The 50,434-nt window shown below is 47.1% G+C and carries 48 protein-coding genes, 2 tRNA genes and 1 other RNA gene (1 of these 51 running past the window's edge); 40 read left to right on the top strand and 11 right to left on the bottom strand.

All coding sequences use genetic code 11. From position 1 onward, the window contains the following. From serA to zapA, 5 genes are all read right to left on the bottom strand, one after another. Positions 1-216, bottom strand: the beginning of a protein-coding gene (gene serA / locus FC652_RS10110; RefSeq protein WP_176298467.1) for a phosphoglycerate dehydrogenase. Its footprint begins 1,014 nt before the window's first position; only the first 216 of its 1,230 coding nucleotides appear in the window; the start codon lies at positions 214-216; its stop codon lies off the left edge, out of view. A 259-nt stretch (positions 217-475) separates the two neighbouring features. Then, positions 476-1,132 carry a ribose-5-phosphate isomerase RpiA gene (rpiA, locus tag FC652_RS10115; protein ID WP_043877321.1) on the bottom strand — a complete coding sequence of 219 codons (657 nt, stop codon included), beginning with the start codon at positions 1,130-1,132 and terminating at the stop codon, positions 476-478. Positions 1,133-1,184: 52 nt separating this feature from the next. Next, complete coding sequence (locus FC652_RS10120; protein ID WP_176298468.1) at positions 1,185-1,784, bottom strand: 5-formyltetrahydrofolate cyclo-ligase; 600 nt, start codon at positions 1,782-1,784, stop codon at positions 1,185-1,187. A 3-nt stretch (positions 1,785-1,787) separates the two neighbouring features. Beyond that, positions 1,788-1,972: non-coding RNA, 6S RNA (ssrS, locus tag FC652_RS10125), on the bottom strand. A 5-nt stretch (positions 1,973-1,977) separates the two neighbouring features. Then, positions 1,978-2,289, bottom strand: coding sequence for a cell division protein ZapA (gene zapA / locus FC652_RS10130; protein ID WP_176298469.1), 312 nt, complete (start codon positions 2,287-2,289; stop codon positions 1,978-1,980). Positions 2,290-2,535: 246 nt separating this feature from the next. On the opposite strand from zapA, the gene FC652_RS10135 reads away from it, so the two are divergent. The 3 genes from FC652_RS10135 to FC652_RS10145 are packed head-to-tail and all read left to right on the top strand — an operon-like array spanning position 2,536 to position 5,547. Then, positions 2,536-3,111: a YecA family protein gene (locus FC652_RS10135; protein ID WP_176298470.1), complete on the top strand. Its 576-nt coding sequence runs from the start codon at positions 2,536-2,538 to the stop codon at positions 3,109-3,111. A gap of 14 nt (positions 3,112-3,125) precedes the next feature. Further along, entirely contained in the window at positions 3,126-4,301 is a 1,176-nt protein-coding gene (gene ubiH / locus FC652_RS10140) for a 2-octaprenyl-6-methoxyphenyl hydroxylase (protein WP_176298471.1), read from the top strand. Between the two features lie 13 nt (positions 4,302-4,314). Continuing rightward, complete coding sequence (locus FC652_RS10145; protein ID WP_176298472.1) at positions 4,315-5,547, top strand: FAD-dependent 2-octaprenylphenol hydroxylase; 1,233 nt, start codon at positions 4,315-4,317, stop codon at positions 5,545-5,547. An 80-nt stretch (positions 5,548-5,627) separates the two neighbouring features. Here FC652_RS10145 and FC652_RS10150 read toward each other — a convergent pair whose 3' ends face one another. The 3 genes from FC652_RS10150 to ygfZ form a co-directional block, all read right to left on the bottom strand. Further along, on the bottom strand, positions 5,628-5,834 hold the full coding sequence (locus tag FC652_RS10150; RefSeq protein WP_011079489.1) for a DUF1107 domain-containing protein: 207 nt from the start codon (positions 5,832-5,834) through the stop codon (positions 5,628-5,630). A 588-nt stretch (positions 5,835-6,422) separates the two neighbouring features. After that, on the bottom strand, positions 6,423-6,935 hold the full coding sequence (locus tag FC652_RS10155; RefSeq protein WP_053542048.1) for an aminoacyl-tRNA deacylase: 513 nt from the start codon (positions 6,933-6,935) through the stop codon (positions 6,423-6,425). Next, the gene (gene ygfZ / locus FC652_RS10160; RefSeq protein WP_176298473.1) at positions 6,925-7,899 is read right to left on the bottom strand and encodes a tRNA-modifying protein YgfZ; all 975 of its coding nucleotides are present in this window, start codon (positions 7,897-7,899) and stop codon (positions 6,925-6,927) included. Before ygfZ ends, FC652_RS10155 begins: the two co-directional genes overlap by 11 nt. 196 nt (positions 7,900-8,095) lie before the next feature. On the opposite strand from ygfZ, the gene FC652_RS10165 reads away from it, so the two are divergent. After that, on the top strand, positions 8,096-8,356 hold the full coding sequence (locus FC652_RS10165; protein WP_011151170.1) for a succinate dehydrogenase assembly factor 2: 261 nt from the start codon (positions 8,096-8,098) through the stop codon (positions 8,354-8,356). A gap of 43 nt (positions 8,357-8,399) precedes the next feature. Further along, positions 8,400-8,750, top strand: coding sequence for a hypothetical protein (locus FC652_RS20840; protein WP_336886310.1), 351 nt, complete (start codon positions 8,400-8,402; stop codon positions 8,748-8,750). Positions 8,751-8,762: 12 nt separating this feature from the next. On the opposite strand, the gene nadB is transcribed toward FC652_RS20840, so the two are convergent. Further along, the gene (gene nadB, locus FC652_RS10170; protein ID WP_176298474.1) at positions 8,763-10,370 is read right to left on the bottom strand and encodes an L-aspartate oxidase; all 1,608 of its coding nucleotides are present in this window, start codon (positions 10,368-10,370) and stop codon (positions 8,763-8,765) included. A gap of 351 nt (positions 10,371-10,721) precedes the next feature. Here nadB and rpoE point away from each other — a divergent pair, with 351 nt between their 5' ends. The 14 genes from rpoE to FC652_RS10240 all read left to right on the top strand — a co-directional run bounded on the left by rpoE (position 10,722) and on the right by FC652_RS10240 (position 23,126). After that, complete coding sequence (rpoE, locus tag FC652_RS10175) at positions 10,722-11,300, top strand: RNA polymerase sigma factor RpoE (RefSeq protein WP_038941456.1); 579 nt, start codon at positions 10,722-10,724, stop codon at positions 11,298-11,300. A gap of 27 nt (positions 11,301-11,327) precedes the next feature. Further along, on the top strand, positions 11,328-11,948 hold the full coding sequence (locus tag FC652_RS10180; RefSeq protein WP_176298475.1) for a sigma-E factor negative regulatory protein: 621 nt from the start codon (positions 11,328-11,330) through the stop codon (positions 11,946-11,948). Further along, positions 11,945-12,922, top strand: a complete 978-nt coding sequence (gene rseB, locus FC652_RS10185) for a sigma-E factor regulatory protein RseB (protein ID WP_176298476.1) — start codon at positions 11,945-11,947, stop codon at positions 12,920-12,922. The genes FC652_RS10180 and rseB overlap by 4 nt, the downstream gene beginning before the upstream one ends. Beyond that, positions 12,919-13,389 (top strand): SoxR reducing system RseC family protein, encoded by a 471-nt coding sequence (locus tag FC652_RS10190; protein WP_176298477.1) that lies wholly within the window; start codon positions 12,919-12,921, stop codon positions 13,387-13,389. The genes rseB and FC652_RS10190 overlap by 4 nt, the downstream gene beginning before the upstream one ends. Before the next feature lie 113 nt (positions 13,390-13,502). After that, on the top strand, positions 13,503-15,296 hold the full coding sequence (lepA, locus tag FC652_RS10195) for a translation elongation factor 4 (protein ID WP_176298478.1): 1,794 nt from the start codon (positions 13,503-13,505) through the stop codon (positions 15,294-15,296). A gap of 105 nt (positions 15,297-15,401) precedes the next feature. Further along, complete coding sequence (gene lepB / locus FC652_RS10200; RefSeq protein ID WP_038969401.1) at positions 15,402-16,301, top strand: signal peptidase I; 900 nt, start codon at positions 15,402-15,404, stop codon at positions 16,299-16,301. 22 nt (positions 16,302-16,323) lie between these two features. Continuing rightward, positions 16,324-17,001, top strand: coding sequence for a ribonuclease III (gene rnc, locus FC652_RS10205; RefSeq protein WP_176298479.1), 678 nt, complete (start codon positions 16,324-16,326; stop codon positions 16,999-17,001). After that, complete coding sequence (gene era, locus FC652_RS10210; RefSeq protein ID WP_176298480.1) at positions 16,994-17,956, top strand: GTPase Era; 963 nt, start codon at positions 16,994-16,996, stop codon at positions 17,954-17,956. Before rnc ends, era begins: the two co-directional genes overlap by 8 nt. A gap of 85 nt (positions 17,957-18,041) precedes the next feature. Beyond that, complete coding sequence (gene recO, locus FC652_RS10215; protein WP_176298481.1) at positions 18,042-18,773, top strand: DNA repair protein RecO; 732 nt, start codon at positions 18,042-18,044, stop codon at positions 18,771-18,773. Then, positions 18,770-19,501, top strand: coding sequence for a pyridoxine 5'-phosphate synthase (gene pdxJ / locus FC652_RS10220; protein ID WP_176298482.1), 732 nt, complete (start codon positions 18,770-18,772; stop codon positions 19,499-19,501). The genes recO and pdxJ overlap by 4 nt, the downstream gene beginning before the upstream one ends. Before the next feature lies 1 nt (position 19,502). Further along, a complete protein-coding gene (gene acpS / locus FC652_RS10225; RefSeq protein ID WP_176298483.1) occupies positions 19,503-19,883 on the top strand; it encodes a holo-ACP synthase in 381 nt (126 codons plus the stop codon). Positions 19,884-20,176: 293 nt separating this feature from the next. Continuing rightward, the gene (locus FC652_RS10230; protein WP_176298484.1) at positions 20,177-21,457 is read left to right on the top strand and encodes a hypothetical protein; all 1,281 of its coding nucleotides are present in this window, start codon (positions 20,177-20,179) and stop codon (positions 21,455-21,457) included. Positions 21,458-21,466: 9 nt separating this feature from the next. After that, entirely contained in the window at positions 21,467-21,874 is a 408-nt protein-coding gene (locus FC652_RS10235) for a hypothetical protein (protein WP_176298485.1), read from the top strand. After that, the gene (locus tag FC652_RS10240; protein WP_176298486.1) at positions 21,867-23,126 is read left to right on the top strand and encodes a GGDEF domain-containing protein; all 1,260 of its coding nucleotides are present in this window, start codon (positions 21,867-21,869) and stop codon (positions 23,124-23,126) included. Before FC652_RS10235 ends, FC652_RS10240 begins: the two co-directional genes overlap by 8 nt. A gap of 55 nt (positions 23,127-23,181) precedes the next feature. Here the strand turns inward: FC652_RS10240 and barA are convergent, their stop codons facing one another. Beyond that, on the bottom strand, positions 23,182-25,968 hold the full coding sequence (gene barA / locus FC652_RS10245) for a two-component sensor histidine kinase BarA (protein WP_176298487.1): 2,787 nt from the start codon (positions 25,966-25,968) through the stop codon (positions 23,182-23,184). Positions 25,969-26,139: 171 nt separating this feature from the next. Between barA and rlmD the strand changes: the two genes are divergently transcribed. The 13 genes from rlmD to rpoS all read left to right on the top strand — a co-directional run bounded on the left by rlmD (position 26,140) and on the right by rpoS (position 40,455). Continuing rightward, positions 26,140-27,456, top strand: coding sequence for a 23S rRNA (uracil(1939)-C(5))-methyltransferase RlmD (rlmD, locus tag FC652_RS10250; protein ID WP_176298488.1), 1,317 nt, complete (start codon positions 26,140-26,142; stop codon positions 27,454-27,456). Between the two features lie 95 nt (positions 27,457-27,551). Beyond that, positions 27,552-29,777 carry a GTP diphosphokinase gene (relA, locus tag FC652_RS10255; protein ID WP_176298489.1) on the top strand — a complete coding sequence of 742 codons (2,226 nt, stop codon included), beginning with the start codon at positions 27,552-27,554 and terminating at the stop codon, positions 29,775-29,777. 247 nt (positions 29,778-30,024) lie between these two features. Further along, positions 30,025-30,834 carry a nucleoside triphosphate pyrophosphohydrolase gene (mazG, locus tag FC652_RS10260; protein WP_176298490.1) on the top strand — a complete coding sequence of 270 codons (810 nt, stop codon included), beginning with the start codon at positions 30,025-30,027 and terminating at the stop codon, positions 30,832-30,834. A 191-nt stretch (positions 30,835-31,025) separates the two neighbouring features. After that, positions 31,026-32,663: a CTP synthase gene (locus tag FC652_RS10265; protein ID WP_011079512.1), complete on the top strand. Its 1,638-nt coding sequence runs from the start codon at positions 31,026-31,028 to the stop codon at positions 32,661-32,663. Between the two features lie 77 nt (positions 32,664-32,740). Next, positions 32,741-34,042, top strand: a complete 1,302-nt coding sequence (eno, locus tag FC652_RS10270; RefSeq protein WP_026130622.1) for a phosphopyruvate hydratase — start codon at positions 32,741-32,743, stop codon at positions 34,040-34,042. A gap of 452 nt (positions 34,043-34,494) precedes the next feature. Further along, positions 34,495-34,776, top strand: a complete 282-nt coding sequence (gene ftsB, locus FC652_RS10275) for a cell division protein FtsB (protein ID WP_011079514.1) — start codon at positions 34,495-34,497, stop codon at positions 34,774-34,776. Continuing rightward, positions 34,776-35,489: a 2-C-methyl-D-erythritol 4-phosphate cytidylyltransferase gene (gene ispD / locus FC652_RS10280; RefSeq protein ID WP_060530752.1), complete on the top strand. Its 714-nt coding sequence runs from the start codon at positions 34,776-34,778 to the stop codon at positions 35,487-35,489. The genes ftsB and ispD overlap by 1 nt, the downstream gene beginning before the upstream one ends. Continuing rightward, positions 35,486-35,962, top strand: a complete 477-nt coding sequence (gene ispF, locus FC652_RS10285) for a 2-C-methyl-D-erythritol 2,4-cyclodiphosphate synthase (RefSeq protein WP_011151152.1) — start codon at positions 35,486-35,488, stop codon at positions 35,960-35,962. The genes ispD and ispF overlap by 4 nt, the downstream gene beginning before the upstream one ends. A gap of 35 nt (positions 35,963-35,997) precedes the next feature. Further along, the gene (gene truD, locus FC652_RS10290) at positions 35,998-37,041 is read left to right on the top strand and encodes a tRNA pseudouridine(13) synthase TruD (RefSeq protein WP_080536661.1); all 1,044 of its coding nucleotides are present in this window, start codon (positions 35,998-36,000) and stop codon (positions 37,039-37,041) included. Positions 37,042-37,046: 5 nt separating this feature from the next. After that, complete coding sequence (gene surE, locus FC652_RS10295) at positions 37,047-37,814, top strand: 5'/3'-nucleotidase SurE (protein ID WP_039554647.1); 768 nt, start codon at positions 37,047-37,049, stop codon at positions 37,812-37,814. 2 nt (positions 37,815-37,816) lie between these two features. Continuing rightward, positions 37,817-38,443 (top strand): protein-L-isoaspartate(D-aspartate) O-methyltransferase, encoded by a 627-nt coding sequence (locus FC652_RS10300; protein WP_011079519.1) that lies wholly within the window; start codon positions 37,817-37,819, stop codon positions 38,441-38,443. A gap of 43 nt (positions 38,444-38,486) precedes the next feature. Continuing rightward, on the top strand, positions 38,487-39,383 hold the full coding sequence (locus tag FC652_RS10305) for a peptidoglycan DD-metalloendopeptidase family protein (RefSeq protein ID WP_176298498.1): 897 nt from the start codon (positions 38,487-38,489) through the stop codon (positions 39,381-39,383). A gap of 79 nt (positions 39,384-39,462) precedes the next feature. Next, on the top strand, positions 39,463-40,455 hold the full coding sequence (gene rpoS, locus FC652_RS10310; RefSeq protein ID WP_176298491.1) for an RNA polymerase sigma factor RpoS: 993 nt from the start codon (positions 39,463-39,465) through the stop codon (positions 40,453-40,455). Positions 40,456-40,530: 75 nt separating this feature from the next. Here rpoS and mutS read toward each other — a convergent pair whose 3' ends face one another. Next, a complete protein-coding gene (gene mutS / locus FC652_RS10315; RefSeq protein WP_176298492.1) occupies positions 40,531-43,092 on the bottom strand; it encodes a DNA mismatch repair protein MutS in 2,562 nt (853 codons plus the stop codon). 83 nt (positions 43,093-43,175) lie between these two features. On the opposite strand from mutS, the gene pncC reads away from it, so the two are divergent. The 8 genes from pncC (at position 43,176) to FC652_RS10355 (ending at position 50,433) form a co-directional block, all read left to right on the top strand. Beyond that, positions 43,176-43,679: a nicotinamide-nucleotide amidase gene (gene pncC, locus FC652_RS10320; RefSeq protein ID WP_013571128.1), complete on the top strand. Its 504-nt coding sequence runs from the start codon at positions 43,176-43,178 to the stop codon at positions 43,677-43,679. A 133-nt stretch (positions 43,680-43,812) separates the two neighbouring features. Beyond that, on the top strand, positions 43,813-44,862 hold the full coding sequence (gene recA / locus FC652_RS10325) for a recombinase RecA (RefSeq protein ID WP_026130625.1): 1,050 nt from the start codon (positions 43,813-43,815) through the stop codon (positions 44,860-44,862). A 103-nt stretch (positions 44,863-44,965) separates the two neighbouring features. Then, entirely contained in the window at positions 44,966-45,427 is a 462-nt protein-coding gene (gene recX / locus FC652_RS10330; protein ID WP_123773057.1) for a recombination regulator RecX, read from the top strand. A 179-nt stretch (positions 45,428-45,606) separates the two neighbouring features. Continuing rightward, positions 45,607-48,189, top strand: coding sequence for an alanine--tRNA ligase (gene alaS, locus FC652_RS10335; protein WP_176298493.1), 2,583 nt, complete (start codon positions 45,607-45,609; stop codon positions 48,187-48,189). Between the two features lie 195 nt (positions 48,190-48,384). Then, positions 48,385-49,572 carry an aspartate kinase gene (locus FC652_RS10340; RefSeq protein WP_176298494.1) on the top strand — a complete coding sequence of 396 codons (1,188 nt, stop codon included), beginning with the start codon at positions 48,385-48,387 and terminating at the stop codon, positions 49,570-49,572. 91 nt (positions 49,573-49,663) lie between these two features. Further along, positions 49,664-49,855 (top strand): carbon storage regulator CsrA, encoded by a 192-nt coding sequence (csrA, locus tag FC652_RS10345; RefSeq protein ID WP_011079528.1) that lies wholly within the window; start codon positions 49,664-49,666, stop codon positions 49,853-49,855. 380 nt (positions 49,856-50,235) lie between these two features. Next, positions 50,236-50,327, top strand: a tRNA-Ser gene (locus tag FC652_RS10350). 29 nt (positions 50,328-50,356) lie between these two features. Next, positions 50,357-50,433 (top strand) — tRNA-Arg (locus FC652_RS10355). Position 50,434: the final 1 nt, after the last annotated feature.

Below are 50,434 nucleotides of genomic sequence, written 5' to 3' on the forward strand. Positions count from 1 at the left end.
TGCGTTAATGACTTCTTCGGTTAAGTTGGTGCGAGAGCGAATGCCGATGAAGTGCGCATCTTTAACCGCTTCTAGAAGATCCGCATCCGACAAGGAACCCTTGTGGTACTCGATATTGGTGTAACCTGCCGCTTGTAGCACTTCTACCGAAGAAGGGTGGAGGCCTTCAAGAAGTAAGATTTTTATTTTCTCTTTTTCCAGTGAAACTTTGGCCATTGTTTTCGTCCTTAAAATGGAAAGGTGGGCTAATTTGGCGCACGTTAAACAAAATCGTTAAGAGCAGTGAAATTAACAGTTTTGGCGGAGGACAAACGTTTCCTTGTGCGTCTTCTGCTCAATAAAGTAACAAAAAATTTTTGTTTTGGGTAAGAAAATTACGGAATAAGAGATAATTTTCTTCAAGAAAGTCATAAAAAACGGCGCCCTTGGGCGCCGTCTGTAATCAAATAACGGAAAATAGCGCAAAACCAGCTATTTATTCCTCAATTTTGGCACCTTCTGGAGTGCCGGTGATGACCACGTCAGCACCGCGATGAGCAAAAAGACCGACAGTCACTACGCCTGGAATAGCGTTGATCTGATCTTCCAGCTGTTTTGGATTGGTGATCTTCATACCGTAAACATCAAGGATGACGTTACCGTTGTCAGTAATCACCCCTTCGCGGTAACAAGGATCACCACCAAGTTTAACCAATTGACGCGCAACGTATGAGCGAGCCATTGGGATGACTTCAACAGGAAGAGGGAAAGTCCCAAGAACATCGACAGCCTTTGTGCCATCGACGATACAGATAAACTTGTCCGCAATCGCCGCAACGATTTTCTCGCGAGTGAGCGCCGCGCCACCGCCTTTGATCATTTCACGATCTGCGTTGATTTCGTCCGCGCCATCAACGTAAATGTCTAAAGATGCGACTTCATTGCAGTCGAAAATTTTAATGCCTAGTGCTTCAAGTTTTTCTGTTGATGCAACAGAACTGGATACCGCACCTTTGATCTCTTCACTCATGGTTCCAAGAGCATCGATGAAGTGATTAACCGTTGAGCCCGTTCCTACGCCAACAATGCTGCCTTTTTCCACATACTTGAGCGCTGCCCAACCAGCGGCTTTTTTCATTTCATCTTGAGTCATGCTCATCTCCTGAATTGATGAAGGATAGTTTGTGCCGCGCGATTATAACGAGTTAGTTTGTGTTTTCCCATTGCCAGATTTGGCTTGGGGTCACGATCTTAGGCAAAGGAATATCCCAAACTTCGCAAGGTAGCTGCTCAACATGCTGGCAATCATGGGCGATACCGATAGGCTTGGCTCCTAAGCCAGTGCGAAACCAACGCTCTAAGGTGCGGTCATAGTAGCCGCCGCCCATACCGAGCCTTTGCCCTGTGCTGTCAAAGGCGACCAGTGGCGTACAAATTAAATCAAGCTCTGCGAGTGGGATGATATGACGTTTATCAAGCTTGGGCTCAAGGATACCGTAGCGGTTGTAGATCAAATCGGTGTGGCGATGGTAGTGCAGAAAAAGAAGCTGCCCTTTGGAAAAAGGATGGATGACTGGGAGATACACTTGCTTACCCAGCTCCCAAAGCCATTCAATCAACGGTTTGGTATCGAGCTCTCCGTCAGCAGAAAGATAGAGGGCGATGTGTTGCGCGTCAGTGAGTTCATCGAGCTGGGCAAAGTGAGCTGTCAAATCCAGTGCAGCTTGATATTGAGTATCACTGCATAATTGATTGCGTCTTTGGCGGATAAGTGTGCGGATGTCTTGCCGGGAAAGGTTTTGCATAGAGGATACCCCAGAGTGCCGTTGCGGATTTTGGCCCTTGAACCAGCTGGTTCAAGGCGGATCGGCAATGATTACCGTAGGCTTCTCGGTACGGGCCAAGCTTGCTCAATAGCGATCAAGTACCAACCCTTTGGTGTTGCTTATCGGCTCAGGGACGTCAATCCCGCGGACAAACACTCCAGGGTAAAATTCTTTACTGCGGCGATCCATGCGCGACTTTTGTTAACGCTTGGTCTAGCGACGTGGTTAGCTGCTCCATGCGCTCAACCATCAGTTGTTGTTGCTCATTACTTTGGCTACTTTTGCTATTTAGCTCGTAGCAAATGTTCAAGGCAGCAAAGGTGAGTAACTGAATTTCATTAGTAATTTTAGTTCGCTCACTCATCTCTTTCAAACGGGAGTCAAGATCTTTTGCTGCGGCAACCAATGCATCTTCCTGTCCTGAAGGACAGTTAACACGGGTGATTTTGCCAAGAATTTCAACGTCTACCGCTTGGTTGCTCATGATGGATTAACTCTATAACGCGCGAACTGAGATGCTGTACTCAACAACGACTGAGGAACAAACTATAGGTAAAGCGCTATCAAGATTCAAGCATTTCACAACGTCTTGAGATAAATGTGACAACAAGAAGTCAGTTATTGGACAATTTGCTCATTTGCTATGCAGAAAACGCGTTTATCATCGTTTTCGCTCAAGGCGCTAAATGGTAGGATTACTCCCCACAGATGATCACTATGAAGAAAGACAATGAGTAAAAATCAACTTCCAAGCTACCAAGTCGTTGCTGATGAAATGAAAATGGCCACTCTGGCGGTAACTCCAGCGGAGCTGCATGGATTACTTGCAGGCATGATCAGTGGTGGTTTGTCACAGCAAGATCAAAGTTGGCAGCCAATGTTGTTTGATTATACCAATGATGGCATGGGTTGGCCGAGTGCGGCGTTGGAACAGGCGCAAGCGTTGTTTAACGTGACTTCAGCTCAGTTAACTAGTGATGAAATGGTGTTAAACCTGTTGTTGCCAAACGCAGAAGGTGAAGATGCCATTTTTGCGCTGGCAGATGCCCTTTCTGATTGGGTTAATCATTATATTTCTGGTTTGGGCTTAGCGGGAGCTGCACTCAACAAGGCGTCAGAAGAGGCGAAAGAAGCACTGGCGGATCTCGAAGAGATGGCTCGTCTCGGTGTTGATGAAGACGACGATTTGCAAGAGCAAGCAGAGCTGCTGGAACACGTTATTGAGCATGTTAAAGCATGTGCGTTGCTGATCCATGCGGAGTTTGGCGCCAAAACGTCTTCCTCTGAAACCCCGACCATTCATTAATCTGAGGGGCGGAAATGACGCAATATGATGTTGTAATTGCTGGCGGAGCAATGGCTGGGGCGACGCTTGCTTTGGCACTTTCGCACCTGACGGATAATAAATTGAACGTCGCGGTTGTCGAACCTTATCAGGTTGATACCAGTCACCCGGGGTTCGATTCTCGCTCAATAGCACTCTCATATGGCACCGTTGATATTTTGCGTCGTTTCCAACTCTGGTCATCGATAGCGCCTTGTGCCACGCCGATTACGGATATTCACGTTTCCGATCGCTCTCATCTGGCAATGACCGATATTTCCGCACAACAAGTTGGCGTTGACGCACTGGGTTATGTGGTGGAGCTGGCAGATGTTGGGAGTATCTATCAGTCGTTATTGCAGCGTTGTGACTCCATTTCCCTCTACACCCCTGTCGCAGTGGAACGCGTGGAGCGATTCACGGATAGCGTTGCGGTGCATTTGAATAATGGAGAAACGCTGCAGGCAAAACTGCTGGTGGCCGCTGATGGGGCAGTCTCCAACTGTTGCCAGCAACTGGGCATGCCCCTTGCGCAGCATGATTTTGCACAAACCGCTGTCATTGCTAATGTCGTGACAGAACAGGCGCATCGTGGGCGTGCGTTTGAACGCTTTACTGAGCATGGTCCAGTCGCGTTGCTGCCGATGTCTGACAATCGCATGTCTTTGGTGTGGTGTCTGCCTCCGGATTTAGCTGAGCAGGTGATGTTGTTATCTGAAGAGCAATTTTTGGCACGTTTGCAGCAAGAGTTTGGTTGGCGGTTAGGTCAAATGCAAAAAGTGGGCATGAGGGCGAGTTATCCGCTGATATTACGTCATCGAGAACAGAACATCTCTCATCGCTTTGCTGTGGTAGGTAACGCGGCGCAAACCTTACATCCGATTGCAGGACAAGGGTTTAATCTTGGCATTCGCGATGTGGCCTCACTGGCAGAAGAGATCACCAAGCAGCTTGATGATGTTGGGGCGTATTCTTCTCTGATGCGCTTTAAGCAGCGCCGTTGTGGTGACCGACAAAACACTATTTGGATGACGACCAGTTTGGTACACCTTTTCTCTAATGATTACCTTGCACTCAGAGTGGCTCGCAACCTCGGGCTAGTGATGATGGATAATCTTTCTGGGCTGAAACAGCCACTATTACGCCAGACATTAGGTCTGGTGAGCCGATAGCGAGTAAAACAAAATGATACAAAGTGTGGATGTGGCGATCGTTGGCGGTGGCATGGTGGGACTGGCGCTGGCCGCGGCATTTAAAGACAGCGATTTGCGTGTAGCAGTGATTGAAGGGCAGGCTCCAAATCTGCAAATGAATGAACTGCCGGATGTGAGAGTTTCCGCGCTCAGTCGTTCCAGCGAACATATCTTAAAAAATCTGGGTGCTTGGCAATCCATTGTGGAAAAACGAGCCTCTCCTTATGTGGCGATGGAAGTGTGGGATCAAGACAGTTTTGGCCACATTGACTTTAGTGCGGATGCGATGGCACAGCCGGATCTTGGCCATATTGTTGAAAATCGTGTCATTCAACTGGCACTTTTGGAGCAGGTTAACAAGCTGGATAATGTGATGGTGCTGATGCCTTGTCAGTGTCAATCGATGAGTGTAGGAGAGAGCGAAGTGTGGTTGTCGCTCGACAATGGTCAGGCGCTCACGGCCAAATTGGTGGTTGGTGCAGATGGCGCCAATTCTTGGGTTCGACGTCAGCAGGATATCCCGCTAACTCATTGGGATTATGGCCATTCTGCGATCGTAGCCAATGTTCGCACCGTCGAGCCACATTGCTCAGTTGCACGTCAAATTTTTACTCCTCAAGGACCTTTGGCCTTTCTGCCAATGTCTGAAGAGAACATGACCTCGATTGTGTGGTCGACTGAATCACTGCGCGCAACGAGTTTGATGGCGATGTCAGACAGTGAGTTCAATAAGGCGCTGAGTGCCGAATTTGATATGCGTTTGGGACTGTGCGAAGTGGTTGGGGAGCGTTTTAGCGTACCACTGAAAATGCGTTTTGCTCGAGATTTTGTCAAAGAGCGTGTCGCCCTGATTGGTGACGCTGCACACACAATCCATCCTTTGGCGGGGCAAGGCGTGAATTTGGGCTTGCTCGACGCTGCCAGTCTGGCGCAAGAGATCCTCGCGCTTTGGCAACGAGGTGAAGACATTGGCGCCAAGCGCAACCTGCGTCGTTTTGAGCGTTGGCGTAAAGCGGAAGCGGCGCAAATGATTGCCGCGATGCAGGGTTTTCGAGAGTTGTTTTCCGGCTCTAATCCATTGAAAAAGTTCTTACGTGGCGTTGGTTTGACAATGGCAGGGCACCTTCCGGGCGCTAAAGATCAAATCATGAGACGTGCGTTGGGATTGGATGGCGAGCTTCCTGAGTTGGCGAAACGTCGTCAACCAGAGCTGAGTCGCTCATAGTGAGAATAAAAAGAAAGGGCTGAAAATTAGCCCTTTCTTTTTTGAATTCAGTTGGTTATCTTGTTTTATCGACAAGACAATTAAGCGTAGGCACAGCGCAGCTTCATGATCTCCTGATTGACTTCTTTCACGGTTTGAAAATGCTTTTGCTCAGCTTTTGCTGGCAGGATCAATTTACCATTATCAAACTCAAATTTTCCTACGCCGTAAATGTAAATTCTTCCCTTAAATAGTCGACTCACGTGTTTAGCAATCATACCTGGTGTATAGCGCTTAAACAGTCTCATACTTACTTTCCTTTTTTCTCAATCAGCTCCGCTAGTCTAACAGTTACTGTGACTTAAATGTGTGACATCTCTGGATTAAAATAGAGCTAAGTCTTTCGTGTTTAGATAATTGTGCTGAGCTAGACAAATTTCCCCATAATTGTCCTCAATTTAGTGAGGTTAAGCTCAAAATGGTCATGCAAACGGAACCTTAACGTTATCTGTCTCTTTTCGAATCATGGTCACTCATGTTTTACGTGACGCATTAAGCAATAGTTTTGTTACAAGAATAAGAATAGTTGGTAATTATTTGTTACGCACTATGAGGTGGCTATTTATGGGGAAAAGATTCACTCGAATAGGTTGGAGCCTAAAAAAAAGCCCGCAACAGCGGGCGAATAGTCACAGATGCATTACACAAAAGTGGATTTCCTGACTAAGGTCAGTGGATTCACTTGGGTCAACTGAACGCTCATTGAGCGGTCAATCAACAAATTCAGGTTATCCTAAAATAATCGCTGTGACTATTTATGTTTTTAATGTGACTAAAAATCCCATTGGGATTTTTCTGTTGATTTGAAGTTGATCACAAATTGTGAGCGCAATCGATTACTTTTGGTGTGTTGGGAATGTGCCTAGCTCACTAGAACGACAAATGTCAGCCCAGATGGGGGTGCTGAGTTGAGCTAGGCTTGTTAACGATAAAGCCACTCCTGCCATATTGTTTCCGCTGCTGATGGTGACCATCGACTCCGCTTGGAGTGCATGGTCAAAGACAATCGGCATAGGGGTTTTCAGTAACAGGGGAGTCACGGTGCCCAGTTGATATCCTGTAATTGCATAAATTTGCGAACTGTCAACACAGGTCATGCGCCGATAATCCATTAATGCTCTGACTTTTTTCGGATCAACAGCGCGATCGCCTGGTGCACACGCCAGTACATAGCGATCACTCATATCACGCAGCAAAATGCATTTGACCATTTGCGCAGGACGAATCCCCCGCTGTTTGGCTGCGTCTTCGATGGTGGTGGCTGGTGTTTGATGAGGCAACAGACGATAGGGCACCTGTTGCTCATCAAGGTAGCGGGTCAATGCTGTGGACAAATCACTATTCGTCATCGAGGGAATACGGTAGGGGCTCTCGTTGCCACAATTGCTCACTTTGACCTGCTAGGCGAAATTGCGTCTCGGGCTCTAGGTCATTTGGTAGCACAAAAAGTCCGGTCGCTCGTCCATCATCAAAGTGATAACTCACCAAGGCTTCACCAGCCGCGCGCCAGTTATCACCCACACTGCGTTCCAAGCTGATCGTTGCCTCTGTGGCTGATGGTGCTATGGCGCCGGAGAGGCGATACAGAGCTCGCTTGTTGATGCCACGATATTTGGCTCGTGCAACGGTCTCTTGGCCTGTGTAGCAGCCCTTTTTAAAGCTGATGCCATTCACCGCCTGCAAATTTACCGCTTGAGGAATGTGCTCATTTTGGGCAAAAGCAGGGATGCGTGGAGCGACTTCTAGGATATCGTAAAGATCCCAAAGAGCGTGGTCACACAACAGTGCTGTCGCCAACATGGCAAGCACTTCATCTTGTTGGTTTGCATCTACGACCAATAACCAGCGCTGTGGTGAGATCTTTACCGCTGTCCCTTGGGCAAAGGTTACCACTGCCGCCTCTGCATTGTTGGTCAGTTTCGCGATGGCTTGTTCCGCTTGTACACCGCAAACGCCCAGCAAGATGGCATCGCTAACATTGATTTCAACCTTGGCAAAGACGGCGTATTTTTTGAGTTCACGCAACTCCACGTCAATGGCTGACTTATCTTGCAACATTGCGTAGCCATCGGCGTAATGAAACAGACGAAAGGCACTCCACAGCTTGCCTTTTGCATCGCAGTGGCCGCCCCAAGTCACTTGATCCGCTTCTAAGGAAACGACGTCGCAAGTCACCTGACCTTGAAGGTACGATTTTTTATCGTTACCTGTCATGGTTATCAGACCAAGATTATCTAATAAGCTGACGGCGAGCTCTGGTAACGCTTGTTGGCTGCCAAGCGCGCATCGTTGGATTGGTTGAGTCGATTGCATGTTATTCGCTATCCATAAAGTCGATTTGTTGAGGTATGTTAATCTGCAAGTGACCATTTGTCAGCAGAGGAAATGTAGGGGCTTCCCTTTGTTGAGATGCGATTGCTACTCAGTTTGTGACATATCTACTAGTGGCAAATCGGTAGCCTTGTTACACTCCGCGCTAAATTATAAATACTTTGGTGGGGAATAGCCGATGTACACTACAGAAGAAAAAGCACGTATCCGCTGGGCATGTCGCCGTGGCATGTTGGAGTTGGACGTGGTTGTTATGCCTTTCTTTGAAGAGTGTTTTGATAAGCTCAGCGAACAAGAACAACGTGATTTTGTCTCTTTATTGGAGTGCGATGATCCCGATTTGTTTACTTGGGTGATGGGGCATGGACGAAGTGAGAATCTTGGTCATGCGTCAATGGTAGATAAAATTGTCGCACACAACCTCAGTAAGGTTCGTTAACCTTAGCCTCAAGATCTCACGGAACGCCCAAATAGTGAACCGCATGCTTTGCGCTTGTTTGGTTTGGGCGTTGCTCTTTTCGCCCCTTCCTTTGGTGCTCTTTTTCCCTCTCACTTGTCTTTTGATGCGGTCCGGTTGGTCTACAGAACTTCTCAATCCGTCACTGACTGGAGTGGTGAGAGTGTATCGCTCTGGTTCGGTGAAACAACACCAAACAACACGTTACCTTACTTCGGTGAATCGACACTTTTTGTGGTGGTTTGTTTCTGTTCGACTGAATGATGGAGAGCGTTTGTTATTGTGGAAAGACAGTTGCGATGATGTCAGTTACCGGCAATTGCAATTAATTTTGACGCAATGGCAACAAAAAAGGGAGCCAAACGACTCCCTGTAATGCTTGGTGCGATTATGACTCCGGCGTCAAAATCGTCGGGCCACTGTTTTCAAGTTGCTCAGGGTAATCCAGAGTATAGTGTAAACCGCGGCTCTCTTTCCTTTGCATCGCACAACGTACCATCAGCTCCGCGACTTGCAGCAAGTTACGCAGTTCGAGCAAATTGTTAGAAACGCGGAAGTTACTGTAGTACTCATGCGTCTCTTGTTGCAACATTTGAATGCGACGCAGTGCGCGCTCAAGACGCTTATCAGTACGAACGATGCCCATGTAGTCCCACATGAACAAACGAAGTTCATGCCAGTTATGTTGAATGATTACTTCTTCATCACTGCAGGTCACTTGGCTCTCATCCCAACTCGGCAAGCTTGGTGGAAGCGTTACTTCTTTGTGCTTTTTCACGATGTCTTTTGCCGCAGACCAAGCATAAACCACGCACTCCAACAAGGAGTTGGACGCCATTCGGTTGGCACCGTGGAGGCCAGTATAGCTCACTTCACCAATGGCATAGAGATTGTCGAGATCCGTTTGTCCTTGAGTATTGACCATGACGCCACCACAGGTGTAGTGCGCAGCGGGCACGATAGGGATTGGCTCTTTGGTCATGTCGATACCTAAATCCATTAGGCGAGAGTGGATCATCGGGAAATGTTTGGTAATGAATTCAGCGGGTTTGTGGCTGATATCGAGGTACATGCAGTCAGCGCCAAGACGTTTCATTTCGAAATCAATTGCGCGAGCCACGACATCTCGGGGAGCCAGTTCTTCGCGCGCATCAAAATCTGGCATAAAGCGAGAACCATCCGGACGGCGTAGGTAGGCACCCTCACCACGCAGTGCTTCGGTGAGGAGGAAGTTACGAGCTTCTGGGTGGTATAAACAGGTTGGGTGGAATTGGTTAAACTCCATGTTTGCCACGCGACATCCGGCACGCCAAGCAATGGCAATGCCATCTCCAGAAGAGACGTCTGGGTTAGAGGTGTATTGATACACTTTCGATGAACCGCCTGTCGCGAGCACGACAAATTTGGCTCGGACCGTTTCTACGTGTTCTTCGTTTCGGTTCCAGACATACGCACCGATCACTTTTTTCTTGTCACCGCCGATTTTGTCTTCGGTGATCAAATCAAGAGCATTGTGGCGCTCTAAAACATGAATATTAGGGTGGTTGTGAGCGTTATCTTGCAGCGAGGTCTGCATCGCCATGCCCGTTGCGTCGGCTGCGTGCAAGATGCGTCGATGACTATGACCGCCTTCGCGGGTTAAGTGGTAGCGAGGTTGGTCATCGGAATCGTCTTCCTCACGGTCAAAGGGCACACCGCCATCAATGAGCCACTGCACACACTCTTTGGCGTTTTCAGCGATAAACTTTACCGTCGCTTCTTCACAGATACCGTCTCCGGCAATCAGAGTGTCTTGAACGTGTGATTCAATACTGTCTGACTCATCGAAAACAGCAGCGATGCCACCTTGGGCGTAGTAAGTCGCCCCTTCACTACGTGGTCCTTTACTAAGCACAATCACTTTGCAGTGATTAGCTACGCGCAAGGCCAACGACAAGCCAGCAGCTCCGCTGCCCACCACTAACACATCACATTCATGTTCACGGTTTGCGTTCATAAAATTTTCAAAATCCCGGTCTAAAGTGGCACTGGCCACCTTGTATAAATCCGCACATCATGTGCTTCCAGTACACGCAAAAACACCAGTTTGCACCGGTAAGAAAAGGCTATCTGAAATTAATGCCATTGCTTTTCTTACTCTGTCCCTCCAAAATCAGCGACAGAGAGTGTTTATTACATCACATTGCGCCTAAATTTTTGACAAAAAAATGCACTTAATTGGGAACTTTCTTGACGAGCGCAAGTCACAATAGTGCTCAAGTAAGCAGTGGTGTCAATACTACATTTTGCATAATTATTGCTCATATCTGAAATGTATGGAGCATAACGAATAGGAGTATCCGCTCGAATGAACGAGCAGTTGACCGATCAAGTATTGATTGAGCGAGTTCAGAGTGGCGATAAGCAAGCATTCAATCTTTTGGTGGTGAAGTACCAAAACAAAGTCTGCAATCTTATTTCCCGATACGTTAGTAATCCTGGTGATGTCCCTGATGTAGCGCAGGAGGCTTTTATTAAAGCTTACCGAGCTATTCCAAGTTTTCGTGGTGAAAGTGCCTTTTATACTTGGTTGTATCGCATCGCAGTGAATACGGCGAAAAACCACATTGTTGCCCAGAGCCGTAGGCCACCCGCCAGTGATGTGGATGCTGATGAAGCTGAATTATATGAGACAGGTAACGCTTTGAAAGAAATTTCGAACCCTGAGAACCTCACGTTGTCCAATGAGTTGAAGCAAGTGGTTTTTAGTGCGATCGATGCGTTACCAGAAGACTTAAAAACAGCAATGACTCTACGAGAGCTTGATGGCTTGAGCTATGAGGAAATTGCAGAAGTAATGGATTGCCCTGTAGGAACGGTACGTTCGCGTATCTTCCGTGCTCGTGAGGCGGTGGAAAAGAAAATTCAACCTCTTTTACAACGCTAGTACCAGTAACAACAATGGTGAATTAGAATGGCTGACAAAGAAAAGCTTTCGGCGCTCATGGATGGCGAAATTGTCGATAAGGCTTTGATCAAAGAGATCGCTCAAGACGATGACGTTTTGGCCTCTTGGCGCAATTACCACTTAATCGGTGATGTTATGCGTGGTGAAGCACCGCAACAGCCCGAGTGGAATATTGCTGAAAGTGTCGCATTAGCGTTGGAAAACGAACCCGCGCACAGTTTACATCAGCAAAAAGTCATTGAGCTTACTCAGATGCCTCCAGAGTCACAACCTTTGCCACAACAGGCAAGAAGGCAGTTACCAGCGTGGTTGTCTCAGTTTGGCCAAGTGGCCGTTGCGGCGTGTGTGTCCCTTGCGGTCATCCTTGGCGTGCAACAATACGGTGGCAGTGATCCCGCGGTGCCTCAAGCGGATCAATTACCTGTGTTGCAGACCATTCCGTTTGCCGGCAGTGCTGAGCCAGTGAGTTTGACACGTGAATCAGTCGAAAAGTCGATGAGCGAATCGTCAATTCAAGAGCAGCGTAAACGCGTTCATGCTATGTTACGTGATTATGAGCTCCAGCTAAGATTAAATAGTGACTCATCTCATATCGCAGGTGAGCAATCTACATCGGAAATTGAATGAAGAAATTCCTGTTCAGTGTCTGTGCTCTGTTCAGTGTGATGACTCCCCAAGCCTTTGCCAGCGATAAGCCGGCGGAGGCTTTATTGCATCAAATGAGCGAAGCCAGCCAAAATTTGAGCTACGAGTTAGCTTATATTCTTATCAAAAAAAACAGCATAGAGCCGTTACTGTATCGACATGCCAGTAAAGAAGCGCAGCAGTATGCGCATCTGATTTATCTTAGTGGGCCTGTACGCGAAGTGATTAAACGTGGCCATGAAGTCAGCTATATAGAACCTGGTGTGGAGCCGTTTACCATTCAAGCCGGAGAAATGGTTGCCCCGGTCATGCCTATGTTAGGCAGTGACATTGAACAACTGCATAAGTTTTATGATTACGTGCAAGTCGGCCGAGCACGTGAAGCTGGCTCTCCTACGCAAGTGATCCGTATTGTGCCGAAAGATGGGTTACGTTATTCCTACGTGGTTTGGATTGATGAGCAGAGCAAGCTGCCTTTACGCGCCGACCTAGTGGATCGTGACGGTGAGGTGATTGAGCAGTATCGTGCCATTACATACACCGTGAATCAGAAAATTGCCGACCTAATGAGTGGTCTTGAAGATGTGCAGTTACCTGCTGTTTTGACTTTACCGAAAGGGGAAGTGGAGAAGAGCAACTGGCGTGTGTCATGGACACCGGAAGGATTTGTTGCCAACGACCTAAGTCGTTATCGCTTGGCATTGACGGATCAAATGGTGGAAAGCCAACTTTTCACGGATGGTTTGTTTAGTTTCTCTGTTTATGTTGCAGAGAAAGACGATCATTCGCTGAAAGGCCAGCTAGTGCGTCAAGGCCGCCGCACGTTACATAGTGTAGTGGTGGGTAAACATGAAATTTCTGTGGTGGGTGATATTCCACCCGCCACCGCTCAGCGTATTGCTCAATCGGTCACCTTTACGGCTGAAGTTAACCAGAGTAAGGCAAAACCGCAATGATGACCGCACTGGCCACTGTTACCCAAGTCACTCAACATGAGAGTGGTTACCAAGTAGCGTTAAGTTGTGAGCAGCAAACCAGTTGCAGCAGCTGTTCATCGCAAAAAAGCTGTGGTACTGGGGTTGTCAGTAAAGCGTTTGGTAACAAAAACTTACATTGGCAACTTAAGACCTCTCGAATCTTAAAAGTGGGCCAGGTGGTTGAAATCGGCATTCCGGAGCAAAGCCTTCTACAATCGGCGATGTTGGTTTATCTATTGCCTATACTTGCTATGTTGGTCGGTGCCTTGTGTGCTCACTTTGTTCTTGCTCCTTGGCTTGGTATGGGCGAAGGGCTGGTGGTTTTAACTTCAATGCTCTTTGTGGCTGTTGGGGTTATGTTGGCCAAAAAACTGGCTGTGCCACTTGAACAAAAAAGTGCGTCACAAGTGTCTTTGATTCGAGTCTTTGGTGAGCCTATCGCCTAAATTATGATGCGCCCACAGTTGAAATTGGGTAGAATCTGCCAACTTAACAGAAATGCCGCCAATGAGCGGCGTTTCTATGTCCCAGAATTACAGAGTTTAGTCACCCCAAATCTATGAAGCACATTCGTAATTTTTCGATTATCGCCCACATTGACCACGGCAAATCGACCCTATCAGACCGTTTAATCCAAGTGTGTGGTGGATTAAGCGACCGTGAAATGGCAGAACAAGTCCTAGACTCAATGGAGCTAGAGCGTGAGCGTGGAATTACCATTAAAGCGCAGAGTGTGACTCTCGACTATACAGCCAAAGATGGTGAAACCTACCAACTTAACTTTATCGATACTCCGGGACACGTAGACTTTTCTTACGAAGTATCTCGCTCGCTGGCCGCGTGTGAAGGTGCTTTGTTGGTAGTGGATGCCGGTCAGGGTGTTGAAGCTCAAACGCTTGCGAACTGTTACACCGCGATTGAAATGGATTTGGAAGTCGTTCCAATCCTAAACAAAATTGACTTACCAGCAGCAGAGCCAGAGCGTGTTGCGGAAGAGATTGAAGACATCGTAGGTATCGATGCGATTGATGCGGTTCGCTGTTCAGCCAAAACAGGTCTTGGCGTTGATGATGTGCTAGAGAAGATCGTTTCCGCGATCCCGGCGCCAGAAGGCGATCCGGATGCACCATTGCAAGCGCTGATCATTGACTCGTGGTTTGACAACTACCTTGGCGTTGTCTCTCTTGTGCGTATTAAACACGGCAAGCTGAAGAAAAACGACAAGATCAAAGTGATGAGTACGGGGCAAGTTTGGGGTGTAGACCGTTTAGGTATCTTCACACCAAAACAGATCGATACGACGGAACTCAACACCGGCGAAGTAGGCTGGGTGGTTTGTGGTATTAAAGACATTCTAGGTGCACCCGTTGGTGATACGTTAACTCTGGCGAAAAATGGCGCAGAGAAAGCGTTACCAGGTTTTAAGAAAGTGAAACCTCAGGTATATGCTGGTCTATTCCCTGTTTCTTCGGATGACTATGAAGCATTCCGTGATGCGCTAGGTAAATTGAGCCTTAATGACGCCTCGTTATTCTACGAGCCAGAAACTTCTGCGGCGCTCGGTTTTGGTTTCCGCTGTGGCTTCCTTGGAATGCTGCACATGGAGATCATTCAAGAACGTTTAGAGCGTGAGTACGACCTTGATCTCATCACCACGGCGCCAACGGTAGTTTACGAAGTCCTGACCACTGGCAAACAAGTTATCTATGTTGATAGCCCGGCGAAGTTACCAGCCGTGAATGACGTTGCAGAGATTCGCGAACCTATCGCACGTTGTAATATTCTTGTACCAGCGGATTACCTAGGTAACGTGATTACCTTATGTATTGAAAAGCGCGGCACTCAGGTTGACATGGTTTACCACGGTAACCAAGTTGCACTGACGTACGATATTCCTATGGCGGAAGTGGTTCTTGATTTCTTTGACCGTTTGAAATCTACCTCGCGTGGTTATGCGTCGCTTGATTACGGTTTCCAACGTTTTGAAGAATCGAACATGGTGCGTGTGGACGTGTTGCTAAACGGCGACAAAGTGGATGCTTTGGCGATCATTACTCATAAAGATCAGTCACAAACACGTGGCCGTCAGTTGGTAGAGAAGATGAAAGAATTTATTCCTCGCCAAATGTTCGACATCGCTATTCAAGCCGCAATCGGTAACCACATCATTGCTCGCTCTACGGTAAAACAGCTACGTAAAAACGTATTAGCGAAGTGTTACGGTGGTGATGTGAGCCGTAAGAAGAAACTACTGAAGAAGCAGAAAGAAGGTAAGAAACGCATGAAGCAGATCGGTAACGTTGAGCTACCGCAAGAAGCTTTCCTAGCGATTCTCCATGTAGGTAAAGACTAATAGTTTGAACTTACATCTTGCTTACCAGTCATAAGACGGTAGATATCCATTAAGTGAAAGGGTTACGGCTCTTTCACTTTCGTATTTTTTAGATAAGGGAAGTCCATGGCGAATACATTCTCACTGATTTTGGTCATCGTCACGCTGATCACAGGTGTGGTTTGGTTGCTCGAAAAACTGGTTTGGGCCAAGAAACGCCAACAAAAAGTGGCGGAGATTGAAAGCCAAACGGTTAATGGGTTAGATGCACAAACTCTCGCAAAGGCGAAAATGCAGCCTTGGTGGGTGGAAAACAGTGTCTCTATCTTCCCGGTTATCGCCTTTGTTTTGGTGTTACGCTCTTTTATCTATGAACCGTTTCAGATCCCTTCAGGCTCAATGATGCCAACTCTGCTCGTGGGCGATTTTATTCTGGTGGAGAAATACGCTTATGGCCTGAAAGATCCGGTTTGGCGTACTCAATTGGTGGAAACAGGTAAGCCTGAGCGTGGCGATATCGTGGTATTTAAATACCCACCGTCACCGAGTATTGACTACATCAAACGAGTGGTCGGATTGCCGGGCGATACGGTGCGCTACAATCGCCAAAAAGAGATTTGCATTCAACCTAAAGGGCAAAGTGCATGTGAAGTCGTCAAACGCAACAATGTTGTGGAGAGCGAATTTAGCCAAGACGGCATTCCTCTTATTCAAACGGACGAACAGCTTGGCGATGTAAAACATCAAATTTTGGTTAATCCACTGCGTCAAGACCGAGTCGAAGCCTATGCGCCTCGCGCTGGTGTTAACGAGTGGGTTGTACCACAAGGTCAGTACTTTGTGATGGGGGATAACCGTGACAACAGTGCTGATAGCCGTTACTGGGGCTTTGTACCAGAAGCTAACCTAGTCGGTAAGGCGGTAGGTATCTGGATCAGCTTCGAGTTTGACCGAAGCGTAGACAGTGTGCTGCCGTCTTGGATTCCGACTGGGGTGCGTTTTAACCGCATCGGCGGTATTCACTAACTTTGATGATTATCGGAAAAGTATGAATTCTCCAATTGAGAAACTAACCAGACAGCTCGGCTATCAGTTTAAAGATGACGAGCTGCTCAGTTTGGCGCTGACTCATCGCAGCGCCAACAGTAAACACAATGAACGTCTTGAATTTCTGGGCGATTCAATTTTAAGTTTTGTCATTGCTGATGAACTTTATCATCGTTTCCCGAAGGTGAATGAGGGAGACATGAGCCGCATGCGAGCGACGTTAGTGCGCGGAAACACATTGGCAGAGCTAGGCCGCGAATTTGGCTTGGGAGATTACTTAAAATTAGGTCCAGGCGAGCTGAAAAGTGGCGGTTTCCGCCGTGATTCTATTTTGGCTGACGCCGTAGAAGCCATTATTGGTGCTGTCTATCTTGATAGTGATCTAGAAGTGGTGCGTGGCATCGTTTTGAGTTGGTATGCTTCTCGTTTGGATGCCATCAAACCTGGTGTTTCGCAGAAAGATCCTAAGACGCGTTTGCAGGAATTCTTGCAAGGCAGAAGAAAACCGTTGCCAGTGTATACTGTGACTAATATTAAAGGTGAAGCACACAATCAGGAGTTCACGGTTGAGTGTGATATCGCGGGTATGGATAGACCCGTTGTCGGTAGAGGTACCAGCCGCCGCAAGGCAGAACAAGCGGCTGCGGAATTGGCTCTGGAGCAGTTAACCAATGGCTGATAATGAATTTGATATCGATGCGTTTTTCTCGACAGAGAAGAAAAGCACGTCTTCTGAAAACCAGCACTGCGGTTTTATCGCCATTGTTGGTCGTCCTAATGTGGGTAAATCGACCCTACTGAACAAGATTCTTGGTCAGAAAATTTCGATTACCTCCCGTAAGCCGCAAACTACACGTCACCGTATCATGGGTGTCGATACCGATGGCGACTATCAAGCGATTTATGTTGATACTCCGGGATTGCACATCGAAGAGAAACGCGCCATTAACCGTTTGATGAATCGTGCCGCTAACTCGTCGTTAAGTGATGTGAACTTGGTGTTTTTCTTGGTTGATGGTACCCATTGGACTAACGACGATGAAATGGTACTGACCAAGTTGCAGAAAGCGAACTTCCCAGTCGTGTTGTGTGTTAACAAAGTCGACAACGTCCAAGATCGCAATGACGTGATGCAGCACATGATGGAAATGTCGAAGAGAATGAACTTCGTCGATGTGGTGCCCATTTCTGCCAAACAGGGTAAAAACATCGATGTGTTGCGCAAGCACGTTCGTGACCACTTGCCAAAAGCAGTGCACCATTTCCCTGAAGAGTATGTGACGGATCGTTCACAGCGTTTTATGGCGTCTGAAATCGTGCGTGAAAAACTGATGCGTTTCACCGGTGATGAATTGCCATACTCAGTGACCGTAGAGATCGAACGTTTCGATTACAACCCAGAAACCGATGGCTTCCACATTAACGCCTTAATTCTTGTCGAGCGTAGTGGTCAGAAGAAAATGGTGATTGGTAAAGGTGGTGAGAAAATCAAAACCATTGGTCGTGAAGCGCGCCTCGATATGGAAGAACTGTTTGGTCGCAAGGTTTACCTAGAAACTTGGGTGAAAGTGAAATCAGGTTGGGCAGACGACGAACGTGCGTTGCGCTCACTCGGTTACATTGACGACCTCTAACTCGGTTAGCGAGAGTTATCGCTCCGATCGTATCTTGTTAAGGAGCCCAAGTGGCTCCTTATTTTTTGTGGAATAGAAGCACAGCATGAACGCGCCTGACGGTTTACAGCGATGTTTTGTTCTCCATCGTCGCCCTTATAGCGAATCCAGTCTGATCTTGGACGTATTCAGCGAAGAGTTCGGCCGCATCACCTTGATGTCGAAAGGGGCACGCAGTAAGCGTTCCAATTTAAAAGGTGCGTTGCAGCCGTTTACACCACTGTTATTAAAGTGGTCTGGTAAAGGCTCGATGAAAACGTTACGTCAAGCGGAGCCGATCAGCTTAGGTCTTCCTCTAACGGGTATCTACCTCTATTCCGCGATGTATGTGAATGAGTTGGTCGGCCGCGTTTTGATGCAAGAAGTACCTATGCCAGGGTTGTTCCATGACTACCTTTTCGCGCTGACTGAGTTAGCTCAAGCGGATAATCCTGAACCCGCTCTGCGCCGTTTTGAGCTCGCTCTATTGGCTGCGATGGGCTACGGCGTGGATTTTTTGCATTGTGCTGGTACTGGCGAGTCGATTGATCCGCAAATGACTTATCGCTATCGAGATCAAAAAGGCTTCATCGCGTCAGTACGACGCGATAATCTCACTTTTTATGGCAATGAACTGATTGCCATCAGTGAACGTCGCTTCCTCACGAAAGAGCAGCTGCAAGCTGCAAAACGCTTTACACGTATAGCCCTAAAGCCGTATCTTGGCGGCAAACCTTTAAAAAGTCGGGAATTGTTTGTGCAAATGAGGATTCCCCGAACACGGAGTATGGAAAAATGAGTTCAATTTACCTGGGTGTGAACATCGACCACGTTGCAACATTACGTAATGCCCGCGGTACGAAATACCCTGATCCTGTCCACGCTGCTGAAGTGGCAGAGCGAGCAGGTGCGGACGGCATCACCATTCATTTGCGTGAAGATCGCCGCCACATCACTGACCGTGATGTTCGAATTCTGCGTGAGACCTTACAAACCCGCATGAACCTGGAAATGGCAGTGACAGATGAAATGATCGACATTGCACTGAAAACTCAGCCAGAATATGTGTGTTTAGTGCCAGAAAAGCGTGAAGAACTCACTACAGAAGGGGGGTTAGACGTTGCTGGGCATTTAGAGAAAATCAAAGCTGCAACGAAGAAACTGAGTGCCGCAGGCATCAAAGTTTCATTGTTTATTGATGCTGATCGTGAGCAAATTGACGCAGCAAAAGCGTGCGGTGCTCCCTTCATTGAGCTGCACACTGGCCACTACGCTGACGCAGAAACGGAAGAAGATCAGCTCGATGAGTTGAAAAAAATTGCTGCGGGTGCGAGCTACGCAGCCGATCTTGGCATTACGGTGAACGCAGGCCACGGTTTGACTTACCACAACGTGGCACCCATCGCAGCATTGCCTGAAATTTACGAGCTGAATATTGGCCATGCGATCATTGGCCGTGCGGTGTTTGATGGCCTGCATAAAGCGGTGGCGGACATGAAAGCCATTATGGTGGCGGCTCGTCAGTAGTATGGCCATTGTTGGACTGGGTACCGATATTGCGGAAATCGAGCGAGTGGAAAAAGCCCTCGCTCGTACTGGTGAGGCATTTGCGCAACGCATCCTCACCGAGCATGAGATGATGACCTTTCGTGCCTCAAAGCAGCAGGCGCGTTTCCTAGCAAAGCGTTTTGCGGCCAAAGAAGCGGCTTCAAAAGCGCTAGGCACGGGCATTGCACATGGTGTCTCATTTCAAGACTTTGCGATCTGTAATGATGAGAATGGCAAGCCGGTGCTCACTTTGCGCGGTAAATCGGCTGAACTGGCGCAAGCCTACGGCGTTTTGCATACTCATCTTTCTATCTCTGACGAACGTCATTATGCCATTGCAACCGTAATATTAGAAAAGTGATCCCTCAGCCTTCGCGTGTCGTTGTTGCACACGTGAAGGTATTTTATTAAATCCCTCCCAATTACGTATCTTTTTCACAAATTTACAAAATACCCACGTTTAAGGTGATCTTCGTTCCATTTGAGATTGTCGCTTGCTGATTAAATTGCATATACTCTAAATGTGTATTTGTTGTAATTATAAAAATTATAAATGCAAAGTTGGTCAGTTTTTCCTTGCCGTTGCTCTATTTTGACTTTAATGAGGAAGTCGAAATGCGTGTTAGCAATGGATTTGCTTAGAAAGGCGGTGCCATGTTGAGTGATGCTTATTCCACAATTCGACTTTATTCGACTTCCCTAGTGGTTGCTTTGCTCTGTCACTCTTTCCCTGTATCTGCACAAGAGTGGTCAGTATCTGGTTTTGGCTCTTTGGGCTACAGCTACGAAAATGAACCTGATATTGGCTATCTGCGAAATATTTCCCAACCTCCAGATGTGGAACGAAATGGCTCATTTCTTCCGGATTCTAACCTCGGTTTACAACTTGATTTTACCTGGGATTATCGATGGTCTGCGACTGCACAATGGGTTCTAGAAGACCGAGTTGAGCAGGATTTCAACAACGTCACCGAACTGGCTTTTTTACGGTATCTTCCTGATGCTAACTGGGATCTGCGTTTAGGGCGGGTTGGGCTGAATGCATACACTGCGGCTGACAGCCGTCGAATCGATTACGCTCACCTGTGGGTACGCCCTCCTCAAGAGTTGTACGGCAGTATTTTCTATGACTCCATCGATGGTATTGATGTCACTTACCGCTCATCGTTCAACAAACTCAATTGGTCTGCCAGCGTTCAATATGGCCGCATCTCTCAAGTTCTAGAGGATGAACGAACCAATGAGCTATCTAAAGCCAGTTCTGATCATACGCTCGCCGTTGCTTTAACGTTCGACTACCACGAATGGAGTGCGCGTTTTTCTTATGTTGATGTCGCCGATTTGGTCGTGACTCTTGGTGAAAATGGCCTTTCCGCACAGCAGGGTATTTTGCAGTTGGCGAACTCGGGGTTGGGGGCGGTAAGCTCAGAAGCGGCAGAGATCTATGATCAATCTGACATAAATGGCGAATCGGTGAAATATTGGCAATTGGGTCTCGGTTACTTTGATGGTGAATGGCTCATGCAAACTGAGCTGTTTTACGTGGCTGGTATGAAGCAAGCCATTCCACAAGGTAAGGGGGGGTATTTAATGTTGGGTCACAACATAAATCGTGTGACCCCTTATCTGATCGCGGCTTTTTTTCAACCGTCGTCCGAGATCTTTGGTGCGAAAAGTGATTGGGGAATGGTGGATCCTCAGCTGGGACAAATTCAGCAGTTGATCGTTGGTGGTATCAATGCAACCCATATCGACCAAAATTCCTATTCACTGGGACTGCGATGGGACATTCATCCTCAAGTCGCGCTGAAGGGGCAAGTCGACTTTATCCAGATCAGTGAGGTGGGCTACGGATTGTGGGCCGCAGACAACCGATCTTCGATGAAGGAACGCGATGTACAACTTTACACACTTAGTGTGAACTTTATTTTCTAGGGGGCAGAGATGAAATATCTAATACTGCTCCTTATGTTGTGGGGAAGTGGATTGGCGCAAGCGGAAATCTTTGTTGTCGTCAGCCATGACAGTTCGATTCATCAAATGAAACAAAGTGACGTAGCCGACATCTACTTGGGTCGTAAGCGGACCTTTGGCCAAGTAGAGATCACACAAGTGCTTGATCGAGAAGATGACGTACGCGAACGATTTTTTATTAGGATTGCCAATATGCGTGCCAGTCAGATTAACGCCTACTGGGCTAAGCTTAAGTTTTCAGGTCGTATGCGTGCTCCTCACTTGGTCGAAACGGATGAAGAGTTGGTGAGTCATTTACTCAATAACCCCAATGCGATTGGTTACATGCAGACTCCTCCCCCAGACGGACTCAAGGTGGTGGTGACGATTAATGAATAATTTGCCTCGTCAATCCTTAGCGAATCGTCTGCTTAGATTTGTCTCGATTTGCGCGATCATTTATTTGGTGCTGCTATTGGCACTAATGATTCCGTTTGGTTTTAAAAATGCGACGCAGGCTCACATGGAGTTGGAACAAAAACTGGTGCTTTCCTTATCAAACTCTGCCGCCATTGCCCTTTACGTCAATAACCATGAAATCGCGGAAGAGGTGATTGACGCCCTGTTGTTGCATGATGAAATCAATGCGGTGCGGTTAGAAAGTTTAGAAGGGGTCACTTTCGATAAAATTAAACCGGGTCAATTTGAAAAAGACATGTGGGAGCATTCCAACCAGTACCCTTTGCTGTCTCCTGTCGATGCTAAGCCATTGGGGATGCTCTATGTTCACGACAACCATTTGGTCATTCAACGTCAAACATTAGACGAAGTGCTTTATCAGATCCTCTTTGTCTTATTGCAGTTTTTAATGACTTTTATTGTGATCGCTTTGGTGGTGAAGCGTATCATCGGCAAGCCATTACAAGCGCTTTCTATTGCGGTTGCGCGCGCTACGCCAGGGCAAGTGAAAACGGTGGAGATTGATGAGCAGAACCGTAGTAACGAGATTGGCCTCGTGGCCAACAGCATCAATACCTTTATTGAAGCCTCTCACCAAGCCTTGATCCGAGAAAAAGAGCTGCGTTCACAAATCGAGCGTTGGGAGATCTACTACCGTGGTATGGCTGAGCAAGATACCTTAACGGGATTAAAGAATCGCTTGGGGTGTGAAAAACACTTTTCGTACATGAAGCACAGTGGCACCTATCTTTCTTTATTTTTGATCGATTTAGATGGGTTTAAATTGGTCAATGATAACCATGGTCATGCTGTGGGGGATGCAGTGCTGTCTACGATTGCCAGCCGCTATCTAAATTTGACCCAAGAGCATTTTGCGCAAAGTGTGGTTGGCAGAATTGGGGGGGATGAGTTCGTCATCTATCTTTCACACCGCGATGGACCGGAAAAAATGGAGGCATTTTTAATGGCTTTTGCTCAGCAGCTGATTGAGGTGAGTAATACACCAATTGAAGTGAAACAAGTGCAAGTCCACGTAGGATGTAGTATTGGCATTGCGAGCTCTACCGCTACACAGGCGGATATGGAAAAACTGCTATTGCAAGCCGATAGCGCCATGTATGTGGCAAAACAAGATGGAAAGAATGCGGCGCGTTTTTTTCGCCAACCGATGAGCCAATCGATGGGGCATTGATCTTAGTGCTGGGTATGAACAAAGAAAACCGCCGGATGAACAGGCGGTTTTTTATTTATTTGAGATAAAGCTGCGCAGTAGTGGAAACCTTGAGCATCTCATCTTGCAGTTCAAAAAGCTCCGGTTCTACATCCATCAAATCGGCATCGCTGCGTAGGGATTGCTCAATGGTGGCGCACAGTGCCTTTAAGCGTGGCACCCCGCAGTAAGAGCTGCTGCCATGCAGTTTGTGAATCACATCAATCAGCTCTTGTCGTGGATACGCTTCTTGTTCGAGTGCCTGCTCAACCACGGCTTCGACATCTGGCATAAACTCAACCAGCATTTTAAGCATGTCTTTAGCGAGATCTTCTTTATTGGCGGATTGCTTTAGTGCCGCCTGCCAATCAATGATTATATCGCTGCTACGTGCTATGTTCTGCTGAGCTTGCTCCTCCTCAGTGGCTACATAACTTGGTGAGATTTTTTCCACTTTACTGTCACAGGTGTTGGGGTTCCAATGAATTAACACCTGCTGAAGAATGTGTTCCTCAATAGGTTTGGTGAGATAGTCGTCCATACCCGCTTTTAGCAAGCGGTCTCGTTCACCGCTCATGGCGTGTGCCGTGACCGCGATCACAGGCGTGTTGGCATTGAGTTCGGTTTTTTTGATCAATTTACAAGCCGTTACGCCATCCATCTTCGGCATTTGAATATCCATAAAGATCAGATCGAATTGGCGGCTGGTGGCGATATCGACGGCGTCTTGACCTGAACTGCAAGAGGTGACCGAAACCACTCTTTCGGCAAGGAGCGCGGTGATCAGTTTGAGGTTGGCCGGGTTGTCATCCACAGCCAGTACCGACAGGGAAGAGCGCTCTGCTTGCGCGTTTTCAGGCGCCAGAAGTAAAGGTTGTAAGGTTTGTTTTGCCGCAAGACTTTGCAACAGTTTTCTTCGACCCAGTGGTTTGGTCAAACATTGAATACCAAAGCGTTCAGTAAGCTGATCAGCTAGGGCGAGCTCGGTACTCGGAATCGCCAAAATAGTATTTGCGGAGATATGCAGTGCACGGTTGAGCCAGTTCTCAATGGTTTCCATCTCATGGCTCTGATTCACCGCTAAGCTCAGCAGCACAAAGTCGTAGCCTTTGGCGTTATCGGGCAGTTGCGAGCGGTAAGTGACATTGATGCCTTCTTGCGTCAGTACTTGCTGAGTCACGGCGGCGGCTTGCATGTTTGGTTCCACCAAAAGGAGCTCTTTTCCGTGCAGCAGTTCCGCATCCCTGGATTCTGTCATTGGCATTTGCGTGGAGTGCAGACGCAAGGTGAACCAGAAGGTCGAACCTTGATGTAAACGGCTGGTGAGGCTGATCTCACCGCCCATTTGGCTGACTAGCTTCTGGGTGATAACCAACCCAAGGCCTGTGCCACCATAACGGCGAGAAATACTGGCATCCGCTTGACTAAAGGCTTGGAAAAGCTGTGCTTGTTGACGTTCAGAAATGCCGATACCCGTGTCTTTAACCATGAACTGTAGATCAAGGCTATCACCCGATTGAGCGCGCATCTCCACACTGACATCGATGTTGCCACGCTCGGTAAACTTGATTGAGTTACCCACTAGGTTGGTCAGTACCTGCTGAATACGTAATGGATCGCCCACCACGCCTTCTGGGATACGCGGATCAATCTTCAACGTGATCTCTAACCCTTTTTCGTGCGCGCTGGTGGCTTGAAGGCTGATAACCTCTTCTAGGCTTTCACGGAAATCGAATGGAATGTTTTCCAGTGCCAGCTTACCTGCTTCAAGTTTCGAGAAGTCCAAAATATCGTTGATGATATTGAGTAGGTTGTTGGCTGATTTTTCAATGGTCTGCAGATAGTCGGTTTGGCTGTTGGTAAGCTGCGTTTTGAGCATCTGACGAGTAAAGCCGATCACGCCATTGAGTGGTGTACGCAGCTCATGCGACATATTGGCGAGGAACTCGGATTTGACTCGTGCCGCTTCTTGAGCGCGTTTTTTGGCGATATCCAGTTCAACGTTTTGAATCTCGAGCTGCTCAAGTGTTTCTCGTAAGTCGGAGGTGGCTTGGTCAATGCTGTGCTGCATCTCAACGTGGTATTCCGACAATGAAATCGCCATCGCGTTGATACCGTTTTTCAACGAATCCAATTCCCCGTGCATCTTGCCTTCAATTCGCACATCCAATTGACCACGGCGAATGCGATCGACCACGTTTTTCATATGGGTGATTGGCTGAGTGACGTCCTGCATCAAACGTGAAGCAAATACACTGGCTAAGCCTAAACCGAGGATCAAGACTAAAAATGCCGAGAACACTTCTTGATATTGCTGAAGGCGAAGTGTGGAGAGATCCATTTCGACAGCGATATAACCGATAGCACGAGTCGCTTGACCAGGTTCGGCCAAATCACTCAAATAGTGCCCTTCAGACAACACGGGCACTCTCAAAATCATGGTATCACTGAGAATTTCGGCATTACCTAGCAATGGGATCGGCTTATCTTTTGGGTAGGTGAGTGATTCAAAGTTTGGGTGGAAGTTCGAGGTTACAAACAGTTCATGTTTGCCATCAAAGACCGCAATACTTCTGACCAGCCCTGAATTTTTGCGATGGGCGTAACTGACGAGGCGGCGCACGGCTTCGCGGCTTTCAGAAAGAAGATGAGGCTCGCTGGCGATGGCGATCGGTTCAATAATGCTGTTGCCCGTGGTGATCACCTGACGTTCCAAATCTTGATAGCGATTGAAAGAGAAAAAACTACTGAGCAACAACCCGATGATCAAGGTTGGCGCTAGGGTGAGCGTAATTACACGTGCTCGTAAGCCATATCTGGTCATGTTATCTAATTACATCAAGGTCTGGATATGGGAAAATAGGTGCCACTATATGTCAGTGACCCAGCCGGATAGTCGCTAAGCATAATCACAACCGCTCACAGGCACAACGGCTGCGCAGCAGAATAGTGAAGCGGTAAAACAAATTTGAGTAAATCATTCAGGTAATTGAGCATGGCACGTTTTTTCCAACCGAAAAAGAAACTTCAACCCGAAAGCAAACATCAGCAGGTGTTGGTGGAAAAACTCGACCATCAAGGGGCGGGGATCGCCTATCTCAACAAAAAGCCGCTTTTTATTGATGGCACTTTACCGGGGGAAGAGGTGGTGACGCAGCTGACGGAGAGTAAAAGTAAGTTTGCGCGCGGTAAACTGATCAAATTACTCAAACCGGCGGCCGAACGTGTTGAACCATTCTGCCCTCATTTTAATCAGTGTGGTGGTTGCGACATGCAGCACATGGATTACCAAGCCCAACTGGCTTATAAGCAGAGCACTCTGCTGCAACTGATGAAGAAATTTTCCGGCAGTGAGATCCTTTTATCACCACCAGTAACGGGGCTTGAGAAGGCGTATCGTCGTCGTGCGCGCGTCAGCCTGATGTGGGACAAAAAATCGCGCCAGTTGCAGTTTGGATTCCGCCGTAAACAGAGCAAGCAAATCGAAAACGTTACTCAGTGCCCGGTATTAGTCGCTGAACTTGAGTGTTTGTTGCCAGAACTGAAAGCGATCTTGAGCCATTTCCAACATCCTGAACACTTAGGCCATGTTGAACTGGTTGCGGCAGATAACGGTGCGGTCATCACGCTTCGACATACAGGCCCATTGTTGGATGAAGACGTGGCTAAGCTACGTCAATGTGCAGAACAACATCAAGCCACGCTTTACCTTATGCCTGCAAGCGATCAGCTCGAACGTATTTCTGGCGAAGCGCCATACTACCAAGAAATTGGCTTTAAAGTGCCATTTGAGCCAAACAACTTTATTCAGGTGAACCAAAAGGTAAACCAACAGATGGTGGTTCAAGCGCTTGAGTGGTTAGACCCGCAAAGCAGCGACCGTGTGTTAGATCTCTTCTGTGGTCTAGGCAATTTTAGCTTGCCGATCGCCAGTAAAGCTAAGTTGGTGACTGGGGTGGAAGGGGTGGATGACATGGTGCAAAAAGCAGCAATCAACGCCTCTTTGAACCAAATCAATAACGCGCAATTTTTCCACGCTAATCTGGAGCAGGATTTTGTCGGGCAGCCTTGGGCGAGCGAGAAGTTTGATAAGATTTTACTCGATCCAGCAAGGGCTGGCGCAAGCGGTATCATCGAGCAGGTTTCCGCACTCGGTGCGAAAAGAGTGGTTTATGTTTCGTGTAATCCTGCTACCCTTGCAAGGGATAGCCAAAGCCTGTTGGAGCAAGGTTATCGCTTAACCAAATTAGGTATGTTGGACATGTTCCCTTATACCAGTCACCTCGAATCGATGGCGCTGTTTGAAAAGTAAACTACATGGTGAGAAAGCCATCGTTTGATTGGGACAAAACGAACTAACTGGGATGCTGTTAGTCGAAACTGAAAAAGCAATATTAGGATAATAAGATGGTTGCGGTAAGAAGCGCACATTTGAATCAAAACGAACAGTTTGAGCTGGAAAGCTGGGTGGCAAGCCTGAAACAAGACGCGGGCGTCTCCAAGCGCCTTATTGAAGTCTATCGCCACTGTCAGACCATTCTGCAAGGTCATGAACACGCCGAACTTCTGTTGTGGCGGGGACGAGAAATGATTGAAATTCTCGTCACCTTATCCATGGATAAGGCCACCTTGGTTGCCGCGCAACTGTTCCCATTAGTCTCAAGTGGTGCTTTTGCACGCGAGCCATTAGAAGAGCACTACAGTAAAGAGATCATCAAGCTGATTGATGGTGTGGATGAAATGGCGGCGATTGGCCAGCTAAACATCACTCTTGAAGGCAGTGCGGCTTCTGCGCAAGTCGACAATGTGCGTCGCATGTTGCTGGCGATGGTGGATGACTTCCGTTGCGTGGTCATCAAATTGGCTGAGCGTATCTGCAATCTGATTGAAGTGAAAAAAGCGCCAGATGAAGTGCGCCGCGCCGCAGCCAAAGAGTGTGCCAATATCTATGCCCCACTGGCCAACCGTTTAGGCATTGGTCAGTTAAAGTGGGAAATCGAAGATTATGCTTTTCGCTATCAACAGCCAGATACCTACAAGCAAATTGCCAAGCAGTTATCTGAGCGTCGTATTGTGCGCGAACAATACATCAAAGACTTTGTCGATGACCTTTCTGAAGAAATGAAAGAGTGCGGCATTAACGCCGAAGTCAGTGGTCGCCCTAAACACATCTACAGTATTTGGCGCAAAATGCAGAAGAAGAGCTTAGAGTTTGATGAGCTGTTTGACGTGCGTGCGGTGCGGATTATTGCCGATAAACTGCAAGATTGTTACGCCGCATTGGGTGTGGTGCACACCAAATATAAGCATCTGCCAAGTGAGTTCGACGACTATGTCGCCAACCCAAAACCGAATGGTTACCAGTCGATTCATACCGTGGTACTCGGCCCAGAAGGCAAAACCATCGAGATTCAAATCCGCACCAAGCAGATGCATGAAGATTCGGAACTCGGGGTTGCCGCGCACTGGAAATACAAAGAAGGCAGCAGCAGCGGTCGCAGTGGTTACGATGAGAAAATCACCTGGCTACGCAAACTGCTGGATTGGCAAGAAGAGATGTCAGACTCGGGCGAAATGCTCGACGAGCTGCGCAGCCAAGTGTTTGATGACCGCGTTTACGCCTTTACCCCGCGTGGTGATGTTGTTGACTTGCCAATGGGCGCGACACCACTTGATTTTGCCTACCATATTCACTCAGAGGTGGGCCATCGTTGTATCGGTGCCAAGGTGGCTGGGCGCATCGTCCCATTCACCCATAAACTCAACATGGGCGATCAAGTGGAAATTATCACCCAGAAAGAGCCGAACCCGTCCCGCGATTGGTTAAACCCGTCATTGGGGTTTGTGACCTCAGGTCGTGCTCGGGCGAAAATCAACGCTTGGTTCCGCAAACAGAGCCGTGAGAAAAACCTCGAAGCTGGCCGTGAGATCCTTGAAAACGAACTGGCGAAAATTGGTGCAACGCTAAAAGATGCAGAGCAGTACGCCGTAAAACGTTTTAACGTGAAGTCAGCCGATGAGTTGTACGTGGGTGTGGGCAGTGGCGATTTGCGCATTAACCAAATCTTGAATCATATTAATGCCTTAGTGAACAAGCTAACGGCTGAAGAAGAAGATCGTCAAGCACTCGAAAAACTGCAAGAAGCGGGCAATAAAGCGGCAGGTAGTCCAACTCGTCCACGCAAAGATGCCGTGGTTGTGCAAGGGGTCGATAACCTGATGTCTCACTTAGCCCGTTGCTGTCAACCAATACCGGGTGATGAGATCTGTGGTTACATCACGCAAGGTCGTGGCATCTCAGTACACAGAGCCGATTGTGAACAGCTTGAAGAGCTACGTCACCATGCACCAGAACGTATCATAGATACCGTCTGGGGGCGTGATGTTGTCGGCTCCTACATGTTGACCGTTCGTGTCGAGGCGATGGAGCGAAGTGGTTTGCTAAAAGACATCACCACCATGTTGGCGAATGAGAAAATCAAAATCATCAGCATGAAGAGTCGGCTTGATTACCGCACCCATCTCAATGTGATGGATTTCGAACTCGAAGTGACCAACATTGAAGTGCTGACTCGCATCATGAAACGTGTTGAGCAGATCAAGGATGTGATGTTGGTGAAACGCCTCGGCTAATTTTTACGTCGTATTTGGCTTTCTAACTACGTTGGTTTCACTTGTTTCGCTCCATCACATAGGCGAGCTATGCTAAGGAGACTTACAAGATTACCGCCTTGTTAGAAGAGCCAACTACTTAGTAAAAATAAAAGTACTCTTTCCCTAACGTACGGGAAGAATTAAAAATAAAGGTGAGTGGTTATGCTGCTCACCTTTTTGTTTAAAAGAGCTCCTAGTGAGAAAACTTGTGTTTAAGGGACAAGAAATGAGTCATCCAATTGAACAATTAGAACAAATTATGGCGAAGCTGCGTGACCCGCACAGTGGTTGCCCTTGGGATTTAAAACAGAGTTTCGACACCATTGTTCCTCACACTATCGAAGAAACGTACGAAGTGGTGGATGCGATTCATAATCGCGATTGGTCAAACTTGCAGGAAGAGTTGGGTGATCTGCTGTTTCAGGTGATTTTCTACAGCCAGTTAGCAAAAGAGCAGGGGTTGTTTGATTTTTCCGCCGTGGTGGAAACCGTGAACGAAAAACTGACCCGCCGCCATCCCCATGTCTTTGGCCAAATCGAATTTGAGACAGAAGCAGAAATAAAAGCCAATTGGGAAGCGGAAAAGGCCAAAGAGAAGGCGCAAGTAGGCAAAAATGAGCAAAGTATTCTAGACTCAATACCAAACTCTCTACCTGCGTTAATGCGTGCTACAAAGATCCAGAAAAAATGCGCTCATTATGGTTTTGATTGGGATTCACTTGGGCCAGTGGTCGATAAAGTCAAAGAAGAAATTGATGAAGTGGTGGAAGAGGCGCTTCAAGTCGATGTCGATGATGAAAAAGTGGAGCTTGAGCTGGGGGATTTGCTGTTCGCCACCGTCAACTTAGCGCGTCATTTGCAGGTCAATCCAGAAGCGGCATTGAGCAAGGCTAATCTCAAGTTTTCTAATCGATTCAAGCAAGTAGAAAAAGGTGTGCACGCAAAAGGTAAGAAGCTTGAAGAGTGCGATTTAGCAGAGTTGGATGCCATTTGGGATCAAGTGAAGCGCGCGGAACGCAGTCAAGCTGCCGAGTAGAAATTTGAGACACATTTGACTCAACTATTTTTTATTCAACTCGATTGGTGTTTATCCACTTTGATTTGAAGCAAAAAATAAAAAATTGGCGTGTGATAGATTTCACGTTGTGGCGGTTAGGGTCTTCTGGTATATTTTCGTCCCGTCCAGAAGAAATCCGTTTCCCTCATTCAACCAATTTCAGGTTAAACATGACGACAAATTACATTTTTGTTACTGGCGGGGTTGTATCCTCTCTAGGTAAAGGTATTGCAGCAGCATCTCTTGCAGCGATTTTAGAAGCTCGTGGTCTTAAAGTGACTATGATGAAGCTTGACCCTTACATCAACGTTGATCCAGGCACAATGAGCCCAACTCAACATGGTGAAGTGTTCGTTACAGAAGATGGCGCCGAAACAGACCTAGACCTTGGTCACTACGAGCGTTTCATCCGCACTAAGATGACTAAGCGCAACAACTTCACTGCAGGTCGTGTTTACTCAGACGTTCTCGCGAAAGAGCGTCGCGGTGACTATCTAGGTGCAACTATCCAAGTTATCCCTCATATCACAAACGATATCAAAGACCGCGTGATCAATGGTTCTCAAGGTCATGACGTTGCGATCGTTGAAGTGGGTGGTACTGTTGGTGATATCGAATCTCTACCATTTATGGAAGCGATTCGTCAGCTAGCCGTTGAAATCGGCCGTGAACGCGCTATGTTCATGCACCTAACACTTGTTCCTTACCTTGCAGCCGCAGGCGAAGTGAAAACAAAACCGACTCAGCACTCTGTTAAAGAGCTGCTATCAATCGGTATCCAGCCAGATATCCTAGTTTGCCGCTCAGATCGCATGATCCCAGCGAACGAGCGTAAGAAGATTGCGCTGTTCTGTAACGTTCCTGAGAAAGCGGTAATCTCCATGAAGGACGTAGATTCTATCTACAAGATCCCTCAACTGATCAAATCTCAAGGTCTTGATGATCTCGTTTGTGCACGTTTTGGCATTAATGCGCCAGAAGCGGATCTGTCTGAATGGGAACAGGTGATTTACGAAGAAGCGAACCCAACTGGTGAAGTTACTATCGGTATGGTGGGTAAATACATCGAACTACCTGATGCGTATAAATCAGTAAACGAAGCGCTTAAACATGCAGGTTTGAAAAATCGCTTGAGCGTTAACATTAAATATGTAGACTCTCAGGACGTAGAAACCAAAGGCGTTGAAGTTCTGCAAGGACTTGACGCAATCCTTGTACCTGGTGGTTTTGGCGACCGTGGTATCGAAGGCAAGATTCTTGCGGCGAAATACGCTCGTGAGAACAAGGTTCCTTATCTAGGTATTTGCTTAGGTATGCAAGTGGCACTGATTGAATACGCGCGCAACGTTGCGGGTATGGAAGGTGCACATTCAACAGAATTTAACAAAGACACCAAGTACCCTGTGGTAGGTTTGATCACGGAATGGGTGGACAGTGAAGGTAACGTGGAAGAACGTACTGAATCGTCAAATCTTGGTGGTACGATGCGTCTAGGTTCGCAACTATGTCACCTAGCGAAAGGCACTAAAGCTCGTGAGCTATACGGTAGCGATACGATCCATGAACGTCACCGCCACCGTTACGAAGTGAACAACAATCTTCGTCCACAAATTGAAAAAGCAGGCCTAAAAGTATCTGGTCTGTCTGCGGACAAGAAACTGGTTGAGATGATCGAGAACCCGAACCACCCATGGTTTGTGGCTGCTCAGTTCCACCCAGAGTTCACTTCTACGCCACGTGACGGTCACCCACTGTTCTCTGGCTTTATTAAAGCAGCGGGTGAAAACGCGCGCGGCGAACTGAAGTAAAAGGATACGGGCGGTTGCAAAGGTTGTGCTGCCGCCCTTTAAATTTGACATTTATATTTGAACGAGAGGAAACATTAATGTCTAAGATCGTTAAAGTTCTAGGTCGTGAAATCATCGACTCACGTGGTAACCCAACTGTTGAAGCTGAAGTACACCTAGAAGGCGGTTTCGTAGGTATGGCGGCAGCTCCATCTGGCGCATCTACTGGTTCTCGCGAAGCGCTTGAGCTACGTGACGGTGACAAAGCACGTTTCCTAGGTAAAGGTGTTCTTAAAGCGATTGAAGCGGTAAACGGTGCAATCGCTGACGCTCTAGTTGGTAAAGATGCGAAAGATCAAGCAGCGATCGACGCTATCATGATCGAGCTAGACGGCACTGAAAACAAATCTAAGTTTGGTGCGAACGCAATCCTAGCAGTTTCTCTAGCTAACGCTAAAGCAGCGGCTGCTTCTAAAGGCATGCCTCTATACGAGCACATCGCTGAGCTAAACGGTACTGCTGGTCAGTTCTCTATGCCTCTACCAATGATGAACATCATCAACGGTGGTGAGCACGCTGACAACAACGTTGACATCCAAGAGTTCATGATCCAACCAGTTGGCGCAAAAACTCTGAAAGAAGCAGTTCGCATGGGTGCGGAAGTATTCCACAACCTAGCTAAAGTTCTTAAGTCTAAAGGCTACAACACTGCAGTTGGTGACGAAGGTGGTTTCGCTCCTAACCTTAAGTCTAACGCTGAAGCGCTAGAAGTTATCGCAGAAGCAGTTGCAGCAGCGGGTTACGTGCTAGGTAAAGACGTTACTCTTGCTATGGACTGTGCAGCATCTGAGTTCTTCGACAAAGAAGCTGGCATCTACAACTTGAAAGGTGAAGGCAAAACGTTCACTTCTGAAGAGTTCAACCACTACCTAGCTGGTCTAGTTGAGCAATTCCCAATCGTATCTATCGAAGATGGTCTAGACGAGTCTGATTGGGCTGGTTTCGCACACCAAACTCAACTTCTAGGCGACAAGATCCAACTAGTTGGTGACGATCTATTCGTTACAAACACTAAGATCCTAGCTGAAGGTATCGAGAAAGGCATCGCTAACTCTATCCTAATCAAGTTCAACCAAATCGGTTCTCTAACTGAGACTCTAGCTGCAATCAAGATGGCTAAAGACGCAGGTTACACAGCAGTAATCTCTCACCGTTCTGGCGAAACTGAAGATGCAACTATCGCTGATCTAGCGGTAGGTACTGCAGCAGGTCAAATCAAGACTGGTTCTATGAGCCGTTCTGACCGTGTTGCTAAGTACAACCAACTAATCCGTATCGAGGAAGCTCTAGCTGGTCGTGCTCCTTTCAACGGTCTTAAAGAAGTGAAAGGCCAAGCTTAATTCGCAACAGAATTAACGTTGGTTATCTAACGGTAAAACCCTCGCTACGGCGGGGTTTTTTTTTTAGAGAATAGAGTTAAAGAGCGATGAGCCGTTCTGACCGTGTTGCTGCTATGCCTAAAAGAAAGCAACCAACGAATCCGTATCGAGGAAGCTCTAGCTGGTCGTGCTCCTTTCAACGGTCTTAAAGAAGTGAAAGGCCAAGCTTAATTCTCAACAGAATTAATCGCTTAGTTTGAAACTTTAAAAGCACCTCGCGTTTGCGGGGTGTTTTTTTATCGCCAATATTTCCGCGAGTCCCCCTATCTTCGATAAATAAAAGTGACCGTGCATAAGGCTCTGTCATTCTCTTCACTTTCTTCTGTCTAACCCTCTCTAGAGCCAATGAGCTAATTGTGCTATAAACAGGGCTTGATCAATCTTTCCTTCTAATAAGTCATAAGTAAATTGCCATGCGACTGTTTATTCTCGTTTTAACCTTACTGTTTGGCTGGCTGCAGTACACCCTGTGGTTTGGTAAAAATGGGGTTTCCGATTACTACACGATTGAAAGTGATATTGAAGCGCAGCAATTGGTGAACACCAAGTTGCAGGCAAGAAACAGTGAAATGTACGCAGAGATAGATGACTTGAAGCAAGGTCTCGATGCCATTGAAGAGCGTGCTCGTCACGAGCTGGGTATGCTGAAAGAAGGTGAGACGTTCTATCGCATTGTCGGTGAGGAGAATCAATAATGGCGCGTAGTATGACGTCATTGGTTGCAGTGGTACCAGCCGCTGGTGTCGGCAGTCGAATGAAGGCAGATCGACCAAAGCAGTATTTGCAGATTCACGGCAAAACCATTTTAGAACATACCATCGAAAGGTTGCTCTCTCACCCGGCCATTACACAAGTCGTCGTTGCCGTGAGTGAAGACGACCCCTATTACTCAGAGCTCGCCATTGCGCAGCATCCCGATATCATTCGTGTCGCTGGTGGGAAAGAGCGTGCAGATTCGGTGTTATCGGCGTTACGTTTCCTTTCGCAGCAGCCACAAAAAACGGATTGGGTTCTCGTGCATGATGCAGCAAGACCTTGTGTTGCTCATCAAGATATTGATGCCTTGATTGAACGCTGCTCCTCGCATGAAACGGGTGGGATTTTGGCGACGCCCGTACGTGACACCATGAAGCGCGCCAACGCACAACAAATGATCGACCATACAGTGGATCGCAATGCACTTTGGCATGCCTTAACGCCGCAAATGTTCAAAGCCGAAGTACTGACAGACGCGCTAAGCGATGCGTTGGCGCAAGGTGTGGCGATTACCGACGAAGCCTCTGCGCTAGAGTGGCGAGGAGAGCTGCCAGCTTTAGTTCAAGGGTGTTCGAGTAACATCAAAGTCACTCAACCTGAAGATCTCGCTTTAGCGGAATTTTATTTGAGCCGAGAAAAGGATAGAAAATGATTAGAATTGGTCACGGTTTCGATGTACACAAATTTGGTGGCGAAGGCCCGGTTATCATCGGTGGTGTTGCGGTTCCTTATGAACAAGGACTCATTGCTCACTCCGATGGTGATGTTGCTTTACATGCGTTAAGCGATGCTCTGCTGGGGGCGATTGCCGCGGGTGATATTGGTCGCCATTTCCCAGATACGGATGACAAATGGAAAGGGGCAGACAGTCGAGAATTGTTGAAAGACGTTTATCGCCGAGTCAAAGAACAAGGTTACAAACTGGGGAATGCGGATGTGACCATCATTGCGCAAGCACCCAAAATGGCCCCTTATATCGATGCCATGCGTGAAGCCATTGCTCACGACTTGGAAACCGATATTCGTAACATTAATGTCAAAGCGACAACAACCGAGCGTTTGGGTTTTACAGGACGCAAAGAAGGTATTGCAACGGAAGCCGTTGTGTTACTGATTAAGCAATAATATTAGCATTAGCAAAACTGGCAGTGGATAGTTCTATGACAGACACTTTGGCTTCTCTGGCCTATTTAGCGGGTAAACCAACCGCACAAGCAAAAATCAAAGCAAAACCAGAACATTTTCAGGTAAGAGAAGACTTAGGTTTTGAGTTCACTGGTTCTGGTGAGCACTTGATGGTGCGCATTCGAAAAACTGGTGAGAACACCTCCTTTGTTGCCAATGAATTGGCGAAAGCATGTGGCGTGAAATCAAAAGACGTCAGCTGGGCTGGCTTGAAAGATCGCCACGCGGTGACGGAACAATGGCTTAGTGTCCATTTGCCTAAAGCGGAAACACCGGATTTTTCCGCTTTTCTCGCACAATACCCATCGATTGAAATCCTCGCTACCGCACGTCATAACAAGAAATTACGACCAGGGGATCTTGTTGGGAACGATTTTGTCGTGACGCTATCCGAAGTCTCGGATGTGGACGATGTGCTCAAACGTCTAGAGACGGTCGCAAAACTCGGTGTTCCAAATTACTTCGGTAATCAGCGTTTTGGTAATAATGGCAATAACCTGCAAGAAGCAAAACGTTGGGGTAGAGACAATGTTCGTAGCCGTAATCAAAATCAACGTAGCCTCTACTTGTCTGCTGCGCGTTCATGGATCTTCAATTTAATTGTCTCGGCGCGACTTGAGCAATCACGGTTCGATAAGGTTTTACTAGGCGACATCCTATTTAAGGGGGATGAACAGCTATTGGTGAGTGCAGAAAATCATGCGGATCTCCAGTCTCAATATGATGCTGGCGACTTGGTGATCAGTGGTGCCTTGGCTGGCGATAATGCCTTGCCGACTCAAGATGATGCGTTGGCGCTAGAGCAAGTGTTCTTAGATGCTGAACCCGATCTTATGGCGCTGATTCGCGGCAATCGCATGAGACACGATCGCCGAGCGATCGCATTGAAGCCAGCCAATCTCAGTTGGCAAGTGGATGGCAATAACATCATCCTGACTTTCTCGCTCGATGCAGGCTCTTTTGCTACGTCTATTATCCGCGAGCTAGTACAAGAAATCGCATTTGAAAGAGAATTTTAATTATCATGGAAGATAAGCAAGCTAAACCGCTGCGCATTTTGCTGAGTAATGACGATGGCGTTTTCGCAGAAGGTATTCGCACGTTAGCTAGTGAGCTAAGAACATTGGCAGAAGTGATCATCGTTGCTCCGGATCGCAATCGCTCAGGAGCGTCGAATTCGTTAACACTGGAACAGCCGCTGCGAGTGACCTGTGTTGAAGAAAATGTGTATTCAGTGCAAGGCACGCCGACAGATTGTGTCCATTTTGCTTTAAACGAACTACTGAAAAATGATCTCCCAGACTTAGTGTTAAGTGGCATCAATCATGGCGCCAATCTGGGGGATGACGTGCTTTATTCGGGCACGGTCGCCGCAGCGATGGAAGGGCATTTTCTTGGCGTGCAGTCGATCGCTTTTTCTTTGGTTGGCAAAACCCACTTTAAAACCGCAGCAACCATTGCTAAGCGGATCGTTGAGCAACATTTAGCGAAACCTATTCCGACCAATCGTTTATTGAATATCAATATTCCGGATCTGCCGCTCGAACAGCTAAAAGAGATACGAGTGACTCGTTTAGGCGCGCGCCATCATGCAGAGAATATGATCAAGCAGCTTGATCCCCGTGGTCATGAAATCTATTGGTTAGGCCCTCCGGGTAAAGAGCAAGATGCGGGGGAGGGAACCGATTTTCATGCGATTGAACAAGGCTATGTGTCCATTACACCACTGCAAGTTGATTTAACTGCCCATGAATCGCTCCGAGCGATGGATACTTGGCTAAAGGAAAAGTAATCATGAGCAATCCTCAAGCAGAAAGATTGGTTCATTTCTTAGCGGTCAATGGCATCCGTGATAGCGAAGTGCTATCTGCCATCGCTCGTGTACCGAGAGAGTGTTTTTTGTCACAAGCTATGATGCATCAGGCTTATGACAACAACGCATTGCCTATTGGTCAAGGTCAGACGATCTCTCAGCCCTATATTGTGGCCAAAATGACGGAACTTTTGCGTCTCAAAAGAGACAGTAAAGTATTGGAAATTGGCACTGGGTCGGGTTATCAAACCGCAGTATTAGCGCTTCTGGTTGAGCATGTATATTCTGTTGAGCGAATCAAATCTTTACAGTGGGATGCAAAACGTCGCTTAAAACAGTTGGATATCTACAATGTCTCGACTAAGCATGGCGACGGCTGGCTTGGCTGGGAAAATAAAGGACCTTTTGACGCGATCATTGTGACCGCCGCAGCAGAAAGTGTTCCACCGGTGTTACTCCAACAATTGAATGATGGTGGCCGCATGGTACTCCCTGTCGGTACGGATGAGCAGCAGTTGATCTTGATTGAGCGTCAAAAAGATCAGTTTGTTTCCCAAGTGATCGAAGCGGTGAACTTTGTGCCGCTGATCGCCGGAGACTTGGCATAATTTGAGATTAGGTGTGAGTAAGCGTCTTTATTTACTTGGGTCAATGATGCTCAGTACAGCTTTACTGGTAGGCTGTGCTGCGCATACTCCTGCGCCGGTCACGGGATTGAGTAAAGACTATAACACGGTTGATCGTGGTAGCTATCGCGGCAGTTACTACGAGGTTGAAAAGGGCGACACGCTGTATTTTATTTCCTACGTCACAGATAAAGATGTAAATGAGTTAATCCGTTTCAATAATTTGACCGAGCCTTACACGATTTATCCGGGCCAGAAACTCAAGTTGTGGGCACCTGCTTATGTCGCACCTAATTATGGCCACACGGTAGAAACCCCTGCTACCACTGTGGTTGCTGTGTCAACTGTCGCTGTGACAGCTCCTAAACCAGCCCCTACAACACCACAAAAGTCGAATAAAAACTCTACTTCAAAAAACACTAAATCCGAACCTCAGGTGGTTAAAAAAGATCCAGTTAAGGGGATTGATCAATCCAAACCAAAGGAGTATGTTGGTTCAAAAGGTAAAGAAAATGTTAAACCCGTCACTTCACCACCACCGGCAAATAACCAAAAAATAGCCAAGTGGCAGTGGCCAACAAAAGGGAGAGTAATCAAAAACTTCTCTGCAGGAGAACAAGGAAATAAAGGCATTGATATCGCAGGACAGCGAGGTCAAGCCATCGTATCAACGGCAGAAGGTACGGTTGTTTATTCGGGTAACGCACTAAGAGGTTATGGCAATTTAGTTATTGTCAAACATAACGATAATTACCTCAGTGCCTATGCGCATAACGATCGGTTACTGGTATCGGAAGGTCAATCAGTGAAAGCTGGGCAACAAATCGCCACGATGGGCAGCTCTGGAGCAAAAACAGTGATGTTGCATTTTGAAATCCGATATCAAGGGAAGTCAGTGAATCCAAAGCGCTACTTACCCTAATTCAACTTTGAGCAACTTGCGACACAACTAGCGACATTTAAAGTTGTAATGTCTTGCTAACTCGCCATGGGGAGGCGTTATGAGTATCAGCAACACAGTAACCAAAGTTAAAGACTTCGATGTTAATCAGATGGATGATGATTTTAACGATGATATTGAAGTGAATGAAAAAGAAGAACTTTCCGATGATAAAGTCTCACTCCGTGAGGACTTTGATACCAACAACAAAAGCTTAGATGCGACCCAACTTTATTTGGGTGAGATTGGCTTTTCACCGTTACTAACCGCAGAAGAAGAAGTCCTTTATGCTCGTCGTGCTTTGCGAGGCGATGAAGCCGCGCGTAAACGTATGATTGAAAGTAACTTACGTCTAGTGGTTAAGATTTCTCGCCGTTACAGTAATCGCGGTCTTGCACTGCTTGATTTGATTGAAGAGGGTAACCTTGGTTTGATCCGCGCGGTAGAGAAATTCGATCCAGAGCGTGGTTTCCGCTTCTCAACTTACGCGACATGGTGGATTCGCCAAACCATCGAACGCGCTTTAATGAATCAGACTCGAACCATCCGTTTACCTATCCATGTTGTTAAAGAGCTGAACATTTATTTACGTACGGCGCGTGAACTTTCTCAAAAACTCGATCATGAACCAACCGCTGAAGAGATCGCTGCACAACTGGAGATTCCGGTTGACGATGTGAGCAAAATGCTGCGTTTGAACGAGCGCATTAGTTCTGTCGATACACCGATTGGTGGAGATGGGGAGAAGGCGTTATTGGATATTATTCCTGATGCAAACAACTCTGACCCAGAGGTTTCAACGCAAGATGAAGACATGCGTGTTTCCTTGATTCATTGGTTGGAAGAGCTCAATCCGAAACAAAAAGAAGTGTTGGCACGTCGCTTTGGTTTGTTGGGTTATGAGCCTTCAACGCTGGAAGAGGTTGGGCAAGAGATTGGTTTAACTCGCGAGCGAGTACGCCAGATTCAGGTTGAAGGGTTACGTCGCCTCCGTGAAGTTCTGATCAAACAAGGTTTGAATATGGAAAACTTGTTTGATATCGATATGGATTGAATTTGCATTCTCCAATAGAAAAAAGGCTATGGAATCATAGCCTTTTGTCATTTTAGTGAGGTTCGTTTAAAAACGTTAGAGCATTTTCTTTAAACGATATAGGGCTTCTAACGCTTGGCGTGGGGTCAGATCATCCGGATCGATGCTGGCCAACGCTTGTTCTACTTCACTTGGCTCTGGAATAAGGCTCAATTGGTTAGCGATATCCACTGTTCTTGCTTTCGGCTGCGAACCCTCTGCGCTGAGTAGCTCAAGTTGAGACAATTTTTGACGGGCGTTTTTAATCACCGTTTTTGGAACGCCCGCTAACCCCGCAACCGCCAAACCGTAGGATTTGCTTGCCGCCCCCTCTTGTACGGCGTGCATAAAGGCGATGCTGTCGCCATGCTCAACCGCATCAAGATGCACGTTGGCCAAGTGAGGAAGTTGATTTGGCAGTTCTGTCAGTTCAAAGTAATGCGTCGCAAATAGCGTCATTGCCCCAATCTGAGTCGCAAGCCAGTGTGCGCTTGCCCACGCTAGGGAAAGGCCATCATAGGTACTGGTACCACGGCCAATTTCATCCATCAAAACTAGGCTATTTGCTGTCGCGTTGTGCAAGATATTGGCTGTTTCTGTCATTTCTACCATGAAGGTTGAACGACCTGACGCGAGATCATCCGATGCACCAATTCGAGTAAAGATGCGATCAATAGAGCCAATGGTGGCCGATTCTGCAGGAACGTAAGAACCAATGTGCGCCATTAAAGCAATCAATGCGGTTTGGCGCATGTAGGTGGACTTACCCCCCATGTTTGGACCGGTGATGATCAACATCTTACGTTGGCTGTTCAGTTCAATTGGGTTGGCAATAAAGGGATCGGAAGTGACTTGTTCAACCACAGGGTGACGACCCGCGGTAATGTGAACGACGGGATCTTTGGTTAAATTTGGGCGGCAATAATCCAGCGTATCAGCACGCTCCGCCAAATTTTGCAATACATCCAATTGTGCAACCGCTGCTGCCAACTCTTGCAAACGAGCTAGGTGAGGGAGCAATAAATCAAAGAGCTCTTCCCACAGTTGCTTTTCAATGGCTAATGCTTTTGATTTTGAGTTGAGAACTTTGTCTTCGTGCTCTTTCAGTTCAGGAATGATGTAGCGTTCAGCGTTTTTCAGCGTTTGACGGCGAACATAGTGTGGTGGAACCAAATGGCTTTGACCGCGGCTTACTTGGATGTAGAAGCCGTGGACATTGTTGTATCCCACTTTCAGTGTATCGATACCGTGGCGATCACGCTCTTCCTCTTCGAGTTTTTCCAAGTAGCCCGTGGCACCGTCTGCAAGATCGCGCCATTCATCCAAATCTGCGCTGTACCCTTCGGCAATGACCCCACCATCGCGAATCACAACCGGCGGGTTTTCTTTAATGGCACGCTCGAGCAATTCGCACACATCATCCATTGGAGCGGCTGCCGTGGCCAGTGATTTGAGATGGCTATTGCCCAGTGAAGACAACGTCTGAGCCAATTCGGGTAGCTGCTGCATCGCATGGCGTAATCGCGCGAGATCGCGTGGACGAGCAGAGCGGAGTGCTAAGCGAGCCAAAATACGTTCAATATCGCCGATTTGTTTCACCACAGGATGAATATCGCTAAATAGAGCTTGTTCTTTCAGTTCGGCGATGGCGTCTAGGCGATGCTCTCGCGTGGTAATACAGCGCATTGGTTGATGGATCCAACGTTTCAGCATCCGGCTTCCCATCGGCGTCGCACAACGATCCAAAACCGCAGCAAGCGTGTTGTCACTTCCGCCAGCAAGGTTTTGAGTCAGCTCGAGATTGCGTCTGGTCGCGGCATCAAGGATAACCGAGTCATCTTGGCGATCATAAGTAAGCGCGCGGATATGAGGCAGTGCTGTACGTTGAGTATCTTTGACATACTGGATCAAGCAACCTGCGGCGCACAATCCTAAAACCGCATTTTCTACGCCAAAACCGACCAAGTCTTTGGTGCCAAATTGCTGGTTGAGTTGTTGTTTGGCCGTTTCGAGTTCGAACTCCCAAACTGGACGACGACGGTTGCCGTTACGGCCTGTCATCAAATGAACGGGCTCAAAATCTTCTGGGAAGAGTAACTCACGCGGAGAGGTGCGTTGTAGCTCAGCTGCCATTGCCTCTTCAGACTGAGGTTCAACTAATTGGAAACGACCAGAAGTAATGTCCAAGGTGGCGTAGCCGAATTTACCATTGTGGTGATAAATCGCGGCAATTAAGTTATCCAAACGTTCAGACAGTAAAGCTTCATCCGTTACCGTACCCGGCGTGACAATACGAACGACTTTACGCTCTACTGGGCCTTTACTGGTGGCAGGATCGCCAACTTGTTCGCAGATCGCCACCGATTCCCCAAGCTGAACCAATTTGGCTAAATACCCTTCAACGGCATGAAATGGCACACCTGCCATCGGAATGGGTTCTCCTGCCGAAGCGCCGCGCTTGGTGAGAGAAATATCCAGCAACTGCGACGCCTTCTTTGCATCATCGTAAAAAAGTTCGTAGAAGTCGCCCATGCGATAAAACAGCAAAATATCAGGATTTTCTGCCTTCAATCTGAGGTATTGCTGCATCATTGGGGTATGTTGTTGTTCAGCTTTCACGGTTTTTATCTTTAGTTTGGACTGTTTGCGGCTTAGGATACGTGAATCACTGATAGTGTAAAAGAGAGAAAAGGGAAATCGGCATGCAATCACTAATACAATTATCAGAACAACTGGGTGAGCGTCTTTTGCAACAAGGTGAAGTGTTGGCTACCGCCGAATCGTGTACTGGCGGTGGTGTTGCAAACATGGTCACGGAAGTCGCAGGCAGCTCGGCTTGGTTTGATCGTGCATTTGTCACTTACAGCAATGAAGCAAAGCAAGAAATGTTGGGGGTGGCAGAAAAAACCTTGGCCGACTTTGGTGCGGTCTCGGAGGCGGTGGTCAAAGAAATGGTACTGGGGACTTTAGCCCATTCGAATGCAACTATCGCGGTTTCCATTAGCGGCATTGCAGGGCCGAGCGGCGGTAGCCCGGAAAAGCCTGTTGGCACCGTTTGTTTTGGTTTTGCGGATAAGCATGGATGGCTACGGTGTGAGACTTGCTATTTTGCTGGCGATAGAGCAAAAGTTCGCATACAAGCGATTGAATACAGTTTAAAAGTCTTGTGTGATGCGTTACTGAAAAATGATAGTGAACGTCAATAACAGGCGAAATTTTTTTATACAGGGGTGGACACTGTACAAATCAACAGTATAATGAGCCCCGACATGACAAACATTGTCGACCCTATTTCGACATAATTACCTATCACCTGAGAGTGACTATCTGGAGAGAGTAATGGACGAGAACAAACAGAAGGCACTGGCCGCCGCACTAGGTCAAATTGAAAAGCAGTTCGGTAAAGGTTCAATCATGCGCCTAGGTGACAACCGTGCGATGGATGTTGAAACCATCTCGACAGGTTCACTATCTCTGGATATTGCGCTGGGTGCGGGTGGTTTACCAATGGGCCGTATCGTTGAAATTTTTGGTCCAGAATCTTCAGGTAAAACCACGTTGACACTTGAGCTGATTGCTGCGGCTCAACGTGAAGGCAAAACTTGTGCGTTTATCGATGCCGAGCACGCGTTGGATCCTGTGTATGCGAAGAAGCTTGGCGTTAATATCGACCAATTGTTGGTATCTCAGCCTGACACCGGTGAACAAGCATTGGAAATCTGTGATGCTCTTGCTCGCTCAGGTGCGGTTGACGTTATTGTTGTCGACTCTGTTGCAGCATTGACACCAAAGGCAGAAATCGAAGGTGAGATGGGCGACTCGCACATGGGTCTTCAAGCTCGTATGCTATCTCAAGCGATGCGTAAGCTAACGGGTAACCTAAAGCAGTCTAACTGTATGTGTATCTTCATTAACCAGATCCGTATGAAGATCGGTGTGATGTTTGGTAACCCAGAAACCACAACGGGTGGTAACGCACTGAAATTCTACGCTTCTGTTCGTCTTGATATTCGCCGTACTGGTGCGATCAAAGAAGGTGATGAGGTAGTGGGTAACGAAACGCGTATCAAAGTGGTGAAGAATAAGATCGCTGCGCCGTTTAAAGAAGCCAATACTCAAATTATGTACGGCCAAGGCTTTAACCGCGAAGGTGAACTGATTGACCTAGGCGTGAAATGTAAGCTGATTGAAAAATCAGGCGCTTGGTACAGCTATAACGGCGACAAAATTGGCCAAGGTAAAGCGAACGCTTGTAAGTACCTGAAAGAAAACGTAGATGTAGCAAAAGTATTGGATACGAAATTGCGTGAATTGTTGCTTTCTTCAGCAAACATCAGCGATGAATCGGCAGAGTTAGTCGAAGAAATGCCAGAGCAAGAAGAGTTTTAATTTCAGCCTCTATTTTATTAAGCCCTGCAATGCAGGGCTTTTTTCTTCTCTTTTCCATTTCGGATTTATTGTTATTACTTATCCCCCGATTTAAGGAGTTCTGATGCATCATCGCTTTACGCCACCAATGATGAATTGCAAAGACACGGCGATTCAACTGCTCAGTCGACGAGATCATGGTCAGTATGAGTTGAAGCAAAAGCTCACAGTTAAAGGGTATGCTAGTCAAGATATTGAAAGTGCAATGCATTTTTGCTTGGAACATGGTTATCTCGATGATCTTCGTTATGCCAAAAGCCAAATTCGACAACACGTTGGAAAAGGGCATGGCGAAAGACGCATACGGCAGGAGTTATCGCTTAAACAAGTGTCTGATTCTGTCGTTGAAAATGCATTTGCGGAAGAGCCACAAGATTGGTTTGAGTTAGCCAAATCCGTTGCGATGAAAAAGTTCAACGGAGTGAAGGCCAAAGAACAAAAAGAGTATGCAAAACAAGTTCGCTTTCTCCAATATCGTGGTTTTTCATTTGAACAGATACGTTATGCTTTGAGCGATGAAGCATAATGTTTCTGTCAGTTCCCTGCCAATTTTCTTTCCTCACATTCGTGAAGAAATCATGATTTCCCGCGATTAAACGATTTTTTCATTTCATCCGCTCTTTTCCATAAGAAAACTAGTCGAAGCTTTAAGCATGATCTACAATACGGCAAAATTCTAACTCGACTATTTTCAGGAAGAGCTGCATGTACATGAGCACTGATGAGGTTCGTAACGCGTTCCTCAAGTTCTTTGAGAGCAAAGGACACCAAATCGTAGACAGTTCATCGTTGGTTCCACATAACGATCCAACCCTGCTATTTACTAACGCAGGTATGAACCAATTTAAAGATTGCTTCTTAGGCGCCGAAAAGCGTGCCTACACTCGAGCAACTACGGCTCAACGTTGCGTACGTGCAGGTGGTAAACACAATGACCTAGAAAACGTAGGTTTTACCGCTCGTCACCATACTTTCTTTGAAATGCTAGGTAACTTCAGCTTTGGTGACTACTTCAAAGAAGACGCGATTGCTTTTGCTTGGGAATTCCTAACTGAGACGCTAAAACTGCCAAAAGATCGCCTTTTGGTCACGGTTTACGAAACGGATGATGAAGCTTTTGATATCTGGAACCAAAAAGTTGGTGTTCCAGCTGATCGCATCATTCGCATCGGCGATAAAAAAGGTGGCAAGCAGTACGAGTCAGACAACTTCTGGACTATGGGTGACACGGGCCCGTGTGGTCCTTGTACTGAGATCTTTTATGACCACGGTGAACACATTTGGGGCGGTCGTCCTGGCACTCCTGAAGAGGATGGTGACCGTTTCATCGAAATCTGGAACAACGTTTTCATGCAGTTCAACCGCCATGCCGATGGTACGATGGAGCCGCTTCCTAAGCCGTCTGTTGATACCGGTATGGGCATTGAGCGTATTTCTGCCATCATGCAGGGCGTACATTCAAACTATGAAATTGATGTGTTCCAAAAGCTAATCAAAGCGACAGCTGAAATCGTGGGTTGTGAAGACCTATCAAACCAGTCGCTACGCGTTATCGCAGACCACATCCGCTCTTGTTCATTCCTAATCGCGGATGGCGTTATGCCTTCAAACGAAGGTCGTGGTTACGTGCTACGTCGCATCATTCGTCGTGCCGTTCGTCACGGTAACAAGCTAGGTGCACAAGGCGTATTCTTCCACAAACTTGTCGGCGTATTGGCTGAAGCGATGGGCAGTGCCGCAGACGAACTTAAGAAGCAACAAGCGGTTGTTGAAAAAGTACTTCGCATCGAAGAAGAGAACTTTGGCCGCACACTAGAGCGCGGCATGGTTATCCTCAATGAAGCACTCGATGCACTTGAAGGTAAAGAACTTGACGGTGAGACGGTATTCAAGCTTTATGACACTTACGGTTTCCCTGCTGACTTAACGAACGATGTTGCTCGTGAACGAGAGTTCACTATCGACGAAGCTGGTTTCGAGAAAGCGATGGAAGAGCAGCGTCAGCGTGCTCGTGAAGCTGGCCAATTTGGCACCGATTACAACGCGAAAATCAAAGTAGACGCACAATCTGAATTTTGTGGTTACACCTCAACACAAGAGCGTAGCGATGTGGTTGCTCTGTTTGTTGAAGGTGAGGAGACCGCAACGCTTTCTGCAGGCGACAAAGCGATCGTCATTCTGCAAGAAACGCCTTTCTACGCTGAATCAGGTGGCCAATGTGGCGATAGCGGCGTGTTGAAAACAGAATCCGGTCTATTCCAAGTGGAAGACACCCAGAAGTTGGGTAATGCCATTGCGCATCACGGTGTGTTGGTTGAAGGTGTGTTGGCAAAAGGTGATCAAGTTACTGCGATCGTGGACGCTGAGCGCCGCGCTGCCATTTCACTTAACCACTCTGCGACGCACTTGCTTCACGCCGCTCTACGCCAAGTGCTTGGTGAGCACGTAGCGCAAAAAGGCTCATTGGTGAAGGCAGAGAACTTACGCTTTGACTTCTCACATCTAGAAGCGGTTACGGCAGCAGAGCTGAAAGAAGTTGAGCGTCTTGTGAATGCTCAGATTCGTCGTAACCATACCATTGAAACCAACATCATGGACATCGAATCGGCGAAGCAGAAAGGGGCTATGGCGCTGTTCGGTGAGAAATACGATGACGAAGTTCGTGTGTTGTCTATGGGTGATTTCTCTACCGAACTTTGTGGTGGCATTCACGCATCAAATACCGGTGATATTGGCTTGTTCAAGATCACTTCAGAAGGTGGTATTGCGGCAGGTATTCGCCGTATTGAAGCGGTAACTGGCGAAGCTGCGTTGGAGACGATTGACGCTCAAGCTCGTAAGTTCGAAGAGAAACTTCAAGATGCAGCGAATAAAGCGAAGTCGCTAGAGAAAGAGATTCAACAGCTTAAAGACAAGTTGGCTTCACAAGCCAGCGCAAACTTGATTGATCAAGTAAAAGAAATTGCGGGTGTGAAAGTCTTAGTAGCGAAGCTTGACGGTGCTGATAACAAAGCACTGCGCGGCATGGTGGATGAGCTGAAAAACCAAATGGGCAGCGGCATCATTATGTTGGGTAACGTTGCTGATGATAAAGTGGGGCTGATCGCGGGTGTGACCCAAGATTTGACTTCAAAAGTGAAAGCGGGCGAGCTCGTTAACATGGTTGCGCAGCAAGTGGGTGGTAAAGGTGGTGGCCGCCCAGATATGGCGCAGGCTGGTGGTACCGATAGCTCAGCTCTACCTTCAGCTCTGGCATCTGTCGACGCGTGGATCGCTGAACGTCTTTAATTTATAAATTATTACGCTCAATCAAAGTTTTTTGATTGAGCGTATTTTTTTTGTGCTAACCAAGTGGTTTAATTGGCGGAAATTTACACAAGCCAATTACGTTGCTTGGTTTTTATTGTAACTACTGCGGAATATCTGTGAGAGCAGCTAGGAAGTGGTCCGAATGAGACTTTGGTCTTGGGAAGGTGAAGACTGGTGAAAAAATCCCTTATCGTGCAAAAGTTCGGCGGAACCTCTATGGGGTCGATTGAAAGAATTCATACAGTGGCTGAACACATCATTAAGGCGAAAAATGATGGTAATCAAGTTGTCGTTGTTGTCTCTGCGATGGCAGGTGAAACCAACCGACTATTGGATTTGGCTAAGCAGGTAGATAGTGTACCTACGGCCCGGGAACTTGATGTTTTGCTCTCTGCTGGTGAGCAAGTGTCTATGGCACTGCTAGCAATGACGCTGAATAAATTAGGCTATGCAGCGCGCTCACTTACCGGAGCACAAGCGAACATTGTGACGGATACTCAGCACAATGACGCAACGATTAAACACATTGATACTAAGCCAATTAACGAGCTGCTTGAACAAGATCAGATCGTGATTGTCGCAGGTTTTCAGGGTGTGAATGAAAATGGGGATATCACCACTTTAGGTCGAGGCGGCTCCGATACGAGTGCTGTGACATTAGCAGGCGCATTGGCTGCCGATGAATGTCAAATCTTTACCGACGTTGATGGTATATATACGTGTGATCCACGTGTGGTTAAAACGGCTCAGAAGCTAGACATCATTGATTTTCCTTCTATGGAAGAGATGGCTAGAAAGGGAGCTAAGGTACTGCATCTACCGTGTGTGCAATATGCATGGAAAAATAAAGTGCCGCTGCGCGTGCTTTCGACCTTCGATATTAACGAAGGGAGTTTGGTCAAGGGAGAGACTGGCACACAAGCTGTCTGCGGTATAGCTCTGCAGCGCGATCTTGCCGTCATTAAAGTCTCTAAAGAGTCTTTGTCCGGTTTGACAAAACAATGCCAAATGTTAGGTATTGAAATTTGGAATGTGATCGAAGAAACAGATTGGGCAGGTATCATGATAAAACAGGATGCTTGTGCTAAGTTGGATCTGGTTTTCAACGATAAAATCCGTAATAGTGAAGCAGTAAGCTTGCTGACCGTCGTCGGTCTGGAAGCGAATTCGTTGATGCAACACGCATGTGATGCGCTAACTACTCGAGGAATTTCGATTCGTCATCAAAGTGTGACGCCGTTGTCCAGTATGTTGGTTGTATCTCCTGAGAGTGTCGATCAGGCAGCAAATATACTGCACGATGCTTATATTAGTTCTAACGAAGCCTTAAATATTCAGCAGAAACAAGCCTTTTTAGGTTAATTTTCACAAACATGGTAGTTTACGAAAATATAACTTTTGTTGGATAATAGCCTCGTAGCTAGAGATTTAGAGATTACTCAAGGAGCAAAGAATGCTAATTTTGACTCGCCGCGTAGGCGAAACACTAATGATTGGTGACGAAGTGACAGTAACGGTACTGGGTGTGAAAGGCAACCAGGTTCGTATTGGTGTGAACGCTCCTAAAGACGTTTCTGTACACCGTGAAGAGATCTACATGCGCATTCAGGCTGAGAAAGGCAACGTTACCCCTGGTAACTACTAAGCTTAATCTTTGAATGATAGAGGCTGGCCATCAAGGTCAGCCTTTTTTTATATTTGCAATTTCTTAAATGCTTTTGTTCCGAGTATTAGAAAGTAAAGGGGCGAAGCAACTTCCAACTTGGCAATTTAAGAAGGGGCAGCTTCGTGTTTAGCACAAGAAAATTTCGTAAGTCATAGCTCAGATAATTTGCTCATTTGGTCGTGCATTTCATCGGGCAGCAATAAGGTCGTTTTCTTGCTTAAAGGTTGTTTTTACAGCAACAAAGTTCATTAATCACACGTATTGATTAAATAGGCAACGCTTGAGCGGTATTGCGCTATTTTTTCAAAGAAAATGTTTGACTTATTTTTGGTAAATCGTAATATGTGCCTCCGCAAGACGGTGAGGTGGCCGAGAGGCTGAAGGCGCTCCCCTGCTAAGGGAGTATACGGTTTATCCCGTATCGAGGGTTCGAATCCCTCCTTCACCGCCATTCTTGCGAATCGTTTTACGATAGATTGCGCGCTCGTAGCTCAGCTGGATAGAGTACCTGGCTACGAACCAGGCGGTCAGAGGTTCGAATCCTCTCGAGCGCGCCAT

It is taken from the genome of Vibrio sp. 05-20-BW147 (genome assembly GCF_013369385.1).
GTDB classification, from domain to species: domain Bacteria; phylum Pseudomonadota; class Gammaproteobacteria; order Enterobacterales; family Vibrionaceae; genus Vibrio; species Vibrio floridensis.

What these genes read in the sequence shown, in the direction of transcription:
- rpiA (WP_043877321.1), bottom strand. Translation starts at nt 1,132, where the DNA reads ATGACTCAAGATGAAATGAAAAAAGCCGCTGGTTGGGCAGCGCTCAAG.
- FC652_RS10120 (WP_176298468.1), bottom strand. Translation starts at nt 1,784, where the DNA reads ATGCAAAACCTTTCCCGGCAAGACATCCGCACACTTATCCGCCAAAGA.
- zapA (WP_176298469.1), bottom strand. Translation starts at nt 2,289, where the DNA reads ATGAGCAACCAAGCGGTAGACGTTGAAATTCTTGGCAAAATCACCCGT.
- FC652_RS10135 (WP_176298470.1), top strand. Translation starts at nt 2,536, where the DNA reads ATGAGTAAAAATCAACTTCCAAGCTACCAAGTCGTTGCTGATGAAATG.
- ubiH (WP_176298471.1), top strand. Translation starts at nt 3,126, where the DNA reads ATGACGCAATATGATGTTGTAATTGCTGGCGGAGCAATGGCTGGGGCG.
- FC652_RS10145 (WP_176298472.1), top strand. Translation starts at nt 4,315, where the DNA reads ATGATACAAAGTGTGGATGTGGCGATCGTTGGCGGTGGCATGGTGGGA.
- FC652_RS10150 (WP_011079489.1), bottom strand. Translation starts at nt 5,834, where the DNA reads ATGAGACTGTTTAAGCGCTATACACCAGGTATGATTGCTAAACACGTG.
- FC652_RS10155 (WP_053542048.1), bottom strand. Translation starts at nt 6,935, where the DNA reads ATGACGAATAGTGATTTGTCCACAGCATTGACCCGCTACCTTGATGAG.
- ygfZ (WP_176298473.1), bottom strand. Translation starts at nt 7,899, where the DNA reads ATGCAATCGACTCAACCAATCCAACGATGCGCGCTTGGCAGCCAACAA.
- FC652_RS10165 (WP_011151170.1), top strand. Translation starts at nt 8,096, where the DNA reads ATGTACACTACAGAAGAAAAAGCACGTATCCGCTGGGCATGTCGCCGT.
- FC652_RS20840 (WP_336886310.1), top strand. Translation starts at nt 8,400, where the DNA reads ATGCTTTGCGCTTGTTTGGTTTGGGCGTTGCTCTTTTCGCCCCTTCCT.
- nadB (WP_176298474.1), bottom strand. Translation starts at nt 10,370, where the DNA reads ATGAACGCAAACCGTGAACATGAATGTGATGTGTTAGTGGTGGGCAGC.
- rpoE (WP_038941456.1), top strand. Translation starts at nt 10,722, where the DNA reads ATGAACGAGCAGTTGACCGATCAAGTATTGATTGAGCGAGTTCAGAGT.
- FC652_RS10180 (WP_176298475.1), top strand. Translation starts at nt 11,328, where the DNA reads ATGGCTGACAAAGAAAAGCTTTCGGCGCTCATGGATGGCGAAATTGTC.
- rseB (WP_176298476.1), top strand. Translation starts at nt 11,945, where the DNA reads ATGAAGAAATTCCTGTTCAGTGTCTGTGCTCTGTTCAGTGTGATGACT.
- FC652_RS10190 (WP_176298477.1), top strand. Translation starts at nt 12,919, where the DNA reads ATGATGACCGCACTGGCCACTGTTACCCAAGTCACTCAACATGAGAGT.
- lepA (WP_176298478.1), top strand. Translation starts at nt 13,503, where the DNA reads ATGAAGCACATTCGTAATTTTTCGATTATCGCCCACATTGACCACGGC.
- lepB (WP_038969401.1), top strand. Translation starts at nt 15,402, where the DNA reads ATGGCGAATACATTCTCACTGATTTTGGTCATCGTCACGCTGATCACA.
- rnc (WP_176298479.1), top strand. Translation starts at nt 16,324, where the DNA reads ATGAATTCTCCAATTGAGAAACTAACCAGACAGCTCGGCTATCAGTTT.
- era (WP_176298480.1), top strand. Translation starts at nt 16,994, where the DNA reads ATGGCTGATAATGAATTTGATATCGATGCGTTTTTCTCGACAGAGAAG.
- recO (WP_176298481.1), top strand. Translation starts at nt 18,042, where the DNA reads ATGAACGCGCCTGACGGTTTACAGCGATGTTTTGTTCTCCATCGTCGC.
- pdxJ (WP_176298482.1), top strand. Translation starts at nt 18,770, where the DNA reads ATGAGTTCAATTTACCTGGGTGTGAACATCGACCACGTTGCAACATTA.
- acpS (WP_176298483.1), top strand. Translation starts at nt 19,503, where the DNA reads ATGGCCATTGTTGGACTGGGTACCGATATTGCGGAAATCGAGCGAGTG.
- FC652_RS10230 (WP_176298484.1), top strand. Translation starts at nt 20,177, where the DNA reads ATGTTGAGTGATGCTTATTCCACAATTCGACTTTATTCGACTTCCCTA.
- FC652_RS10235 (WP_176298485.1), top strand. Translation starts at nt 21,467, where the DNA reads ATGAAATATCTAATACTGCTCCTTATGTTGTGGGGAAGTGGATTGGCG.
- FC652_RS10240 (WP_176298486.1), top strand. Translation starts at nt 21,867, where the DNA reads ATGAATAATTTGCCTCGTCAATCCTTAGCGAATCGTCTGCTTAGATTT.
- barA (WP_176298487.1), bottom strand. Translation starts at nt 25,968, where the DNA reads ATGACCAGATATGGCTTACGAGCACGTGTAATTACGCTCACCCTAGCG.
- rlmD (WP_176298488.1), top strand. Translation starts at nt 26,140, where the DNA reads ATGGCACGTTTTTTCCAACCGAAAAAGAAACTTCAACCCGAAAGCAAA.
- relA (WP_176298489.1), top strand. Translation starts at nt 27,552, where the DNA reads ATGGTTGCGGTAAGAAGCGCACATTTGAATCAAAACGAACAGTTTGAG.
- mazG (WP_176298490.1), top strand. Translation starts at nt 30,025, where the DNA reads ATGAGTCATCCAATTGAACAATTAGAACAAATTATGGCGAAGCTGCGT.
- FC652_RS10265 (WP_011079512.1), top strand. Translation starts at nt 31,026, where the DNA reads ATGACGACAAATTACATTTTTGTTACTGGCGGGGTTGTATCCTCTCTA.
- eno (WP_026130622.1), top strand. Translation starts at nt 32,741, where the DNA reads ATGTCTAAGATCGTTAAAGTTCTAGGTCGTGAAATCATCGACTCACGT.
- ftsB (WP_011079514.1), top strand. Translation starts at nt 34,495, where the DNA reads ATGCGACTGTTTATTCTCGTTTTAACCTTACTGTTTGGCTGGCTGCAG.
- ispD (WP_060530752.1), top strand. Translation starts at nt 34,776, where the DNA reads ATGGCGCGTAGTATGACGTCATTGGTTGCAGTGGTACCAGCCGCTGGT.
- ispF (WP_011151152.1), top strand. Translation starts at nt 35,486, where the DNA reads ATGATTAGAATTGGTCACGGTTTCGATGTACACAAATTTGGTGGCGAA.
- truD (WP_080536661.1), top strand. Translation starts at nt 35,998, where the DNA reads ATGACAGACACTTTGGCTTCTCTGGCCTATTTAGCGGGTAAACCAACC.
- surE (WP_039554647.1), top strand. Translation starts at nt 37,047, where the DNA reads ATGGAAGATAAGCAAGCTAAACCGCTGCGCATTTTGCTGAGTAATGAC.
- FC652_RS10300 (WP_011079519.1), top strand. Translation starts at nt 37,817, where the DNA reads ATGAGCAATCCTCAAGCAGAAAGATTGGTTCATTTCTTAGCGGTCAAT.
- FC652_RS10305 (WP_176298498.1), top strand. Translation starts at nt 38,487, where the DNA reads ATGATGCTCAGTACAGCTTTACTGGTAGGCTGTGCTGCGCATACTCCT.
- rpoS (WP_176298491.1), top strand. Translation starts at nt 39,463, where the DNA reads ATGAGTATCAGCAACACAGTAACCAAAGTTAAAGACTTCGATGTTAAT.
- pncC (WP_013571128.1), top strand. Translation starts at nt 43,176, where the DNA reads ATGCAATCACTAATACAATTATCAGAACAACTGGGTGAGCGTCTTTTG.
- recA (WP_026130625.1), top strand. Translation starts at nt 43,813, where the DNA reads ATGGACGAGAACAAACAGAAGGCACTGGCCGCCGCACTAGGTCAAATT.
- recX (WP_123773057.1), top strand. Translation starts at nt 44,966, where the DNA reads ATGCATCATCGCTTTACGCCACCAATGATGAATTGCAAAGACACGGCG.
- alaS (WP_176298493.1), top strand. Translation starts at nt 45,607, where the DNA reads ATGTACATGAGCACTGATGAGGTTCGTAACGCGTTCCTCAAGTTCTTT.
- csrA (WP_011079528.1), top strand. Translation starts at nt 49,664, where the DNA reads ATGCTAATTTTGACTCGCCGCGTAGGCGAAACACTAATGATTGGTGAC.